The organism is Paenibacillus sp. JT22N15 (assembly GCF_059383755.1).
Genome location: NZ_JBXENV010000003.1, coordinates 57,672 through 115,342, shown reverse-complemented (window position 1 = coordinate 115,342; position 57,671 = coordinate 57,672). Strand labels below are relative to the sequence as shown.

The window sequence follows — 57,671 nt, the reverse complement described above, 5'->3', positions numbered from 1 at the left end:
CCCTTTGCAGCAGCCAATTCAGTGAAACTTGAGCAGGTGTTTTATCAAGTTCCTTGGCGGCTGCTAATACAGCATCCAAAACAGCAAAGTTTTGCTCATTTGCCCGGTTTGCCCAAGCACTTTCGCCTACTTTGCTTGTCAATCTGCCCTCTGTCGGCTCTGTGCGATCATACCTGCCGGTCAGAAAACCGCCACCAAGCGGAGCCCATGGAATAACGCCAACGTTTTCTTCTAGGCAAAGCGACATCATTTCGCGATCCATCTGGCGACTAACGAGGCTATATTGAGGCTGCAGCGAAACAAAGCGTACATACCTATTAGCATCGCTCCATGCCAAAGATTTCATAAGCTGCCATGCAAAAAAGTTAGAACAGCCGATGTAACGCACCTTGCCTGATGTGACAAGATCATCGAGCGTCCGCAGCGTCTCTTCAATCGGCGTAGCATGATCCCATACATGAACCTGATACAAGTCAATGTAATCGGTTTGCAGTCGCTTGAGGCTCGCTTCCACGCCGTCCATAATATGCTTGCGGGACAGCCCTACTCCATTAATATCAGGTGATGTTGTCATTCTAACCTTTGTAGCAACGACCATCTCAGAACGACGGCCTTTAATCGCTTTTCCGACGATCTCTTCAGAGCGTCCGCTTACATAAACGTTCGCCGTATCGAGAAAATTGCCGCCGCGCTCCACAAAACGATTGATCATCTCAAGCGAATCCTGCTCATTCGTTGTATTGCCAAATGTCATCGTTCCAAGACAAAGTTCAGAAACAGCTAGTCCACTACGTCCAAGCAGTTGGTATTTCATAAAATGATGACCGCCTCTCCCATTAAAATAATTAATGCTGTGGCTTCTCGTCTCCCGCTTCACTCTCTTCATCTTCTACGAATTTAATCGTATCAAGCTGTTGGCGAAAATTGCTTTTAAACTGCTCCATATATTTACTGCGCAGCTCAGCCCGTTCCGTCAGTTCCTCGGGCGTCAAACCGACTGTTTTATTTTTACGGGATAATTCATTAATTCTGGCAATAAGCTCTTCCATTGATTGCTCACCTCACTTGCTGTACTTTTCCCAAACTCTTTCTACTTTGACATTACCAATACGCAGTTGTCAAGGTGAAACGGCTGTCGCCGTCCTTTGGCGGCGCAGCGCGTTTCAGTCCGAGAAATATAGAGAATGGATGAGAAAATCATATCCTTTCCTATATTTCAAGAAAATGGGGCTATAATTAAATACAGAATAGATCGTACAACGATAATGCTATCATTGTTCCGATCTATTCTGTATTTAGGTCGAGTATTCACGCTTCAAAAGTTACGAAGAACAGCTACATGATTTCCGTCATGCAAACAGCTTGCGTATAGTATAGAGGCATGCTTCTTAATGAAGCTATGGAGAAGGAATGACCAGCTTCTGCCCAGGCCATATATCTGGCGACGACAGCTGGTTGCGTTCCCGTATTTGATAAACGGACCAGCGTATATCATCAGAACTGTCCGAGTATTTACGTGCAAGCTCCCATAATGTATCGCCTTGCGCAACCACTACCGTCTGCTCTCCAGCAGACGCTGGCGCAACATGATTCACTGAAGCTTCTGTGCGCACCAATAAAAAACCAGAAAACAATACGATAAACAGAGTCAGACACACCGCCAACTTCAAAGCATAGTTGCTAAATCCAGCCATGCTGATTTGCCATTTCATCTTTGCCGCCTTAACAGGCGCTTTCTCTGAGAATATAGATTGATAGGATTCTGGATAAATGATCATTGCCCTCACTCCCAAACGTTTGTTCTGTTTCGATATTAACACGAACATTTGTTTGTGGTCAACAGACAATGCGAACTTTTGTTTTTAGGAACTTATGTTTGTACGAACGGCGGTTCCATGTTATAATTTGAGAAATAAATACTCATATTGCACTTCGAATGAAGTGCATGGATCAAAGTTTCAATCAAAATTCATGTCGCACTCATCATGGAGTGCGTGAACTGGAGTGATCGTGTTGTCCAAAGCTTCCAATCGCCAGCAGTCGATTCTGGAATTTATAAAGAACGAAGTTCGCGAGAAGGGTTATCCGCCTTCCGTACGTGAAATTGGAGAAGCAGTTGGACTTGCTTCAAGCTCGACTGTACACGGTCATCTGGACCGTCTGGAGAAGAAAGGGCTTATCCGCCGCGATCCAACTAAACCTCGCGCTATCGAGATTTTGGATCAGGAAGATGTCGACGGGATTATCCGTCCTGCTGTTACCCATGTACCGATCGTCGGTAAAGTTACTGCCGGTGTGCCGATTACCGCTACTGAGAATATTGAAGAATATTTCCCCATCTCTTCCCATTACGTAGGAGATGATGATGTATTCATTCTTAATGTCATTGGCGAGAGCATGATTGAAGCCGGCATACATAACGGCGACTACGTTATTGTACGCCAGCAGCAGACCGCTACTAACGGTGATATTGTGGTCGCCATGACTGAGCACGATGAAGCAACAGTCAAAACCTTTTACCGCGAGAAGGATCATATCCGTCTCCAACCGGAAAATGTAACCATGGAACCTATCCGCCTGAAGAACGTTACGATTTTAGGCAAAGTCATCGGCTTGTTCCGTGATTTTCATTAATCGTAGAAATTTCATACCCTTCATACAAGAATAAAGCTGCATCCTTGCCCGCACTAGAAACGGGTTGGATGCAGCTTTTTAATTTAGTCAGAGGATTTTTTCCAGCTATCGGTCTTCCTCCTCAGACTGCCTCGGTATGACGACATTTGGGAAAGCTTGAACAACCCAAAAACTCCCCACGCGCACTTTTACGACGAACTAATGGCTGGCCACATTTTGCACATGCTACTTCTGTCCTTATTTGCTTCGTAATCATTTTCTCAGTATTGTTTTGTTCTGTGTCGGTATGTGGTGTTGGAATTGATCTATTGGCATTGATCTTCAAAATCATTTCAATGAGCTCTGCTCGATCAATAAGCCGAACTGTATTTGATTTTGCTAGGGTGATTGCAGCTTCTGTATATCCACTGTTGGAAATGACCCATGCCTCATTTGCCGAATAATGTGCGATAGAAGCCTGTGCTTCTTGAACAGCCTTAATCCCGACATTTTTACTATAACGTTTAGCTTGAACGACCACCCTTTGCGCGCCTTTTGCTATAACAAGATCTGCCCCGAAATCTCCTGCTGCCTGCGTCACCGTTACCTTATAGCCATGAGCCTCTAAAAGATGTCCAAGATACTTCTCGAACTGTCGGCCCTCCATCTTATCTATTTCTGCGATACCGGAACGCTTAAGGCGTTCATTACGTTTGCGAGCAATTGATATCGCTACAATTGCATACAACATCATAACCGCACCAAATGCAACACCCGCAAAAATAAAAGAATTTGTAAGCTTATAGGCACCAAAACCAGCACCCAGCATAAGTAGCAGCACAAATGCTTGTACCGGGTCCAATTCCTCTTTCTTCCTTCTACGTTTTGCCATATTTAGATCCCCTTTGTTCAACATAATATACCTTATATCGGCATATATAATAGGAATTTGTACCTAATAATGAAAAATACATAAAAGTTATCAGTCTACTCACTTCACTTAACTTTGTTTCCTCACGGTCAGTTGTGTCGATTTTCACAATAACTACCACCATATAAAAAGGCTGACACAAAGCACTACTGATATCTACATCAGTAATACTCGTGTCAGCCCTCTCCAAATTTACAATCGGTTACCGGTATGTATGCTATTGTTTCATCATTCATTTGATGTCATGGATCTGATCGAACCCAGCGAGGAAGAGCTCAACATCCCGTAATCAACAGTATGGCGCAGTGAAACTAGTTTCAATTCGCTGGACTGTGAGACGAAAATGAATGCGGCTTTATCTCCCCGCTGCCTGGAACTCGATCATTCCTGCTTTAATATCTTTCTGTCTCTATAATGATATTTGTTTCCCTCTGTTTTACATTTTTAATATAACACAGGATACTAATGCATTTTGTCGTTTTTTGTCGAAATATTTAATCGTTCGATACTAGTATCGATTTTTATTGACATAATAATGAAAATGTGTATTAAAAAAGAGCTAACCCATTTCTGGATTCAGCCCTTTTTTAGTAAGTGTTCCACTAAAGGTAGTTTTCCTTTAGCTACGTTTGCTGTATAACCGCCTTCGAAATGCGCAGTTATTGCGTAAAATGTTTTAGTAACCTCTCGAATATGCTCTACGTTCACTAGGTTGTTAACATCCAGCGCAACAAATCCCAATGGCAAAAATATTTGTTTGCATGCTTCAAGTGTCGTTATGAATGTAAAAAGGCCCTTAGTGGTATGGAATCTCGGAATGTGATAGTTTTTTTTTGGTTGGAATATATCTACAAAAAAAACTTCACCTAATTTGAATGTATCAAACTGATCTCCATCGATTTCCCCATCATAAATTCGTTGTCCTAGAATCTCAGTCGTTAGATCCATATGATATCCACTCTACTTACGAAGTTCTTTTGGGATAGGTTGAGCCCCAATGAACCCTTTTCGATTTCCACTTGCGACGGAACGCTCAGCGTCTTTTTGCAGTTTGTCTGCAATTTTACGCGCTAGTTTTTGCATCATATTCAGCACCTCCGTCCCTTTGATGAATGGATACCAATACCATCTGAGCGAAAAAAACTAAAGTAACTACATCTGATTGAAAAAATATATTTGACAAAATGAGCAACAAAGGTAAGTTCCTTTCACTGCCCCTACTCCAGCAAATCAATAACGTTAAACTCAACAATATCAATATTATCATGACTGTACCACTTAAGACAATATGTGGAATTATAGATAAAAGGCAAGTTGAGACAATCACACACGTTGTTAAGGACTTAAAATGAAAGCCTCCAGTAAACTTCCTCAGAGTCCAAAAAGCCACTAGACCAATTAAAGTCTGTATAAATGATTCAGTTGCAATCCCAATAATCAATGTAACAGCGATTATAGTTGCAGAACAAATCCGATTACCCAAAGAATAGGCCATCACTTCTACAGATACGCTGCCCTCAGGATCTAACCTTTTTATGAAAAGCGCCATTCTTTGTGATATAAACTCTATCATCCTCTGATTCTCTCCTTCTAGAGAGGAAATATAGGGTGCCAAGTATCAATAATACTAGGGGGTAAGCGTACAAGGCTGCGTCGTAATGAACGGTCAAAAATAAAGATGTCGTGATTATGGCTACAGCAGCTAATGTAGATATTGCAAGCATTCCGTTCGTTCCGGTAAATAGTTTTTCCTTGCGGCTTAGGTCATGCGGAGGAATGACGATAAAAGTAAATCCGTAATTAAATACTGTAATCAGCCATCCGACCGCCAACGAAGCAGCGTCTGTGAAAAATTGAATCGCAATAACCCCGTTCCCTCCTGTATTCTGAGCAACAACATCGCTAACACCTAACGCTGTCACGGCAAAATAGATCGGAAACTGAATACATACATAGGCGGCATAACCTACCGCTACCATCAAACCAGAATAAACAAGTCTAATTTTAAGTGAATACCGAAAAAACGCTGCGAAGATTAAAAATTGCCCAAATATATCTATGTATGGTGATAACCCAACCACAACCCGGACTGCATATGACCAACCGGCCACCCCAATGCAAATAAAAAGGACATTCCATTTATATGCTGCAAGTGGCTGCCTATACGATTTAATCATCAATACAACCATCGCAATTGCATCCAATATGCTAAAAAGCAAATAACTCGCTGTCTCCATTTATAGCGCCACCATCTTTTATTTTAAATTTTGGTTTTCAAATTTATTACTTTCATCATTGCATGATCGCAACTCTGTTGGCAAGACAGAATTTTAATACCTGACGGAAATACACGATCATAAAGAACCTCCACATAAAAAACAATCCATATTATGATTTTTATAACCAACTGATTGTTACGAATATCTTTCCAAAAACAGTGCAACCTTAAATAAAAAAGGGAGCGTGAAATTATTATGCATACCGTCTGGAAAGGCGCTATTAGTTTCGGGTTGGTGCACGTGCCGATCAAAATGCACTCTGCAACGGAAGACAAGGATATATCATTTCGCAGTCTCCATAAAGAGTGCGGCATGCCGATTAATTACGCTAAGACATGCCGTCATTGCAATAAGGAGATTAGTCCGGAAGAGATCGTTAAGGGGTTTGAGTATGAAAAAGGTAAGTATGTAATTGTCAAAGAAGAAGAGCTTGAAGCTATCAAGCCTGATTCCGCCAAAACTATTCAGATTCTTGATTTTGTAGACTTGGCCGAAATTGACCCGGTCTATTATCAAAAAGCCTATTACCTCTCCCCTGACATGGCAGGTGCTGGCGCATATAGCTTGTTGCTTGAAGCCATAAAACAAACTGGAAAAATCGGCATAGCCAAAATATCTATTCGCAGTAAAAGCAGCCTAGCAGCTGTCAGAGTAGTGGGAAATTGCCTATGTTTGGAAACGATGTTTTTTCCAGACGAGATTAGGGCCATATCCCAGGTTCCTAACATACCTGTGCAAACAACGATTAATGATAAAGAGCTCGATATGGCTAAGATGCTGGTAGAACAGCTCAGCGAACCGTTTGATCCTGCCAAATATACGGACGATTACCGTATCGCATTAACTGAATTGATTCAACAAAAAATAGCAGGACAGAGTGTTGATATTGTATCTGCACCAACAGCTGAAGGAAGGACCAATGTCATTGATCTTATGGCCGCGCTCCAAGCAAGCTTGGATGCTACAAAATCCGCCGCCATGCCTCCAAGTGCTCCCTCAACTAAGAAAAAGAGAACAGCCAAAGCAAAGGGTAACGTATCATGACCATGCAGCTCCCTTCTGTCCCTATGGCTCCAATAACCTCTTCCAATATTCCCCAAGGACCCGAATGGGGTTATCAAATTAAATGGGACGGCGTGCGCACTTTGGTCCGCTTAGATGGTTTAGGGAGGGTTGAACTATTCGGACGAAGGCTGGAGCCGCGTAATCATACTTTCCCGGAAATAGTGGCATTATTAGAGCCGATCCGCGTTGGCCCTTGTATCTTGGATGGAGAAATCGCCTATTTCGATGGAGTGCGTCCAAATTTTCAAAGGGCCAAGTTAGGGGTGCGAAAACGCACCCCCGATGATGGCCTTATATTTGTAATGTTTGATATGATCAATTCGAATGGCGAGGACATTCGCAAACTCCCTTATAAAGAACGTTTTGAGAAACTGAAAGCCTCATTTCCAGAGAAAACGCCTCGACTCTTTGTAACCGATTTGCATTCCGATGGACAAGCACTTTGGAATTGGCTCAATGAACGTGAATGGGAAGGAATTATCTCGAAAAGATTAGATAGCCCTTACATGGAGGGGAAAAAACATCAATATTGGTTTAAAAAACGCAAAGAAGTACGGATAGTCGCTGACGTCGTCGGCATAAAACTGCGGGATGGACTTGTTTCAAGCCTTGTCCTGCGATATGAAAATCGTTACATCGGGCACGTTTCGGGCTTGGATCAAGCATCCAAGCAAGTACTTCATCAGTTTATGGTAGATCATCCTGGTGAGTGCCCTTTTAAAGAGCTAACTCCTGGCATGGTAAAATCTGATGTTGTGTGGCTTTCAGTCCCCTTCCCAGCTCGTGTTACAGCTCTGGAATTTACTGATTCCGGACTACTTCGCCAGCCTAAACTACTCGGATTTGGGGACAAATAATAATCAAATATTAGAAGGGGACTTAAGCAAATAGCTCAAGTACCCTCTATTATGACTCATATTATTCACTCGACTCAATAATCCATTAATCTATAATTAGCTTAGATATTACATTTGGAGTTACCACATTCACCATTACAGGTGGCACGATCTTTTTTTAAATAAGGGATGCCCTTATCAATAATTCTAAATGTTCTTCATTTAAATTAAAGCTTATGCTCATTTCATATTCCTTCATTAATATTCTCTCCTGTGTGTAGTTTCATCAAGAATCTTCTATATAAAGTAACGACTAGTAGAATCTCCTTAAAACTATATTTATAATTTGATCCATAGGCAAACGAAAGGAGACGAATCCTGTGGCATCCCTTGAATTGGGGGATAGCCGGCTGCCCGAACACTTAAAGCGCATGAAGATGACACAAGCCGAATTTGCACGGGCACTGGAAGTGGATCGTCAGTTTATCCAACAGATACTCAAGAAAGAAAGACGATTCTCTTTTATCCATCCCCCCCTTTCGCTAACCCTCCATCTAGCAAGAAAGCCGACACAAAGTACGCTTCTTATCAGCGTCATTGTGTCGGCCCGGTCCGGCTTCTTACCATACAGTCACCAACTTTTTTATTTAGTGCTTTTTGAGATTTTACTCTTGTCTATATCATCAGACAGCACGAGTTGTCGCAAATTTTTATTAAACACCATTGTGGTGATCTGATACCTGAATGCCCATCCCTCTACAGTCGTCTTCATCGCCGTAATTTGCAGACCTTCATGTAACGTATTGAGAAAAGGATTAAAGTCCCCTGTCATTACATTCACAATCCTTTTTAAATATTTGTCCATTCGATTTTCAGACTTTGTAAAGTCTAATAAATCATATTCCAAATTCGTGAAATCCTGTTCAAAGACAAGGACTGCTGAATCTGTATCAAGCCGAAAAGTTGTTCGTATTGCTCCTCTACCAGACCATTTCTTTTTGAACTCAGCAAACTTTAATGCGGCGTTTTTTTCAAATTCTGCTATCTCCATGACCTGCATCCCCCTGATGTAATAGGCTTATACCTGTATTATCAGGGACTTACTGGAAGAAGTAAATATAAATTGGCGATCGTGAATTATGTCGCACTATGTCGAATGAGTCTTGACAAATTAAGAACGTTAATTTACCGCACAAAAATAGCCCTTTTCCTGTAGGAAGGGCTACATTAGTTGAATTTCCGGATTGTACTTCAGCATAAATTCGACAAAATCTTTGACTCTATGGTATGCTACGCCGCATTTTTTAGATTGTTTATTAACAATCCTTTCAAAGTAAGCATCTCCTGTTTTAGGATTCAGCAATATTACCTTATCTTGATTAATCATTTCTGAACGATCGAGCACAAGGAAATTGTACCCGCTGCTGTTAAGCGCCGTTTCCCAGTATACAAGAGTACCCATAGTATAGTAAACATCCGTCAGAGTGTGTATGATTATGCGCTTCTTTTCCGATAAGGATTTAATAATTATAATGTCCTGTACCTTAACAGAAACTAGACCTAATGTGCCTAACTCGTCCTTGGAGACGGTCAACGTATCGATCGTGTATAAGTGCATGGATGTTCACCACTATTTCAACAATTCTTCTGGGGTTTCTGGCTGATTGACATAGAGGAAGCTTGCTGTTCTTACTGAAAAAACAGCCGCGCCGTCCAATAATGAAGCCAATTTATATACTAGATTTTTTAGCATGGGTACTCACCACCTTTGCCAGAATTAAAGTCAAACACTGCACAAGCAGAGTTAATGCAATTATAGACGATTCTATCAATAGATTGCTACATACAATTAAGGCAGATAAAAGCTTAAGTAGTGGGTAATAACGCTTTGGAATACGAGACTGTTTTTCTATGTCTGTTGGTGAAAACATCAATACAATCAATAGATTTAAGAGATTGATTATCACCAACATTTTTCCCGGAAAGTTAGGCGTGAAAGACAATGCCGTCGCCACTCCTACGGATACTATGACACACATAGTGCCCGATTTTAGGTGTACGCCTCCGGATACCTGCCTAAGTATCGCAAATGATATCAACGCTGCTACAACGCCGCTTGTCCGCCCAGTGAAAAATGATATGAGCAGCGCACCTGTAATTATAAATAAAGCGTTTAAGATAAACGACAAAGCGTATTGCAAGCGAGCTTCCGATGCTGGATGCTCCGGAACGACTGATTTAATGCTTATTGCTAGTCTTCTCGAAATAGTTTCCACCATGGGGCTTAACCTCCTTGAGGTACGAATATACAAAGAAAAATAATGCTGCTAGGAAATAGTAAATAATATTTAACAACTCGCTCCGCTGGTGGAGTATAAAACCGAATCCGAGCAAGATCACAATGATAAAACCTCCGACCACTCTCTGTTCATGAGGAAAACGCATCTTTTCTGAGATGCTCTCCATAAAGCCAATTCGCATACGGTTTAGTCCCCAGGCAATAGAAAGGTTAACCCCGGCTGTGATGACCTGTAGCAAGTACCCTATATATGGATGCACTTTAATCTCTGCTAATGAGAAAAAAGGTATGGTATTAACAATAGCACCTTGGATAGAGGCGAAAATAAAATACCCCAAACCAGTAATAATTAATGCTGCAAAAAAAGGTATCTTGATAACGACCGATAGAAATATTACGAACACAAAAATATTGATAACTGGCACGATACTTTCGAGCGAAAGTTCCTCCCTCAAAAAAAAGCTTTGCAAACTCATTAACGTTACAACAAGTAGTGCTGGATAAAAGCTTGCTGCATCGTATCGGTATATCTTGAGCATTAAGTAAAGAATGCCGAAACCCTCAACAATGGAGAAAAGCATAAATAAAATGAATTCCAACAAATTTTATCGTCTCCCTTTACGGCCCTAGTATCTTCTATGGTGTGAGTGGCTTGGGTACGTCTACTACCGCTATATCTTTTAAACTCATCATTACATGGGGACATGCTGAATGCAATACGGATTTTCATGATAAATGAATTTCTTTCTAGTAAATGATATATCATTTCGCAGCTTACACAAGGATTGTGGTATGCCGATAAATTACGCAAAACATGCCGACATTGTAATAAAGAGATTGGCCCTAACGAAATCGTGAAGGGTTTTGAATACGAAGCTGGGAAATTTGTAATTGTCAAAGAGGAAGACTTGAAGCAATCAAGCCGGACTCTGCTAAGACGATTCAGATTTTGGAATGCGACAAAGCATTCTACGCCTCCTAAGTCGCCCGCAACAAAGAAAAAACGGGCAGCCAAGGCTAAAGGACTGCATCATGATGCAACTTCCCGACGTGACCATGGCCCCTATCACATCGCCTGACATCCCTACAGGACCGAAATGACCGCTTCCCAGAGATAGTTGATTTACTCAGGCCATTGCGAATTGGCGCTTGCGTGCTGGACGGTGAAATTATGTATTTTGACGGGACTCGCCCAAACTTTCAGCGCGTCTTAATTGGTGTAAATCGCAAGAAATTTGACGACTCCCTTATGTTCGTAATGTTCGACATGCTTTACGACAAAGGAGAGGATATCCGCTCCTTACCCTTTAAGGAGCGCTTTGCCCGACTTAAGGAAAAATTTCCTGAGCGAAATCCCCGTGTTTTTGTGACCGATCTGGTTTATGACGGTCCGGCACTTTGAGACTGGGTAAAGGAACGTGAATGGGAAGGAATAATTTCAAAGCGACTAGATAGTCCTTATGTTGAAGCAAAGCAGCATACACACTGGTATAAAAAACGCAAAGAGGTCCGTATTGTCGCGGACGTGGTAGGTATCAAGCTTAAGGTTGGTTACGTTTCCAGCTTGGTGCTGCGGTCAGGCTCTCCGTTTCTTCTTCAGCCCAGCGTTCAAAGCGTGCATGAGGTGGATTATCCTTAATCGCTTGAAAGCTATGTTTTGCTTTTCTTCAGCACTTCCCTGAGGCTGGGTACTGAAGGTATAAAAAAAAGACCCAAATGTGATTTGGGTTGACGAAGGAAGGTTGAGTTGTCTTAATATTAAATTATGTAATCATAAATGAAAGAGTGTTGGATTTTGTGGTATAAAACTACCCTACCATAAGCCTAAATTTAAGGAAATAGTTTCTAGTCTATCCAATTGAAGGTCATTAGTCCATACCTAAAAAAACGACTCACGTACACTGAACCATCTTTATATGGAGGTGTAGTTATTGAGTTGTCCTGATATAAAAAAACGGTGTAAAAAGAAAACCATAGTGGTGTGCCATCCAAAAGAGAAAAAAATGAAACGACGTCAGCGAGTAATTAAAAAGATTGTTTGTAAAAATTGTCCACCGCCTGAAGGACAGCAATTACTTCAAGGACTTGCGGCTGCAATTGCAGAAGTTGGGCCTCAAGGACTTGCAGGAGCACTCGGACCCCAAGGTTTAGCAGGGCTTGTAGGAGCAATTGGCGCACTTGGACCCGAAGGACTTGCAGGAGCACTTGGACCCCAAGGAGCAGCAGGGATTGTAGGAGCGATTGGCGCACTTGGACCTCAAGGACTTGCAGGAGCACTTGGAACCCAAGGAGCAGCAGGGATTGTAGGAGCGATTGGCGCACTTGGACCTCAAGGACTTGCAGGAGCACTTGGACCCCAAGGACTGGCAGGACTGGCAGGAGCGATTGGCGCAGCTGGACTGGCAGGACCAGCAGGTCCTGCAGGAGCAGTGGGTCCAGCAGGAGCAACGGGAGCAGTGGGTCCAGCAGGAGCAACGGGACCTTCTGGTGGCGTATTAGGCTTTGCAGATTTTTTTGCCTTGATGCCTCCTAATAATGCAGCAACTGTTGCTCCCAACACGGATGTAAGTTTTCCGCAAGATGGTCCAGTTAGTGGGACTGCAATTACCCGTATAAATGCGAGCTCATTTAACTTGTCTGCAATTGGCACATATCAGGTTTTGTTTCAGGTAAATGTAAACGAAGCGGGTCAACTGATTTTAACACTAAATGGCGCTGATCTGGCCTATACGGTGGTCGGGCGTGCAACAGGAACTTCTCAAATAGTAGGAATGGCACTTGTGCAAACAACGGTCATTAATTCAATACTCACAGTTCGAAATCCTGCTGGCAATTCCACGGCACTCACGATCACTCCATTAGCTGGAGGAACAAGGCCAGATTCCGCACACCTTGTTATTATGCAGATCGCATAGAGGGGGAAATACAATTTTTTTTCAATAAAATTCCAAATGTCAAATTGAGGCCGCCCTCAATACTTCTGCAGTACAATTATTGGTACGGGGACGTTGTGCTCCTAGCTATATAAAGGCAGTTGGAAAAGTTTAATGTGTAGATGATTATACTAATGGGCAGTAGAGATTGTGGTATAACACTACTCAACCATAAAGCCCAATATACTAAAAATAGTTTATAGTCTAGCCAATAGTCGGCTATTAGTCCCTGCCTGAAATAAACGACTCATATACACTTATTAGGGAGGTGCCGTTGTTGAGTTGTCCGGTTAGAAAAAAACGGTGTAAAAAGAAAACAGTAATTGTGTGCCATCCAAAAGAAAAAAAAAAGAAACGTCGTCTTCAAGTTATTAAAAAAAAAATTATAAAAAAAGCAGTACGGGTGTGTCCCCCGCTAGAAGGACAGCAATTACTTCAAGGACTGGCAGGAGCAATTGCAGAAGCCGGACCTGAAGGACTTGTAGGAGCACTTGGACCCCAAGGACTGGCAGGACTGGCAGGAGCAATTGGGGCAATTGGACCCCAAGGAGTAGCAGAATTACTTGTAGGTGCAATTGGCGCACTTGGACCTCAAGGACTGGCAGGAGCACTTGGACCTCAAGGACTGGCAGGACTTGCGGGAGTAATTGGCGCTGCTGGACTAGCAGGACCAAAGGGTGAAACGGGTCAAATAGGACCTACAGGACCTACAGGGCCTACAGGACCTACAGGACTTACAGGGCCTCAAGGAGAAGAAGGACCAGCAGGACCAGCAGGATCGCAATCAATCAATCGCATTTATGTAGCCAATTTCAACAGTAACGATGTCTCTGTGATTGATGGCGCAACCAATGCTGTGATCGCTACCATTCCAGTTGGGGTTAATCCAGCGGGAGTTGATGTCGATCGATTAACGGGACGTATTTATGTAGCAAACAGAGCCAGCGACAACGTATCCGTTATTGATGGAGAAAGTAACACTGTGATTGCTACTATACCAGCTGGGGATGAAGCAGGAGATGTAGGGGTCAATATAGCTACTAATGCTATTTATACGGCAAATTTTAATTCATTGGACTTAACTGAAGATGTTACGGTAATTAGCGGATTGACCAATACGGTTATAGATACCATTATTATTCCGGGTCTCAATTTATTAACGGGGATAGGTGCCAATCCATCAACTAATCTGATTTATGCAGCTAATTTTAATTCGGATACCGTTTCTGTAATTGATGGAGAAACCAATACTGTGATTACTACTATTCCAGTGCAAGTTAATCCATTCAGAATTGGGGTCAATCCAGATACTAACCGTATTTATGTTTCAAATTTCACCAGTAACACTGTCTCTGTAATTAATGGATTAACCAATACAGTGATTGCTACTGTTCCGGTTGGGACTACTCCAGCCGAAGTAGGCGTTAATACGTTTACGAATGCCATCTACGTAGCAAATCGAGATACTAATAATGTTTCTGTGATTGATGGACTAACCAATACAGTGATTGCTACCATTCCGGTCGGAACTAATCCAAATGGAGTAGGGGTCAATCCATTAACCAATCGTATTTATGTGTCAAATCAGGATGATAATACCGTTTCAGTGATTGATGGAGACACTAATACAGTGATTGCTACCGTTCCGGTTGGAGCTCGCCCATTCGCAATTGGGGTATATACGTAGAGCCCATTTGAGAACGGATAATGTAGGCATTCAAACTTGGTCATGATCTTACACGGAGAGGTGATTCATATGATAGAAGTTCAAAAGACAGAAGAGTTAATTGAACAGTTGTCAAACATGAACAAAGAGAATTCATTATGCCAAGTCTTACTTCCCGGTAAAGGGACATTCAAGATTGTACTGCAAGAGGAAGATGAACGTTCCTCCACTTCATCAGAAATTCAATCAATGACGAATGAAACGGAGAATAAAGGGCGAGTCATGTCGGTATCTGAATTAAGAAGGAATCCATTCCTCTAAGGAATCGAATTTTAATAACTGGAATTTATAAATTGCGGAACCCCATCACCGTGGACACGTGAGTTTTGCGAAGCTAACGGAGTCTTTAGTTTGTTGACAACAGCGGCAGGTTAAGACTTTACTTTTCAAGTCTTAGCCCGCTGTTTTTTTGATTTATGGTCAATGCTTTGGAATGCTTCTTCTAAAGAATACGAACAACGGCAGCACCTATTAAGATGACTAAACATACAGCAGTGTATCGTTTCCACGGGCGATTCGATCCATGTACAGAGTTCCCCACTCGAAAAATCCGATTTCATCTTCATCTGTTGAATTTAATCAGTTGTCGGAGCAAATTGTAATAGCCCACCATCGTCAAAGGCGATTACTATTTAGAGTTAAGTGTTATCTCATCTATTAATGAATCATGAACATTTCTGACATTTCCGACATGCCTGGAAACAGGGTATTTCATCATTAACTCAGCTGGATAAGGATTAAGGAAGCTTAAAACATCTTCAGTTGCTTCTATATCTTGATCGATCCAATTGTGAGCAGCAACGCTTCATATATTCATAATTCGTTTTCCCCACTAAAAAAAACTTCAACTACCTCTTCGATATTGGAAGTTATCGTATATCGTCCACACATCGTTCATCCCTACTCAATTCAGGATTTCCTTTCATGATGAACTTAATCATTTTATTTTTCAATAGGTATCACTTCAATTTGATCCGCAACGAATTCATTTTTGGCGCTGTCGAATTTATATGTAATATTGAAATCACACACATATGTGGTAGATATACCAACAGATCCCGAGAGGTTCAATTTTATTTTTTGATTCTCCAATGTATAAATAAATACACCGCCAAAAGCCAGATCCTCTTGCTTATAATCTGGTGCTGGATCAAAATCATAGTTGAATTTATATTCTTTCCCTTGTGTTTTAACTGTAATGCCTAATGTACCATCACCATTTTTTACAACATGCGAATCAATTTGGTCGGCGACAATGTCCTCATAATTCTGGACTTTAATTTCGGAGAAGTCCTCGGCATTAACTACATGAATATCATAGTTATTTAATCCTGTCCCTTTTCCAGTCTGAATAATAATTACGGCTTCTTCCTTCCCGTCACCCGTAAGATCCGTATAGGTTACCTGCGGGTTTGTTCCCGTATCACCGGGGAATTTCCAATCAAAGTCTTTTTCATTACCGTTAATATCTAGTTTTATCCCATCGGTCGTTGCATAAAGTTTTACTTTTTCATCAGTATTTTGTTCCGGCTGTGTGGTTACTTGTTTACTTGTAGACTCGCCCGTCTCCTGAGTAACCGTCGCAGACTCTGATCCACATCCTGTAAGCAAAACGGCACCCAATAACATCACTACACCTAGCTCTTTTTTCAATCCTACTCTCCCCTTTCAACTACCTATAAAAATTATATCTGAGCAAAAGAACGGATGAATGACAAAAAATTAACAAATTCAGTAAGTTTGAAGATATAGAACCCCTCCGGGCTCTTCCATTCCATACTTCCCTCCTATTCCACATATCGCCAAGATGCGAATTTTGCAGTAGAATGATGTCATATATTCCAAGGGGGAAAATGGATATGAGAGAGAAAAAGTCGATTCATAAGAAATGGTGGTTCTGGGCGATTGTCGTCATTATTGTAGCCGGTGCTGTTAATGGTGGTAGAGGAAATGAAGCTACGACCACGGAAGCTGCAGCAAGCGTTGAGCCTGCCCCAACAACTGCGCCAGAACCAACATATAAAGAAGCAAAGCTGCCTGAATTTAAAATTACTGAAGAGCGTTTGGATAAATCAGGCATATGGTACGTGACAATGAGTACGTCGAGCAAAGATGAACGAGAGTTACAAAAGCTTGTCCGAAACACCGCTATTCTTGCTGCTGCAAAGTCACAGGTTGTTGAATCTGTATTTGTATATGTGGATGCACCAGGTAGTGAACCAACCCGCATAGCTACTGGAAAGATGGCTTTTACCAGCAAAGGCGAAGTACAGATGGCTCTGAAAAAGGGTGAAGTTGAGTTTAAGTTGATCGAAACCGCTCCCAGCAAATCGGGTTCAAAAGAACCGACAGCGGAAAAATTGACAGGAGAAGACAAACAGAAATACGTGGAATTAGCGAAGCTTGTTGAGCAAGATAAACTGGATGATGTGAAGGCAGCGTATAAAGCGCTAGGAGGAGAATAACGAATGCGGTCTCTATAATAAGCCCACTTAAAAGGGATATGTCCGCGACGAGTGGCCTATGGCGATGTATCCTAACAAAACTCAAAAGCCCTGCCAGCCTAATGGCTGACAGGGCTTTTGTAAATACTATCCTTTTAATTTTAGAACAATGTCAAATATTGATCTCTTTCCCACTGATGGACTTGCGTTTTGTACATATCCCACTCAATTTCTTTCAGCTCATAGAAGTGAGCCAGAGCGTGCTCGCCGAGCGCGCTGCAGATGACATCGCTGCGGAGCAGCTCATCCAACGCTTCTTTAAGATCAACTGGCAAGCTAGGCACGCCGGATTCGATGCGCTCTTCTTCAGTCATAATGTAGATGTTGCGGTCTGTTGGAGCTGGAAGAGTCGTTTTGTTTTTGATTCCATCAAGGCCAGCTTTCAGCATAACAGCAAGTGCCAAATATGGATTAGCAGCAGGGTCTGGGTTACGCACTTCAACGCGCGTGCTCAGTCCTCTTGATGCTGGAATACGAATCATTGGCGAGCGGTTGCTTGCGGACCATGCCACATAGCAAGGCGCTTCATATCCTGGCACAAGACGCTTGTACGAGTTGATTGTTGGGTTCGTGATCGCAGCCATTGCGCGAGCATGCTCCAAAATACCTGCCATATAATAACGAGCGGTTGCGCTAAGGCCCAGCTTGTCGCTCTCGTCATAAAATACGTTAGTGCTGCCTTGGAACAACGATTGGTGGCAGTGCATACCCGATCCGTTAACGCCGAACAATGGCTTAGGCATAAATGTAGCATGCAGGCCATGCTCTCTCGCAATCGTTTTAACAACGAGCTTGAACGTTTGAATTTGGTCAGCCGCTTTAATCGCATCTGCGTATTTAAAGTCAATTTCATGCTGTCCTGGAGCAACCTCATGGTGAGATGCTTCGATTTCAAAACCCATTTCCTCCAGCGTCAACACGATTTCGCGACGACAGTTTTCGCCCAAGTCCATAGGTGCAAGGTCAAAGTAACCGCCTTGGTCATTCAGTTCCATTGTAGGCTCGCCACGCTCATCGGTTTTGAAAAGGAAAAATTCCGGTTCAGGACCGACGTTCATCGCCGTATAACCCATTTCTTCCGCTTCCTTCAGCGCACGTTTCAGAATACCGCGCGGGTCTCCTGCGAACGGTGTGCCGTCAGGCATATAAATATCACAGATGAGACGAGCTACACGATCTTGTGCAACCCATGGGAATACGACCCATGTATCTAAATCCGGGTAAAGGTACATGTCAGATTCTTCAATACGTACATAACCTTCGATGGAAGAACCGTCAAACATCATTTTATTATCAAGCGCTTTATCCAATTGGCTCATTGGAATCTCAACGTTTTTAATCGTTCCCAGCAAATCTGTAAATTGAAGGCGAATGAATCTTACGTTCTGTTCCTCGGCAATTCTCTTGATATCCTCTTTAGTATAGCTCACTAAAAGTCATCTCCCTTGTTTGCTTGATTATAATCGTACGATTGCACCCTAGCGCTTGTGCAAGAAACGCGACAGCTGACCCTGTATAAGCGAGGCCTGACCAGGCCGTTTCTCCAATAGCTGCTGCTTGAGCATGCGGTGAAGCTGGGCATCAGACAGTTCCTTGCGTGTAACCTCCGACTGCTCGCTAACGATAGTCGCATCATCGGATTCTTTGGAAACCGGATTCATAACCTGCTTAATTCCGGCAATATTGACACCCTTCTCAATCAACGATTTAATTTCCAACAACCGTTCCACATCATTAAAGGAAAAAAGCCGTTGGTTGCCAGCCGTTCTCGCCGGTACGATCAGCTCATGCTGCTCGTAATAGCGGATTTGGCGGGCGGTCAAATCAGTTAGCTTCATTACAATGCCTATTGGAAATAAGGCCATATTTCTACGTATCTCGTCAGCCATATCACATCAACCTTCCAGTCGCTCATTTACATCTATTTTAACGTCCTACCAAGGAAGTGTCAAGTTATGTGAGGTTTAATTACAATTAATCCATTTTCAACGAGACGCTTCAGTGCCGTCAAAATACCGAATTTCGCGTGGGCAAACGTAAGCCCACCCTGCATGTAAGCGATATAAGGCTCGCGAATAGGCGCATCTGCAGATAACTCGAGGCTGCCGCCTTGAATAAACGTTCCTGCCGCCATTATGACAGGATGTTCATAACCAGGCATGTCCCAAGGCTCTGGTGTAACATGGGAGTCAACTGCCGCTGCCTGCTGAATGCCCTGTACAAAAGCAATCAGATGCTCTGCGCTGCCAAATTTGACTGCTTGAATTAAATCTGTACGCGGCGTATCCCAGTGAGGCTGCGTATCAAATCCAAGCTGCGTGAATAATGCAGAAGCAAGCACGCTGCCTTTAACCGCTTGTCCCACTAAATGAGGGGCCAGAAACAGCCCTTGGTAAATCGAGCGCAGCGTCCCAAGCATAGCGCCTACCTCGCCACCAATTCCTGGAGCGGTCAAGCGATAAGCTGCCGCTTCAACCGCTGCCGCTGTTCCAGCAATATAGCCGCCGGTCGAGGCAAGGCCGCCGCCAGGATTTTTGATCAATGAACCTGCCATTATATCAACTCCAACCTGGGTCGGCTCCAAAAGCTCGGTAAATTCACCATAGCAATTGTCTACGAACACCAGCACATCAGGCTTGATCTGCTTGACACGGCTCGTTATTTCACCAATTTGCTGCACAGTAAAAGAAGCACGCCAGCTGTAGCCGCGAGAGCGCTGGATGCCAATTACTTTAGTTTGTGCTGTAATGGCTGCTTCAATTCCTGCCCAGTCAAGGCCGCCGTCATCCAGCAGCGCCACCTCATTGTATTGGATGCCAAAATCCTGCAAGGAGCCTTTTCCATCGCCCGGCTTGCCAATGACTTTATGCAGCGTATCATAAGGCTTGCCTGTAACGTATAAAAGCTCGTCTCCTGGTCTTAATACCCCGAATAAGGCACAGCTAATCGTATGTGTCCCAGATACAAAATGCGGGCGAACGAGCGCCGCCTCCGCACCGAAAATATCTGCATATACCAAATCAAGCACTTCACGCCCACGATCATTATAGCCATAGCCAGTGGAGCCGCTAAAATGATAGTCGCTGACCCGATGCTTCTGAAAAGCCTGAATGACCTTCCACTGATTGCGTTCCGCAATGCGGTCAACCGCCTTCATTCGATCGCCTGCAAGCTCCTCAACTTCCTCAGCAAGCTCCTCAAGCCGTTTCCATACCAAGTCTTCTTCCTTGCCGCTCCGTCCATTTTCAAATCCGCTATTTCCGTTCATTGCTGCTGTAGTCTCTCCCTTTTGTCGATCGGCTCCGAGGCATCCTTATACGATATAAGGATGCAGGCGGTGCCCATTCACTTCATAATCCTGTTTGCTTAGTTGTATCGTCAGACGGAGCAGTTCTCCCTCTTCGCCATCCACTTCTTGCTCAATTACTTCCCCTGTACGATAAGCAAGCGCGATTAAATCGCCTCTGGCGGCTGGCAGCGCAAAAACAATAGTATCTCCCATCAGCTTTTCCTGAATCGTATCGCAAAGCAGCTTCAAGTCGGCTTCCTTGTACGCATTAATGATTAGTGAATCTCCACCAGAACGAAGCGTGTAGGCTTCCTCAGGCGAACAAAGATCGATTTTATTATAAATCGTCAGCGTCGGTTTGCCCGCGGCCCCCAGATCGTTCAGAATGCGGTCTACAACGGCCATTTGCTCATCGCGCATCGGCGAACTGCTGTCTACAACATGCAGCACTAAATCCGCCTCATTCACTTCCTCAAGCGTTGCGCGGAAAGCGGCAACGAGATCATGGGGCAGATTTTGAATAAAGCCTACCGTATCGGTCAAAATCACTTCTCGGCCGTTAGGGAGCTCCAGCGTGCGCGAAGTTGGGTCTAGTGTAGCGAATAGCTGATTCTCCACATATACATCGGCATCCGTCAACTGACGCAGCAGCGTCGACTTGCCCGCATTCGTATAGCCGACTAGCGCCACTTGAATGATGCCGGATTTTTTTCTGCGCTCGCGGTATAAATGCCGATGGCGAACAACTTCATCCAACTGGGCTTTAAGTTCAGAGATACGCCCCCGAATATGGCGCCGATCTGTCTCCAGTTTGGACTCGCCGGGACCGCGCGTACCGATGCCGCCGCCAAGACGCGACAAGTTTTTGCCGTGTCCTGACAAGCGCGGCAGCAAATAACTGAGCTGTGCCAGCTCAACTTGTATATTCCCTTCGCGCGTTCCCGCACGCTGGGCAAAAATATCTAAAATAAGCTGCGTCCGGTCTACAATTTTCACATCCAGCATCTCTTCGAGATTGCGCACCTGCGCCCCGGAAAGCTCTTGATCGAAAATAGCAGTCGTCGCACCCATTTCATCGGCCACCAGACGAAGCTCCTCCGCCTTGCCTTTGCCGATAAACCATTTTGTATCAGGCTTTTCACGGTTTTGCGTTAATGTTGTAAGCACTTCAACGCCTGCTGTTTCAGCAAGCTTCACCAGTTCCTGAAGCGAATGCTCCGGGTCACTGGAACCGCGTTTAATTTGTTGTGTAACCAAAGTGACCAATATAGCCCGGTCCTGGATGTCAGTCTGTGTATCGTGCGTCTTTTCTCGCATATGTTTACCCTCTCAATCATTCATTGTGGCTCCATCAAGCTTTCGGCTCCCATTTGAAGTCCTCTGGCCTGATGGTCAATAGCTCTTGCTTTGGCGGTACACCGCTTGCATAATGATTCAGAAGCCGCACCGCCTGATGGCGAATCGCCTTTTCCAAAATATTTCTAACGTATCTTGCATTGCTGAAGGAAAAAATGTCATTTTGTTTCTCCGTCATTAAATGCTGCCTTAACTTAAATATGGACTGCTGCGCCAAATGATAATCACGATCCTTGGACATCAGCTCGGAAATTTGAATCAATTGGTCCACCGAATAGTCAGGAAAATCAATCTGAATCGGGAACCGCGAAGGCAAGCCGGGATTCGTCAGTAAAAAATGCTCGATCTCGGCCGGGTAGCCGGCAAGAATCAGTACAAAATCATTGCGCCGGTCTTCCATGCACTTCACAAGCGTATCAATCGCTTCTTTGCCAAAATCCTTTTCCCCGCCTCTGGCTAGACTGTAAGCCTCATCGACAAACAACACGCCGCCCATGGCCTTGCGTACCAAATCGCGCGTTTTCTGAGCCGTATGGCCAATGTATTCGCCTACAAGATCAGCACGCTCTACCTCAATCAGATGGCCTTTCGACAGCACGCCCATTTTTTGAAACAGCTTGGCGACGATGCGCGCAATCGTTGTTTTTCCGGTACCGGGATTGCCTTTGAAAATCATATGATACACATGCGAGCCGCCAAAAAGACCAGCTTCCGACCTCATGCGGCTTATATAGAGAAGGGCATAAATTTCATAAATCAGCGTTTTCACATTTTCCATCCCGACCATTGGCTCAAGCTCTTTCTGAATTTCAGCAAAATGGTCGCTCGCAGGCAAAGGCTTCACCGCTGACAAAGACTCGCTTTCAGTGAGGGGCGCAGAAGCTGCGACTGCATACGTCTCATGGCTTCTGAGAATAACGTTAATTTGCCTTGAAGGCCTGGGTCCGCTATTTGTGCCCGATTTGACATGTCCGCTCATCTGACGCATCACCTATCCTTCGCACTTGTCATTAGGAATGAGCGCATTTGCATAAGCGCCGCATTCAAGCAGGAACCGCTCCCATGCAGCAGTCTCGCTGCTTGGGCATTGTTCCGCTTTACAAGTGTATTCAGGCATAAACGGTCCTATTAACAGATTTTATAACTATACCTGTCATAGGATCAGCCCAGCCAGAGCATCAGGGCGTCAAGCTTCCATTTCGTATAGGCCAGAACCTCGCGCCCTTCAGCGTTCCACGGCTTCAATACCTGTGATGGTGTACCCTCAGCTTCAACTGACGCATAGTTCAAAAATTGCGCAATTTCCAGTGCCCTAGGCGCATGGAATTGATGGGTAATAATTAAAGCGCTCGCAAAACCTTCGCGCTCCATAATGGTTTTGCTGAACAGCAGATTTTCATACGTGCTCGTCGATTTGTCCTCCAGCAGCACCTTGTCCTCTGGAATGCCTTTATTGACCAGATACGTCTTCATTCCCGCCGCTTCTGTCACAACTGCGCCCCCTGCATCAAGACCACCGCTCATAATGAGCTTGTCCACCTTGCCTTGCTCATACAGCTTATAGGCCAAGTTCAGACGCTCTTTAAGCGCCGGACTTGGCACATTGTCCCAAAGCGCGGCGCCGAGCACGATACCGACATCCGCTTTCTCGCGCTCTTTAGGAGCATTATAACTGTTAATAACCCATAACACATAACCACACCAGAACACCCCTGCAACGATGCACCAGGCCAACATACGAAACAGGAGCAGCCCCGGACGCTTATTCGTCCGCCGCTTGCGCCGGCTGCTCCTTGTCCTTAGCATTTGCTTCATGACTCGCTTAACTCTCCTGTCTTCTCCGCCAAACTTTTGCGATGCTTCAAGCTAAGCGTAAAATAACGGAAACGCCCATTGCGAATATTGGACAGCAGCCTGCCGGCTGTCTTGCGTGCCATAGCAGCCTCCTTGCCTGTTACATCGCCTTGACGCAGCGCATCCTCAAGCTCATCCTCATCGAGCAGAAACACTTCACCGCTTGGCAGCACGACCACATCAAGAAACAGATCGTCAAACCAGGGAACCTGTTGATCCGTCAGTCCCTGTGTCTTGCAAATGTCAATGTACCACTGCACAACACGGCCCTTGTCATCAAACATCGTCGTCACGACAAAATGCTCGCCACGAGGAAAATGCTGCATCCACAAATAACCTCGATCGGCCAGACAAAGCCGGCGTCCGTTGTACTCTTTCCAAAGCGGCTCACGCAATTCGTGAATGCGGTAAAAGGTTACCAAGCCTCGGAACTCATCATTGTCCAGCGTGATGCAAGAGTAGCTCTTGCGCAAAATGCGACGCCAGTTCGCACGGTCAGAAAATTTTCGTTTCATACGGAACGTACCTTTCCGTTGAGATAAGCCCTAAAGTAACGGCTTTCGATGGTAAAGGATAGCTTTGTAAAAAGCTTACCATAACCAGCCGCTCATCTCCACCCGACTTGAAAAATAAACCAAGCTTAGCCTTCTTACACTGCAAAATCGCCGCCCCAGTAACGGGACGGCGATGGCAAAGCTATTTTTCCTGGATGACTACATTTTGAATAATGATTTCTTCAAGCGGCTCATTATTGTCAACTGGCGTCTTCGCAATTTCAAGCACCGTGTCCATACCGCTTACAACTTTGCCGAAAATGGAATAGTTCGGGTTCTGATTCAAATTCTCGGAGCCAGAGCCTGTGCAAATGAAAAATTGGCTGCCCCCGGTATTCGGCTTTCCAGCATTCGCCATTGCAACGATACCAGACTCATACTTAATTTCCGTATCCAGCTCGTCGGGAATCGAATAACCAGGTGTCCCAACGCCATTGCCTTGCGGATCGCCACCCTGAATCATAAACGACTCAATAATGCGATGAAACGTCAAACCGTCATAAAAGCCATGGCGAGCCAGAAATACAAAGTTATTTACCGTAATAGGCGCTTCGTTCGCATACAGCTTCACAGTAAAGTTCCCTTTATTCGTTGTAAAAACGGCGGAATACGATTTATTGAGATCCAGTTCCATCTCCGGCATGCGCTCCCAGCGCATTACCTTCTCGGCATTGCCGGATTCCGCCGCCGTTCCTGTACCGGTCAAGCTTCCTTTCGCTCCACAGCCGGCAAGCAATGTCATTATGAGAAGTGCCATTACAAAAGCACTGCATACCGACCACTGTTTCCTGCTCATTCCTGTAACCAGCTCCTTACGTAATGCCGCTTGCTACCCGGCTTCGTTAGTCGTTCCATCCCCTTGGGCGGGGTCCGGCGTCGCGTTCCCCGGATTATCCCCTCCATCTACATTGCCGCCATTTTGCCCACCCTCCTCAACTGGAGGGCTAGCCATGTTATCCGTAGGCTCGGGACTAACTGTCCCTGGGTCGACGGTTTCAATTGGAGGTGTCTCCATGCTAGGCGTAGGGGTTGGCGTCATACCGCTGTCAGGACTAAAGGATGGCAGTTCAATCCCCCCTTCATCAGGATCAAGGGAATCCATCGGAACGTCTGGAACATCAATGACCGTCTCGGGAATTTGTACGGTTATCGTCTCAGACTGCTTGCTTGTCAGATTGTTTTCCGCATCGATTGCTATGACATAATAGTCGTACGTCATGCCTGGTGCAACGGACATATCATCAACGGTTGTTCCAGCAGCATCAACAAACAAGCTGAAATCCGCTTGATCCATCGCTTTGCGATAAACCTTATACGAAATGTTGCTGCTTGCTGCCCCTTGCCATGACAAAGCAACTTTCATTTGCTCGGGAATAAACACAGCATTAAAATTCGTTACTGCACCGACATCTTTAATCGGCTCTTTCACGCCCTGCGGCTTCTTAAAGCTGGACTTCGGCATGTCTGCCATCGCCTGCTTCATAACCTTGGAGAACATCGCAGCCGACTGGGCACTGCTCTTCTTGAGCACATGCTGCTCATCTGTTCGATCGTAACCCATCCATACAGCGGCTGTCCACTCCGGTGTATAGCCTACAAACCAAGCGTCACGGTTAGCGCTGGAGTTAAAGCCAGAAATACCGTGCTGGGTCGTGCCCGTCTTGCCGGCAACCGGGCGGTCTATTGCCGCGCCTGTTCCCGTACCTCCGGATTGGACAACGGTCTGCAGCATTTCGGTCATATACCATGCGGTATCCACATTCATAACCTGCTCAGTTGACGGAGCGTTGTACGTATAGACAGCCGTATTGCTGCTCGTCGTAATTTCTCTAATGGTATGGGAATCAACGGTTTGTCCACTATTGGCAAAAGTACTGTAAGCTGTTGCCATCTGCAGCGGTGTAACACCTTCCGTCAATCCGCCAAGCGCAATCGCAAGATTGCGATCCTGGTCGCTCAGTTCAAAACCGAGCTTGGTCGCAAATTTCACGCCGTTGCTAACGCCAATTTCATTCAGCGTCCATACGGCAGGCAAGTTGCGGGAATGCTTAACCGCTTCCTGCATCGTAATCGGCGTTGCGCCTCTTGAATCTTTAGGACAATAGTTGCCGAAGCACGTTTTATCATTTTTCAAAACCGTCCACGGGAAATATTGACCGGTTTCCAGCGCCGGGCCGTAAGAAGTAATCGGCTTGAACGCCGATCCCGGCTGACGCGGCAATTCGACGCGGTTCAAGCCTTTGCGTTCATAATCGCGGCCGCCTGCGATGGCTTGGATAGCCCCGTCCCGATGGTCGATAATGACCATTGCGCCTTGAACCTTCTTATCGTCGACGCTTTCCTCGAAGTTGGAGTCGTCGGCAAATTCTTTCTCAACGACGCTTTGCGCTGTTGGGTTGAGCGTCGTATAGATCCGGTAACCGCCAATACGCAGATCCGTTTCGGTCATATCCGGCATAACTCTCAATGCTTCTTCTACTGCGTAGTCAACGAACGCTTTATAAGGCTCGTCCTTGCTTTGCTCTACGGTAGGCGGAGTCACATAATCAACGGCCTTCGCCTCATCCATTTCGTCCTTCGTAATGTAGCCCTGATCGTACATCAGCTGAAGCACAACTCCACGGCGCACCTTGGAGCCTTCCGCATCATTAACCGGGTTGTAGCGGCTTGGCGCTTTCGGCATGCCGGCGAGCGTCGCCATTTGCCACAGCTTCAAGTCTTTCAGCTCGGTGTTGAAATAATATTTTGCAGCTCCCTTGACGCCGTAAATGCCTTTGCCGAAGTAAATCCGGTTTAAATAAAGCGTCAATATTTCTTCCTTCGTATTGTTGTTTTCCAATGCGACAGCAATCGAAGCTTCCGTCGCTTTCCGGAACAACGTTTTATCCGAGGATAAAAACATATTTTTAGCTAGCTGCTGGGTAATCGTACTTCCGCCCTCGACCGCGCTGCGAGCGATAACGTCCTTGACGAGTGCCCGGCCAATTGCAAAAAAGTCGATGCCGGCATGCTCGTAAAAACGCTGATCCTCCGTCGCCACTACGGCGTTCATCATTTCTTTCGGAATTTCATCATATTCGGCAATTTCACGATTTTCTTCCGGTGTGGACAATCGAGAAATTTCATCTCCATTCGCATCATAAACAATAGATGCTTCGCCCATAACCATCATATCGGCTCTTTCCTTCAGCAGCCGCTCACCATTCAAAATAATAAGCGAATACCCGATGATCCCGCACACGATAGCTATAACTACAGTGAAAAATAACAGGAAAAACCAGGTTTTCCCCGACATTCTTCTTTTCTTCTTAGGACCCGTTTTCTTCTCAGGTTGTGTTCTTTGCCTGCGATCAGCCATTGTGACTCCCCTCCTGCGCTTCTTCTTAGAAGCTGTCTGTCTTCTTATTTATACCCCTGGAATGAAAAGGACAACCCCTGTTAAAGCGGGCTGCCCTTTCCTTCCGCTATCTAGTTAAACGCAGATCGCTATTAGAAAGTTTCACTAATAACGTGCGCCTTACGAGTCAGAGCTGCTGTTGTCCTGCATGAGAGATACATTTCGCTGCGGAGTAAACGTCGAAATGGCATGCTTGTACACCATTTGTTGACGGCCTTCGCTGTCAATAATAATGGTGAAGTTGTCAAACGCTTTAATAACGCCCCGGATTTGGAACCCGTTCATCAGGAAGACTGTAACGGGAATGTTATCTTTACGCAATTGGTTCAAGAACGTATCTTGAATGTTGATGGATTTGTTCATTGGACGTTACCTCCGTCTACAAAAGATTGATTAGAAGTATATTCAAGATGGACTTGAAACTTTCCTGCTATTATACCATGAATCCGATGCAAATTGTTGTGAAAATTTTCCCCCATATCGATCCATTCGATATCTTTCATGTGACGAAACCATGACAATTGGCGCTTGGCAAAGCGTCTCGTGTCCCGTTTCAGCAAAGTTACCGCAGCCTCAAGCGTACATTCTCCCCGTAAAAATGACGCTATTTCCTTATAGCCGAGTCCTTGCATAGCTACAGCATGAGGAGGAACGCCACGCGACAGCAGCGCCTTCACTTCCTCGACCAGTCCCTGTTCCAGCATCTGGTCAATTCTCAGTTCAATCCGGCGGTACAGCTCCGCCCGATCCATCGTCAGCCCGATGATACACAATTCGTAGGGGGATTCTTTTTTCTGACCCTCGAGCTGCTCTGATTGCTTGATTCCTGTTAAATGAAATACTTCAAGCGCGCGGATGACGCGCCTTTGGTCATTCGGATGCAGGCGTTCCGCGGACTTCGGGTCAATAAGCGCAAGCTTCGCATGCAGCGCCTCAGCACCGTGCGCAAGAGCGAACTGCTCCTGCTCCTGGCGAAAGGCCTCATCTGAGCCGCTCTCTGAAAATTCAAAGCCGTAGCAAACGGCTTCCACATATAGTCCCGTGCCGCCAACGATGAAGGGCAGCTTTCCCCTAGCAGCTATCTCTTCAATGCTGCTTCCGCAGCCTGCTTGAAAGTCTGCCACCGAATAGGGGTCATCCGGATCGCGAATATCAATTAAATGATGCGGGATACCCTCTCGCTCTTCCAGTGGAAGTTTCGCTGTTCCAATGTCCATGCCGCGATATACCTGCATCGAATCGCCCGAAATGATTTCCGCCTGCCAAGCTTTGGCCAGCTCCAGGCTTAAATTGGTTTTGCCAACTGCCGTAGGGCCAATTAATACGAGCAAAGGCTGCTTTTTGCCCAGCGCGGTTACCCGCTTATTCTCTTGTTCTGGCAACCTCTATCACTCCATAAGCAATTTTTGAAGAATGTAAATGCCGCCGCTCAAAGCCGAGTCTTGCAAACTCCTCGCTATGGCGGTGCTCCTTAAGCACGACGGTTTTGCGCGCCACTCGCAGTGCTTCGGTCACTGCCTCGATAGACAAGGCGTTGTCATTGACCAATTGGCGCAGCGGCTGAATCGAGCTCGACTCATGAATCGGCTGCCGGAACATCGGGTCAAAATACACGACGTCGACGCTTCGATCCGGCAGTTGCCGCAAGTAGTCCAGATGGTTCATGCTGATCATTCGGATTCTGCGCATCGCCGCATCCACATCAGCAAGCCCCGATTCGTAGACGGCAAGCCCTTCGCGCACCAAGGCGCATAGTACCCGCTCGCTTTCGATGGCAGTTACTTGTCCGGACGTACCGGCCGCATAAGCGAATACGAGCGAATCTGAGGCGAGTCCAGCTGTACAATCTACTATCGTATCGCCTTCCTCGCAGCCGGAGAGCGTAATGAGCGGATCTGTTTCTCCCCTTCGAAGCCGCTTAACTCTTACAAAAGCCATACTGGGGTGAAAAAATAACGGCGTATCCGTCTGTCTTTCATAATACCTGACTTCGCGATCCGTCACAACAAACAGGCGAATCTCGGCCATTTCGGCGCCGATTTGCCGCAGCGTCATTCGGCCCCTCGCCCGATAAGGGACGGACAGCTCGCCTGCAATTCTTCTCGCCTTGGCGACCGTCGCCTCAGATGGACGATCGGCGGTCGTCACGATCATGACATCACCCGCTTAAACATTTTTTCGAGCTGATAGGTGGACATATGCACGACTATCGGGCGTCCATGCGGGCAAGTATACGGTTGATGGCATGCACCAAGCCGGGAAAGCAGCGCTTCTCCCTCTTCCCTTGTCAGCCTGTCATTCGCTTTAATAGATGCCTTGCAAGAGCACATAATGGCCGCCTTCTCGCGCAGCTTGGCAATATTGATCGATTTGCGCTCGGCCAGCAGCAAATCGGCCATTTCTTCAATAATATCCTTCTCCTCGCCATCCGGCAGCCACTGCGGATAAGCACGAACAAGAAACGTTTGGGAGCCAAATGGCTCAAGCTCGACGCCCGCTTCGTTAAATAGGGGCAGCAAGCCGCGCAGTTGCTCGGCCTCTCCCGGCGTAAACTCCAGCGTAAGCGGCACTAGCAGCTGCTGGCTAGCAGCCTCGGGCATGCCAAACTTGGCGTAATAATATTCATAATTGATCCGTTCATGCGCCGCATGCTGGTCAATTAAATACAGTCCTTCCTCGGATTGCGCCACAATATATGTGCCATGCAGCTGGCCAATCCAATGCAGCTCGGGAAAACCCGCTTCATTGGCTGCTGAAGGCTGCTCCGGAGCGGCTGGCACTTGGCCTCCTTGTCCGAAATGAATGTCGGGCAAGGCTGCCGTATGAACAGTAGCAGCAACTCCACTGCTTAAATCAGCAGTTGCAGCCCCTGAGCTTTCCAATCCGTTGCCGGGCTCGCTTCCGTTAGCCACAGTCTGCGAGCTAGCCGTGCTAGCTGCGTCTTGGCGTATCCATGAAGGCTCGGATGGAAGCGGAGCGTCTTCGCTTTGCGAAGGAGAACTATTCGCCGCTGCACGTGCAAGGGGCTGCACAGCCTCAGAGGCAAGGTTCCCCCATGCTGTGCTTGCTTCACGCGCCAAGCTATATCCAGTTTGGGCAGGCTTGTACAAACGTTCAGCCGCATCCTTCGGCACAAATTCTCTGGAAGCACCTTGGCCAAATGGGGAATAAGGCGCTTGTGCTATCGACCGCTCCCCTTTGTTTTCCTTCTCTGGTACAGGCGGTGTTTTGGGCTCCGGACGATGAAAGGACATGGCGCCCTGAACGAATACAGGACCTGACCTTTTCTGATTATGTATAGAATCCGGACCAGGAATGTGACGTTCTTTGCCAAGTGCAGCCTGAATAGCCGACTCAACGAGCGTCCGCAGCTCTGCCTCCTTGCTGAAGCGAACCTCCATTTTGGAAGGGTGTACGTTTACATCAAGCAAGCTCGGATGCATGCCAATTTCAATAATCGCAAGTGGAAAACGATTGATAGGCAGCAGCGTATGGTAAGCCTGAAGCATCGCCTGATTAACGGCATGGCTGCGAATATACCGCCCATTTACAATGACGGTTATGCCATTGCGATTCGAACGTGTCAGCTCAGGCTTGGAAATATAGCCTAACAGCTCATAATCCGGGCTTTCGCCTTGTACCGCCATCATTGCTTTGGCCGTATTCGAGCCGTAAATAGCAGCAATAACCTGCAGACGGTCGCCTGTACCGAGCGTTCGCAGCAGCGTATTGCCATTGTGCTTTAGTGTAAAAGCAATACCGGGATGCGCAAGCGCAATGCGGTAAATATAATCTGAAATATGTCCAAGCTCGGTTTGCACCGCCTTCATATATTTCAACCGGGCTGGCGTATTGTAAAACAAGTCGCGCACCGTCATATCCGTACCTTGCGGCGTAGCAGCCGGAATACTGGCCGTAATCGTCCCGCCTTCAATGCTCAGCTTATGCCCTAAGCCAGTCTGTCCGGTAGAGGACAAGCATTCCAGCCGTGATACGGCCGCGATACTTGGCAGCGCCTCGCCGCGGAAGCCTAGGCTTGCGATGCGGAACAAGTCGCTGCTCGTTGCAATTTTGCTCGTAGCGTGGCGCTGGAATGCCGTTTCGATTTCTTCAGCGGGAATGCCCGAGCCATTGTCTGTCACACGGATAAGGTTCAAGCCACCCTCTTCCACTGTGATGTCGATTGTGGAGCTGCCGGCATCGACAGCATTTTCGACTAGCTCCTTAATGACAGAAGCAGGTCTTTCTACCACTTCGCCTGCGGCAATCTGGTTCGCGAGCTGCTCGTCCAGTACGAGAATTTTACCCATATCTGTTTTCCTCCTTCCCACACGGACACGCCGCTTCTAGTCGTTCATTTTGCGTTTCATGTCATTTAGCCACTGCATCGCCTGCATTGGCGTCATATTGAACAGGTCGAGCTTGCGCAGCTGATCAGCAAGCTGCTCGGATTTGGGGCTGCCTTTACGGCGGCCCGAATCAGCCTGCGCGGCAGCTGGCTCATCCCAAATGGACAGCTGAATGGCCGCCGCAGTTTCGCGAACACCAGCATTCGATGCTTGGCTGGCCGAAGGATCGAATGCAGATGGAATGCTGCTATTTTCATGGTCGGGAGCATTTGACAAAGTATCACCAGACTGCAAGGCTGCATACGAATACTCTGGTTTATTTTTATTAGAAGCGGATTTCTCCTCAGCAGTGCGACTATCTGTTTCAACAACAGCAGCTGTGCTCATCTTGATACTCGCATTTTTTTCAACCAATGCATCCGAAACTTCCAATAGCTCATAGGATCGGGAAATAATGGACTCCGGCAAGCCAGCAAGCTTTGCGCAATAAATGCCGTAGCTCGTCCCTGCTGCGCCAGGTATCATCTTGCGCAAAAAGGTAACATGATCGCCGCTTTCCTGTACCGCCATACATGCATTGGACAGTTGAGGCAAGGAATCCTCCAAATGCGACAGCTCGTGAAAATGGGTCGATACGAGCGCTTTGCAGCGAATCTGATGATGCACATATTCAATAACCGCTTGGGCAATGGCCATGCCTTCGCCCGTAGAAGTACCGCGCCCAAGCTCGTCAATAATGACAAGGCTGTTCTCCGTCGCCTTCTCGGTCATAATTTGAATATCCTTCATCTCCACCATGAACGTACTTTGTCCGCCAATCAGATCATCCGCCGCGCCAATCCGCGTGAAAATCCGGTCGGTCAGTGGAATTTGAGCCGATTTTGCCGGAACAAAGCAGCCGATTTGCGCCATAATGCCAATCAAGGCCACTTGGCGCATGTAGGTGCTTTTGCCCGCCATATTCGGTCCGGTAATGAGCAGCATCGAGTTATGCTCTTTATGTAGCTGCGTCGCATTTGCAATGAACGCTGCTCCATTTTCCATAACGGCCTCCACAACGGGATGCCTGCCTTCTTCGATAACCATATCGAACGAATCGGTAATCGAAGGACGGGTAAATCTGCGCTCTGCGCTGACCGTCGCAAATGCCTGATACACATCAAGCTCTGCTATGGCTTCAGCAAGCCGCTGCAGACGGTGAAGCTGCCCTGCTAAATGCTCGCGAAGCTCCAGAAAACGTTCATATTCGATATCGACCATCTTTTCCTCGGCCTCAAGAATTAGGCGTTCCTTTTCCTTCAGCTCCGGCGTTACGAACCGCTCGGCATTGGAAAGCGTCTGTTTTCTTTCGTAGCGGCCCTCCGGCAGCATCGCGAGATTGGCTTTGGAAACTTCGAGATAATAACCGAATATTTTATTGTAGCCGATTTTGAGCGAGCGGATGCCAGTTGCTTCGCGCTCTGCGCGCTCCAGCTCAGCGAGCCATTTTTTTCCATTGGTACTGGCTTCTTTAAGCTGGTCCAAATAATCATCGTAGCCTGCACGAATAATTCCGCCTTCGCGAATCGAGACTGGCGGCTCGTCTACGACTACTGTCGCAATCATATCTGCCAAATCGGCGCAATCGTCCAATCCGTCTACCAACTGCTCTAGCCGCTGCGATCCCGAGGCTTTGCATAGCTGTACTAGTTGAGGAACGCGCTGAATCGACGTTTTGAGGGCATTCATATCGCGACCGTTGGCACTGCCAAACGCCACTCTTCCGACCAGACGCTCCAAATCATAAATATCATTCAGCTCAGAGCGAATATCATCGCGCAAAATCAAGTTGCGGTACAACGTATCCACCGCATCCAGCCTTGCTTCAATCGCGTTGCGCGACAGCAACGGCTTGTCGATCCAGCGGCGCATCAGCCTTGCACCCATTGAGGTTTGACTGCGGTCCAGCAGCCAAAGCAGCGAGCCCTTCTTCGAGCGGTCGCGCACAGTTTCAGTCAGCTCCAGGTTTCGGCGGGTATAATGATCAAGGATCATATATTGACCCGGCTCATAGCTGCGAATTGCGCGAACATGACCGAGGGAGCGCTTTTGCGTATCATCCAAATAGCCAATTAGCAGGCTCACTGCGCGCATGCATGCTTCATTCAGCTGTACAAGCTCCTGCTTTCCGAACTGGTCGAGCAGCTTTTGCTCCGGCACAGGCTCGCGCTTTGTCAGCAATATCGGGCGATTCCAAGCGTCTGATGCTTGCAGCTTGTCCAGCAATTCCTCGTCGCCAACAATTTCCGCAGGCTGATAAACGTTAATTTCATCGATCAGCGCTTCCATCTGAAGCGGGAACGAAGTGACGTACAGCTCGCCTGTAGACAAATCGCATGAGGAAATCGATACTTTCCCGTTTAAAAGAGCAATCGCTGAAATAAAGTTATTCGTTTTATCCGCGAGCGCTTTCGACTCCATGACCGTTCCCGGGGTAATGACCTGAACAATTTCACGTCGTACGACGCCTTTGGCAGCCGCTGGGTCCTCGACCTGCTCGCAAATGGCAACCTTGAAGCCTTTTTCAACGAGTCTTGCGATATAGTTTTGCGCAGAATGATAGGGTACGCCGCACATTGGAATTTTTTCCGTGCCGCCTCCTTCTCTTCCGGTTAGTGTAATTTCAAGCTCTCGCGAGGCCGCAATCGCATCTTCAAAAAACATTTCATAGAAATCGCCCAGACGAAAAAAAAGAAACGCATCCTTCGCTTCTTCTTTAATCGCAAGGTATTGCATAATCATCGGGGTATAGCTTGCCACTGTTGCCCCTCCTTTATTGTGGTAAGCGAACGCGGGCGTTCGCAATCTATGTTTATCGTATCATCAGAGCCGCAAATTTCGCCAAATCTCCGAAATTCTTCCGAAATTCTAATGAAGCAACTTTCTACTATTATATCAAGCGTTGGCTTTCCGCGCCAACTTGTCTATTTTTCCTGATGTTCATATAGGGAGATAAACCGGGGAAATTAGCAAAAAAAGAGTGAAATGAAGCGAGAAATAAGAAGAGAAATAAACAGTGAGGCAAGGGGGAAAGGGCCTGTTTGCTTGGGAAACAAGCCGGGGTGAAAGTGCAGGATAGCTCTTTTGTCGGATAAGCTTGGGAAATAGAAGGCAATTTGAAAATAGTGAATTCGCTTCGTTGGTTTGGGGAAATTTTGTGGAGCTAATAAGCTGGCAGCGCTTTGTCGCTACGTTATGTGGGCACCGTACAGGCTGGATTTCATGTCAGCTTCGTTTGCTTCCATTATAGAGCTGAGGTGAAGCATGTAATGAACATTAAAGATTAAATAATAAAAATTATGTCGTCTATTTGTTTCGCGGCTTGTTAGAAGCTGGAGCTGGCATAGGGATGCGCCATTTGTGGCGGATGTCAGCCCGCTCATCCCAGGTTATGCCGCGCCGCGCTGCATCGAGCAAAGGCTCGATATCGGCCGCAAGGGCCGCATAGCTTGGCGTCGCCGCCAGCGCTGAGGCAAGCGGGTCCAGACACCCGGCCAGCTCTGCTCGGTCGCCGGAGTAGAAGGCTTCGACATACCGCTCGTCAAGAGCCGGTATGTCGGTGAGGACTCTAGTCTCGCGCGCGCATAGCAGCGCGAGCGCGAGCGCGGCTTTTGCCGCTGCTGGCGAGATGAGCCAGCTCGGCAGCGTGCGGTATTCGAAGCCGCCATGCGGCTGCTGGCGGTATTCGCCAAGGGCGCCGTAACGGGGGCGTCTGCCCCGGCCGGCCGGGTCTTCGACGAGAGCGAGCGGAAACGCCGCGTAGCTGTCGAGCAGCCGCAGCAGTCGGCTGGATAGCGGCGTGCCGCTGAGATGGATGTGCCCGCCGAGCGGCAGCCCCGGCACGGGCATTGCTCCAGCGACCCAGCAGAGGCTGGGGTCGCTTATGCGTTCGGCGGCGCGCAGCAGCAGCCGACGGAGATGCGCGGCCAGCGCGGCCGGGCTTTCAGCCGGCTCGGGCCGCAGCTCGGCGACGGGATAGACGATCCGTCGCCCAATGAGCATGGCGTCGCTGCCCGCGGCCCCTTGGGCGCCATCGCCAAAAAAGCGCGAAGCCGGCACGATCCGCCCATCCGGCCGCACCAGCGCAAACTCCGGGTCGGCGCCCAGCATCAGCTTGGGCGCCGTTCCCGGCATAGGCGCTGCTGCCGCCTCATACCAGGCGGCCATCCGCGCCAAGCCCACTGCGCGCAGCTTCGCATCGCGCACAGCCCCCGCTGCGCGGACGGCGGCACGCCCGCCTTCGCCCAGCACAACCTCGGCCTCGCCCATATCGAGGCCGAGTGCATACAAAGCGGCGACTGCGGCGCGGATGACCCGCCGCAGAGCCGCATCCCGCGGCCATGGCACTGCCGCATGGCCGCCTGGCTCCGCCCGCAGCAGCGGCTGCCCCGCTGCGGGCCTGCCCCACCGATCGAGGCGCTGCAGCTCGATCGGCTCTAAATGCGCAATAGCGACCTTATACAATCGGTCGCTATCTCCCAGCTCCTGCCGCCGGAGCAAGCCTGCCCGGCGCAGCCTTTGCTGCTGCTCGGCGGCAGACATCGCCGCAAAGCCGATCTCCCCCTCATTCAACAGCCAGATGCCGCTTGGCAAAGCAGGCAGCACCTGCTTTTCATAGCCTTCACGTTTTTCACTCATATGCTGTTTTTCCGTAATTCCCTTCTGTTCCCTCAAGCCCCGCTTTTCTTTAACGCCCTGCTGTTCCCACCTACTCTGCCCTTGCCCGCTCTCGCCTTGCTGACCTGTCTCTCCCTGCCTAGATTCACTACCCTTCTTTTTCTCAGCAACACAGCCGCTCACGATAACCGCGTCCCCAGCCTTGACCTCTGCAAGCAGGCTTGCAGTTGGAGCTGATTCAGCGGCAGCGGCATTCTCTTTGCCCGCCAATTCCAATCGCCCGGTACTGCTGTTCCACAGCCATACTGCCGCCATCTCATTGCTCCTTTCTGCTAAAACCCACTCACCCTACTCAAACCCGGCTTATAGGGCATACGCCCGATTATGTTTAATTCCAACAAAAAGAGGGCTTTCGCCCTCAAGTTTGCGGACATCGCCGCATATTATACCGTACAGAAGCCGAGGCACAATGGAGTTAAGCTAACGTGGAGAAGATTTAAGCTTCCGTGCCGGGAAGTTTCAATCCACATAAGCCACATGGCCGTCAGGCTGCCAGATTAAAGCTCGTCGTCGAGCAAATCCGGATCAAGATCTTCGTAGTCGTCATCGCCGAGACCGAACTCGTATTCCTTGGCATCAAGGCCGTCCAAACCTCCAGGGATACAAGCAACCGTCACTTTTGTCTCGGCAACCAGCTCTACCGAAAATTCGCGTTCAACCCGGATGACAACGCCGGAGCCGCTCGATGAAACATTCGCTTCGATACAATTCGGCTCCTGAAGCGCATCTGCTGAAACTTCCACGGTTGTGGCCCGATGCTTCGGATCGACAAACGAAAGCGGAACATTTTCTACATAATGAACGGATTCCTTCGCAACCTCGGTTTGCGAGTTTTTGCTGTACGAGTACCAGATGTTAATGTCGTAAGTACCGATGACCTCAATCCCATCGCCCGAACGAACCGCTTCATATTGATGGTTGATAATCCATGCGCCCAAAATACTGGTCGGATGTTGAGGCGGCGTAACGGTATGGGTTACAGTGGAAAACTTACGACCTTTGCCGCAGACAGCTTTGGTGATAATTTCTCTGTACTGAAGCTGTTTATCTGCATTAGCCATTGATTTAACCTCCTCCATGCAATCATTCACTTAAAGTGTATGCAGGACGTGGGCGAATGTTGATAAAACGAATGCAGACAAAGAGAGATTGTTTTAAAAAACACCCACAAAACCCGCTGCAAAACGTAAATCCACGTTTCCCCAAGACCTTCGCTCCCCATTTCCCCGCCTTTAGTTGGCCGCTATATACGAGCAGCTTGCGGGAGGCTCGCCGCAAAATCTTTTTTCACCCTTGCAGCTCCCGCTCCTGTTACGAAAGCGCCAGCTAAAATCGAACTATACTCATAGTTATGAAGGTGCCCTAGCCATTATGCCAAAGCCTGTATTTGTACCTATTGTTAACTACGAACTAGCTCAAAAAATCACATAAAAAACGCTATGCCATCTGCCCTACTGCTCACGCCATCCCGCCATCATCCTGCGCTCCAGCGCCGAAACAGCTTTGTACATAACCGTCGCAACCGCAGCAATTACAAGGAGGCTGGAGAGAACGAGCGTAAAGTTGAACACTTGGAAGCCATAAATAATAAGGTAGCCCAGCCCAAGCTTCGCCACGAGAAACTCGCCCACAATAACGCCGATCCATGCCAAGCCCACATTCACTTTCAGCGTCGAAATAATAACCGGGAACGAAGCTGGCAAAATCACGCTGTGAAAAAGCTGTGACCGCCCCGCTCCGAACAGCCGGACGACTTTAATATAGCCTGCATCCACCTCACGAAACTGGTTATAGATGTTCAAGGTTGTAATAATAACCGTTACCGACAAGGTGACCGCTACAATGGAGAGAAAGCCAGGGCCAAGACAAACGATAAAGATTGGCCCTAGCGCTACCTTCGGCATGCTGTTCAGCACGACCAAATAAGGGTCCGCAACCCGCGATACAAAAGGGAACCACCAAAGCAGCGCCGCAAGGAGCGTGCCCAACAGTGTGCCTAGTGCAAATCCGACAATCGTTTCCGATACGGTCACCCCGATATGCGGCCAGATTGAGCCGTCTGACATCGTCCCCCACAATTGATGGAACATCTTCGTTGGATAGCTGAACAGCAGCGGATCAACCCACCGATTTCGTCCCGCGGCCTCCCATAGTCCAATAAAGAGTACTAAAATAATGAACTGTGTCACGCCAACTAACGCCGTCGTCCTTTTTGCCCGCCGCATATAAGCCCGGTGCAGCCAGTCTAGCCATACTGCTCTGCCCTCTTTCACATCAATAGGCGATTGATTCTGTTCCTGCCCTACTCGCTCTGGCTCTCTATCTGTGTGTTGCTCCCTTTGCTGATTTGAACCCCCGTCATCCTTCATTGCTCTCGCTCCCTTCCCAGAGGGTCTTCTCGGCAGCGTCCAGCTCTGCCCATAATTGATCGAACAGCGGCTGAAATTCCGGCAGCTGTCGAGCTTTCATCGGCGATGCCTGCCGGATTGAATCGGGTATCGTCAGCTCGTAGCGAATTCGCCCTGGATTTGCTGCCAGTACTATGACGCGATCACTCATCGCCACCGCTTCAGATAGATCATGCGTGACGAGCAGCGCCGTTTTCCCAAGCTTTCGCAGCGTTACCTGCACCAAATCCTCCAATTGAAGCTTAATGTGCAAATCCAGCGCAGAAAAAGGCTCATCCAGCAGCAATACTTCCGGCTCAGTTGCCAGCGTCCGCGCCAAGGCGACCCGCTGCCTCATACCGCCCGACAGCTCATGCGGATAACGGGCTCCCGCTCCGGGCAGACCAAGCTCCGCCAGCAATTCAGCTACGGTTTCAAGCGCAGCCTGCGTCTTATTTCCCGTCAATTCCAGCCCCAGCGCCGCATTATCCAAAATCGTCCGCCATGGAAACAAATAATCCTGCTGGAGCATATAACCGACAAGGGTTGACGGTTGTTTAACCAGTCGATTGTTCAGGAGCACTTCACCGCGTGTCGGTAAAAACAAGCCCGCCAGCATGCTGAGCACCGTCGTTTTTCCGCATCCGCTTGGGCCAACCAGACTGACGAACTCGCCGCGCTGAACGGTCAAGTTCATATCCTCCACAGCAAGCGAGGCGCCCTTGTCATTCACATATACATGAGTCACTTGCCGCAGCGTAAGCGCGGGGTCACTATTCGCCATCTTATTTCCTCCTCGCAGCCATCGCTACTTCACGGCTTCAATCGCTGCTTCCGCAAAGGCCGTGTTTACGATGGCATCATGCTCGGTTCGCGCCTTCAGTTCGCCGGCCGAGGTCATGACATCCAGCAAATTGTTCCATTCCTCCTGATCAATAATCGGGTCAGTTGCAAAAGAGCCTTGCTGCTTATAACGATCAATCGAGCTAATCAAAATGCCGCGATCTACATTTTCAAAATAAGGCAGGACTACGTCCGCAATGGTTTCGGCACTATTTTCAGCCACCCATAATTGTGCCCGATGAATCGCATTGGTGAAAGATTGCAGCACCAACTTGTTTTTGTTTGTAAAGCTTTGCTTCGCCATATAAACGGTGTACGGCAAATGCCCGCTCTCCGCACCAAAGGAAGCCACAACCTTGCCACGGCCCTCTTTCTCAAAAATAGAAGCCGTCGGCTCAAAAAGCTGCACAAAATCGCCTGTCCCTGAAGCATAAGCTGCCGAAATGTTGGCAAAATCGACATTTTGGATCAGCTCCAAATCCTTTTGCGGGTCAATTCCGAATTTTTTCAGCGTAAATTCTCCAGCCATCTGCGGCATGCCGCCCTTCCGCTGTCCAAGGAAAGTTTTTCCTTTCAATGACTGCCAATCAAAGGTGGGCTCCGGCTCGCGAGCAACTAGAAACGTCCCATCGGTCTGCGTCAATTGGGCAAAATTGATGACCGGGTCCTCCGCTCCCTGCTGGTACACATAAATCGAAGTTTCCGAGCCGACAAGCGCCACATCGATTACGCCCGACAGAAGGGCCGTCATCGTCTTGTCACCGCCAGCCGTTGTTGTCAGTTCAATGTTCAGCCCTTCCTCTTCAAAAAAGCCCTTCTCCAGTGCTACATATTGTGGCGCATAAAAGAGAGAGCGCGTGACCTCGCCGACTTTCAGCGTTGTTTTCTCGCTTTTGCCGCCGCAGCCTGCCAGCGCAGCGGTTGCAGCCAGCGTGACAACTAGCAGCAACGTTGTCCATCTTCTCCTCATCTTTCTTTCTCCTCCCGCTATTTACAGCTTGCGTGTTGTACTCCAGCCTATGCGTGCATATCGTCGGCGGTGATTGCCGCTAACGGCTTTTTGGGCATGAAAAAGCCGTTATTCCACCTGCTCCGGAATAACGGCTCTACTAGGGCATGTATGTGAACGCAAGCGAGCTATATCTCGAAAGAAGCCAGCGTTCAAACGTCTTCCCTCTACTACCGAGAATGGCACAACTCATAAATGTGAACCTACTTACCAAAAGGCAGCTTCATGCTGCTCTTTTTGGAGCTTTGCTCCCTGCACAAACAGACAAAAATAGACTTGGAGGACGCAGCAGCCGCTATTTGTACCGAATCACTGGTTTTGGCACAGGCTGCGGACTCAGGAGCCGCTAATGCGCTGCCCATCGTCATTTTGAGAGGATTATGAAGGTAATAGCGGCTCTCCTGTCCGCTTAAGGCCCAAAATGGGAGTGAAATCCAGAATAACGGAAACTCAGTCCTTCAAAAAAGGAATAAGTTTCCAAATATATATATCCTAAGCCACAGTGGTCTCTGTGACTGTACTCTAAGTAACAATCGCATGCTGTGCTTCCTTAAGCCTTGAACAGTCAGAGGAGATTGGTCTCGAATACGTACTTAGCAAGGTGCAGCAGGAAGAGCTTCCGTTTGCATACACATCATCGGAAGCAATAAAATAAATTTGCATTTTATATAAATTAATAAACATTTCAATCCACGCTCCCGCACGGGGAGCGACTCTCTATCGATCCTGATGGCGACAATCAATATCTGGTTTCAATCCACGCTCCCGCACGGGGAGCGACGTGCAGTAGTTCATCGAAGATCGCTTCCAAGACCTGTTTCAATCCACGCTCCCGCACGGGGAGCGACCAGGCGAAAGTAGCACGCGGCGGCGTCATCGGGTTGTTTCAATCCACGCTCCCGCACGGGGAGCGACCATGACGGCGACCTGCTGTTGATTCGTAAACAAGTTTCAATCCACGCTCCCGCACGGGGAGCGACGTTTCAAGCCGAGGCAAAGCGATTGTTGCCAGCAGTTTCAATCCACGCTCCCGCACGGGGAGCGACGCCGACAGCTGGCAGTTGCTCATTACGATCTTCAGGTTTCAATCCACGCTCCCGCACGGGGAGCGACTTACGTCTTTAGTCCTGATGATACTGATATACGTGTTTCAATCCACGCTCCCGCACGGGGAGCGACAGCACCCTCAAAAACTCCTTACCTAGCAAGGAAAAAAAGGCCCATTTTCGCGAACCTCATTTTCCTCTCCCTTATCCACCCGTTTATCTAATCCAAAATCCGCATTTCCCCTTACGGGGAGCGGAGTGCGAACGTGCCGGGGTTTTCATGGGAGCTTCCGGTTCGCGTGGAGGTAAGTCGCTTCCTAACAATAGCGCAGCTACCTTCCCCCACTAACCAAACCTTCCTTACCAGCTACAACTATTCCCTTACTAAAGCTTATAAATCTCGCTATACTTCTTCTCCAAATATTTCACCAAATATTGCGGGTCCAGCGGCTTGCCGGTTACATTTTGGATCAACTCGGAAGGTGTTCTGAGCTTGCCGTATTTGTAAATGCGTTCGCTGAGCCATTCTTTGATCGGCAGCAGATTCCCTGTGCTTACAAGCTCCCAGAAGTTCGGCAGCTCGCGCTCCAGTGTATCGGCGAATTGCGCTGCATACATGTTGCCCAGAGAATAGGACGGGAAGTAGCCGAATGCGCCGCCGGACCAGTGTACATCCTGCAGGACGCCTTCTGCATTCGTCGGTGGTTCAATACCCAGATATTCCTTATATTTATCATTCCAAATAGCGGGAAGATCCGCGGCCTTCGCGCCTTCGTTAAATATCATTTTCTCAATTTCATAGCGGATAATAATATGAAGATTGTACGTCAGCTCATCGGCTTCAATGCGAATGAGTGACGGCTGAACGACGTTATTTCCCCGATAAAACTGATCCAGCGTCACATCAAGCTGACCCGGGAACTGCTGCTGCAAAGCGGCAAAATTATGCTGCCAGAACGGCTTGCTGCGGCCAATGACATTTTCCCAGAAACGTGATTGCGACTCATGGATGCCCATCGATGTGCCTGTGCTTAGCGTCGTTCCATCCAGCTCAGCCATAATATTTTGCTCATACAGCGCATGGCCACCCTCGTGAATGGTGCCGAACAAGGCGCTCGTCACATCATCTTCCAAATAACGTGTCGTAATTCGCACGTCGCCTGTGTTGAGTCCTGTTGCGAATGGATGCGTGCTTTCATCAAGTCTGCCCGCTTCAAAATCGTAGCCCATCTGCTTCAAAATCCGCAGGCTGAACGCTTTTTGAGCTTGCTTATCATAGTTTTGACGCAGGAAGGACGTATCCGGTTGATGCTTGGAAGCCGCAATTGCTGCTGCTAGTGGAACCAGCTGCTCGCGGAGGCCGCCGAACACTTTGTCCAGCTCCTTCACGGTCATGCCCGGCTCATATTGGTCAAGCAGCGTGTCATAGCGGGTTTCTTTCGGCCCCCATAAGTCGATAAACTGCTGCGTATAATCGATGACTTTTTCCAAATAAGGCTGGAAGCCCTCATAATCGTTAGCTGCCTTCGCTTCTTCCCATTTGGATTCTGCCTGGGAGCAAATAACGACATGCTCCTCATAAAGCTTCGGCGGAATTTTGACGCTGCGGTCGTATTCTTCCCTCGTATCGGTTACAAGCTTGCGCTCTATTTCGCTTAGTTTGCCAAACGTTTCCGGCTGTTCCAGCTCACTCAGCCATTCACCTAATTCAGGCGATGTGGAAAGCTTGAACATGTCGCCGGACAAAGATCCGATGACCTCCGAACGCATATCCATGCCTTTGCGCGGAGCGCCGGTGCGCAGGTCCCAATACAGCACGCCTAGCGCCTCACCGTAAGCTTTCAATTTTTTCACCGTTTCCAGAAACGGAGCAAGTGCCTTCGAATTATGTACGGTCATTTCTCATCACCCTTTCCAAATAAATAAAAGATCAGCCTGTTTCACCATAAAATGAGCGATTTCAGCAAAAGAATAACGTCATTCCTTCATCTTTCATCTGATCTTAACTTGATCTTAACGATTACTGTACGTATAATCAACTTTAATCTAAACATCATTAAAGTGCGATTTGAAATGGAAGAGAGGCATCACCTATGTTTATAACTTTTTCGCCATCAGCAGTTGAGCAGCTTTCTCCTTATTTAGAGGACGGCGTTCATCAGCTTAAGCTGCTGCATGATACAGAAGGCTGCGGCTGCGTTGTCAGCGGCGTCCCTGCCCTCCAGCTTGTAAAGGAACCTAGTTCAGACGACCGATTAACACAAGGTCAGCCCTTCTCCTTTTTGTATGAGCCCCGCCATGAAGTTTTTTTTGAGCCTCAACTGCGTATCGGTTACGATACAGATCGTGGAACATTCAGTTTGAAAAGCGACGGACAAATCTATTCCCTTAATTTGCGATTTCTGACGGCCTGACGGCTCCAGCCTATGCACACTGTGTTTTATGAGGATTCAACTAAGATTAATCTGCAACACCAGATATAGGAGGAGCCTATGAACAACGTTGATCAAATCATGAACGATAATACAGCTTTTGTTGAGCGCAAAGATTATGAGCAATACATAACGAGCCGTTTTCCCGATCGAAAAATGGTTATCGTCACCTGCATGGATACGCGACTCACCGAAATGCTGCCTAAAGCGATGAACCTGCGCAACGGAGACGCCAAAATTATTAAAAACGCTGGCGGCATCGTCACCCAACCGTTCGGCAATATTATGAGGAGCGTCTTAATCGCCATCTACGAGTTGCAAGCCGATGAAGTGTTTGTTATCGGGCATCATGGCTGCGGCATGACCGGGCTTAATCCCGAGGTCATCGTCCAGCATATGACGGATCGCGGCGTACCTGAGCAGACGGTTGAAACGCTGAGGCATTCCGGGCTCAATTTTATGCGCTGGCTGACTGGATTCGACAATGTGAAAGAAAGCGTGGAGAAAAGCGTAGGCATTATCCGCAACCACCCTCTGCTTCCGCCAAACGTTCCCGTTCATGGCATGACGATAGAGCCGGAAACAGGCCAACTTGATCTCATTGTCAACGGCTATGACAAGCTGAAGCAGCCATAAACGCAAGCCTTTCCTAAATAAACCTATTGATTTGAAAAAGTAGCCGTTCCCGCACAAAAGGGAAGTTGAACCGATAGCTGCCTGCGCACAATCATTCAACGATTGTGCGTGGACGGCTTCTTTGTTCTCGCGGCAATCGCTTCTGCTCTTGCGGCAATGACATCGCTGCGATCCCGCAACGTATGACGATGGATAAGCGCTTCGTCTGTCATATCGCTTGGCAACCCCCACTGCTTCTGGGTTATTCCTCTTTCCGTGCATTCCTGCTCACATAACACTTGCAGTTCAGCATCGACAATCTCGAGAGTCATATCTTGATAGACAGGCGAAATGACATCTTCCTGAGGCTTGGCCCTCGCGAGCACAGCTTCCAGTTCCACAACTGCCTTAGCGCCATTTAGTCCGAGACTGTCCAGAGCTACGGCGGTCAGCTTGCCGAGCGCTTGCTCGTACATTTTTGCTGCGCCTGCGAGATTGCCCCGCCGCTCATGATATTGGCCAACAGCCAGTTGGATCAGCCCTACCCAGATTAACGCCCGCTCATCTTCTGGATGTTCCTTCCAATACTCCTCCAACAGCTCATGGCATTCGAAAAAATCTCGCGTTGCATGAAACTCAACTAAATACGATACGTAATGTCCTGGATATTTCATACCAATCTTTCCCTTCTGCCTTTCTCCTCATTGTAGCGTTTTGTGTTGAGGATGTGCAACTGACTAATCAGGCCACAGCGAATGCCATTCAAACGATAATTTCTCTGGCGATCATGCAACAATATTCGCCCAAGCTCAGTCTAAATAAAATACGGCTACCAATACTTTACAATGGAATGAATTAGATTTATTTTTTAAAAAAAAGCAAGTGGATAACTTTAACAGATTTTTTATAAACCATAGATTCAGGTGATACAGGCACGATGATCGGAGCTACTGCTTCAAGTAATTCTAAATAAAACTTTATTATACGATGACAATATGAAGAATAAGGCCAAGATAACCAGCTGGTTTCGATGCATTAATGGAAACAGCTGGTTTATTTTTTAGACTCATTGACTGTTTTAGTAGCTATCGATCATTTTATGACGTGCCCTAATTTCCGTAGACGGTTGAACTTATAAAAATATAGCTAACGATAAAATAGAAAGCTACATATTCTCGTCATGCTACCTACTAACGAAAGCTATATAAAGTAATCATTCTGCCAATGTGCCAATGTGCTAACATGCTTTATTTTTTAATCCCTCGAAATTGCTCCTCTGATGCTAGTTAATGGATTTTTCAATCATACGGTTTGTACTTATGCCTTTTCTTTAAAAGAATAGTGTAAAGCACAAAGAAACCGACTCCCTCAAGAGCAGGTCTCTTTGGCTTAGCCATCTTTCAATATAAAAAGCCTCTAGACTTACTGTTCCTATAAAAAAAAGACGCTCCCAGCAGCTTAAGCCGCAGGAGCCTCTGTAAAAGCACACCTAATCTATTCGTTATCAGCTAAGTATTTGCTCCATCCTTCAATAGATCGAGCCTCTCCTCAGCGCTGATCTTTGGGCAAGTACTGCAATACCCATGCACCTGCTGTCCCTCCCGCCGCAGCCGGTAAGCTAAGCAGCAATATCGCCGTAAAAGAACCGAAGCCCCTCCATATTGGCGATGCTGAAATTCTTTAAATGAAACATCCAGCGGATTACCATGCCTTTTTTGGAACAAAACATGCCGGTCAGCCTTTATAAGCTGCAATCGCTGTTCCGTTTGCCAAATACTCGTATTGTGCTCGAGTTGGGCATAACATTTTTGAACATAATGCGAAATCAGCGACCACATGACGCTAACCTTTGCTCCAGTATGCGAGGATACCGCCGTCAAAATCTTTTCCGTATGCTGAAGCAAACGATCTGTCCAATTTTCAACCTCTACTTTGCGTTGTTCCAGCTCAAAAACGGGCGGCCATGGACGCACGGCCAACGTTGCCTGATACTCCATCGCTGCTAGATTCATTATTCGAAATCGCACATTTGCAGCCGATGTTTCCAGTAGACAGTCAAATAAACTAACAGCAGACAGCAGGCCCATAAAAAATACAGCGTAACGTTTGGCAAACAAGGTTCCTACTACAATACCACCCGGATCTCCCAATTGTCTGGACTGGAGCTTCATAATGTGAGAGCATTTAGCAGGATCTAGAAGCTCTGCAGCAGAGAATGGATAAGCTTCTTCCGCCAATTCCCCTATGGATATCCGAAAATGGTCTTGTAAAAAGTTAGCCGCCTGTTCCCGCTGAGAACAATCCTCCATCTTCTTACTCAATCATCTTCAATACTTCATCTATGATTTGTCCGCGTCCAATGACGCCCCAGCCTTTAAAGAGCCAAAACGAGTCTGTTTCATACACCTTATTGTTTTGCACCGCAGAAACCTTATTCCAAAAAGAGCTATCGTTGATGCTCTTGAGATTATCCTGTCCATTAGGATCAACCTCAAGCACGATATAATCGGCGTCTAAGCCCGAAATCACTTCTAAAGACAGCTCGCCGCGCTGCTCCTCAGGCGTCAATGACGTTTTCGTAAAGCCGAGATCGTGGTACAACAACGTATTTGTTGGATGGCCTTTTTCCGCATAAATTTGCAGGTTTTTCTCTCTGACTCTTAAATAAGCAAGGTTATGGTTGTCGATAGCCTTAATTTTCTCACTGGCTTGTTTAGTCTTTGCATCAAGCTCGGCAATTTTCACTTTAGCCAAATCCACTTTGTCGTACAATTCGGCCACCTTCAATAAATCCGCAGTCCAGTAGGTCGTATCATCGCCATACTCCAGCCACTCCGTACCAAGCACAAGCGTTGGCGCGATCTTTGCCAGCTGATCATACGTATTTTCCGCGGTCCGGCTCTCTATGAGAATGACATCCGGCTCCAGTTGAACAATTGCTTCCAAATTGGGACTATCCGCAGAGCCTACTAATTGTACACCTTCCAGCTCGCTTGCCAAATAAGGCAGGTAATCTCCACCATAACGGGTCTCTACATTTACGCCAACTGGTTTTTCGCCGATAGTCAGCAGATGATCGATATAAGCAGCGGAAAGCACGACTATTTTGTCGATCTTAGCTGGAACGATGGCCTCCCCTTTTAGGTGGGTAACGGTTCGAGTCGCTTTTTCCACAGGTTGATTTGCAGATTGATTCGTTTGTTCAGACTCGCTCGCTTGACCTTCTGCTTTACCGCAAGCCGTCACTGCAAGCAGCAGCATAGCCCATAATACGAGGTACATCATTCGGTGCTTATTCATTTGTTGTTAACCCTCTCTTTATAGTAATAATAATCATTATCACCAATCATAAAGAAAGGCCCTTCCAATAACCATGGATTATTCCATGCGATTAGGTTGGATCATTTCATTCTATTATTCCCAGCTTTAATGCTGCATAGTTCATCGCCCACATTCTCCCGGAAGGGCCCAGCGCTTTAAAAAATAAATCACTAGCATCATATACATGATGGCGACGTACCGCATCAAGGGATTGCCACTCTTCCGATTGAAGCAACTGCTGCAAGCGCTTCTTCGAGCCTTTAGTTGGATCAGCCATCAGAAAAATATGCTGTGAATTAAATAATGGCAGTTCATTCAGCTGGATATCGAGTGCCCATTCGTGAGCAGGGAACCGATCCGGAAGCGTTAAACCCAGATCATCATAAAAAAGGCTGCCCGTTTGATTTTTTCGCCCATATACCCGATAAAAGTTCTGGCTCACCCTTATAAAATAAACGCTCTGTTCTCCCAAGCAGGCCTTCATTCGTTCCTTCAGCTTTTCCGTTCTCTCGCCATAGCTGCTTATCCATGCTGCGGCCTGCTGCTCTCTGCCTAATAGGCCAGCAAGCTGCTCCAGCGTCTGTCCATACTTGTTCGAATGCTTTAGTACGGCAGTTGGCGCAATCTGATTCAGCAGCTCATCTCGCTCCAGACGATCACTTGTCAGCATCAGATCCGGCTTTGTTCGGAGCAGCTTATCGTAATTCGTGTGACCGCCTTGGAGCATAGAGCTTTGCTGGCTGTACGCATTCAGCCTCGGAATGGTGTAGGTGGAGGAAACCCGGTCCGTATAGGACAGCGCAGCAACTGGCTTATAGCCAAGCGTGATTAGATGGTCATCCAGTCCATAATATAAAGCCGCAATGCGATGGCATTTATTTTTAATATATAAGGTAGGAGCAACGCCTTCGGCTTTTTTGAAAACTCTGCTGAAATAATGCTCATCCTTGTAACCGACCTGCTCAGCTACACGCTTAGCTTTCATTGAGGAAACTAATAATTGCTTTGCTTTAGTAATCCGTTGCTTCATAAGATATTCGGTAGGTGTGGTGCCCATTTGGTGTTTAAAAATTTTCGTAAAATGATTCGGACTGAAGCCTGCCATTTCCGCCAATTGGCTGACCTGCAAATCCTTCGTGTAATTTTCATTCATATAGGCCAGCACCTGCTCCATGCCTACAGTCTGCTGCTCCGCTGGTTTGCTTGTGCCCATCATCAGCAACAGCAGCTTAGAAAGATTGTAGTGGATCGTATGACTCTCTTGTACTCTGGCTTGCCGATTTAATTCAAACAATTGCTGAATTAGCCCTTCAACCGCAGCAAGATCGTCAACTCCCTCCATCTTCCCCTTCAATGGAAATATAGGCCGCTTCACTGACCAGCCTTCTCGCTGCCTGCTCAACTGCATACAGGAGAACACGATCAATGAATACTGAATCGGATCGGTGGAGTCCGAATATCCTTCGACCATCATTTCAGGCTGTAGAAAAAATAAATCGCCTGGCTTGACTTGAGCAGCATAACCGTTCATTTTCATTAAGCCCTTGCCAGCAGTTACATAGACTATGGCATAGGTATGGATAATTTTGGGGGTTAATGGATCGTCCGCTTGACCCCGAAAAGAATAGCAGTGAACCGAAGTAAAAATCAGTCTCTTTAACAAATTTGCTAGATCATTCATGAGCCGCGACGCCGCCAGCCAAAAACGCGTACATGCACAATGCCCTTCGTCACCCAATGGGCTAAAATATACAGCACAATAAATAGAATTAGGAGCGGTTTAAAAAAGAACACCGCCACTAGCCAGCTGACGAGAATCTGCCAGCGTTTCATGCGCCGGATAACCTTCATTGGTGCTAAAAAAATACGGTACAGCTTATGGCTGTTTTGCAAAGCATTTAAATATTCATCCTGATATTGCTTATCCTCTGGATTGAGCCTGACGGCACTTTGCATATACTTTTCCTGCAGCGTATAATCGCCGCGGTGGCCTGCCGCCCAAGCGAGATGCAGCAGCACACCTGGATCTTCCGCCTCGATCTGAATAGCCTGCTTGTCCAACTGCTCCGATTCCTCAAAATGACCCAGCAGCGCTTCCGTATAGCTCAGCACAGCCAAATAAAGCGGCGAATCCGCATTCAGCTGGAGCGCTTGCAGCAGATACTCCTTCGCTTGCTTTAATTTTCCCATTTTGTTCATTTGACTAGCAAGCAAATAGTAGTAATGGGCTCTGTATGGTTCAATTCGCAAAGCTTCATAAGCAGCCTCAAGAAAGGCATTCACATCATCCATATCGTAATAGGTGACAACCCGCACATACCAAGCATCCGTATGGTCCGGATCTCGCTTCAACACTTCACCGGACCAATACAAGCTTTTCTCGTAATCTTCCATTAATAAATAAATCTGTGCTATAAGGGCTAATGCATCTGTATCTTCCGGGTTATGGCGCAAAAGCTGCTCCGTTTGCTCCAGAGCTTCCTTATACCGTTTCCACTCGATCAGCTGATATACAGCAGCATAAGTATTTTGCTCAAAATCTCTGTCTTCCGCCAAAGCTTTTCCTTGCTCCTTCCTGCTATTTAATGCCGTGCTTCTTCATATAATCTAGCACAACCTGGTAATCACGGTTTACATCACTGAAGGTCGCATAGTTTTTCGCGGTGGAGAACCATTCCAGTGTTGTCGCTTTGCGGGATTTTACTGCAGCTTTCACATCATTTTGAGAAATAGGCTGCACTTCACCCGTCTCCAGCATGCGCTCCATCGCCGATTCCACCGCATCGCTAACGACCTGCTCCAAATCAGCTCCGGAAAAATATTTCGTCTCGGCAGCAATCCGCTCCAAATTCAGCGAATCCATCGGCTTGCCTTTCAGCTTCAGCCCCAAAATCGTTTGGCGCTCCGCTTCCTCTGGCGGCGGTACAAAGACAAGGTGATTAAAGCGTCCGGGACGTCTGAGAGCGGAATCCAAATACCATGGCGTATTGGTTGCGCCAATTACAAATACGTTTTCGTTCTCCGCTTGTAGACCGTCCAGCTCTAGCAGCAGTTGGTTGACCAGCATGCGGTCGTGATGCTGGCGCATTTGGTTCCGGCTGCCGCCCATTGCATCAAGCTCATCTATGAAAATGACACAAGGCCTGCACTGGCGCGCTTTTTCAAAAAAGTCATGCAAATTATGCTCGCTCTGGCCTGTGTACATTGAAAGAATCGCCTGCAGCTCAATATGGATAAAATTTGCTTCAATTTCGCCCGCCACTGCTCGTGCCAGAAACGTTTTGCCACAGCCTGGAGGTCCAAACAGCAGCAAGCTTCCTCCAGCTGATTTGCCATAGGCGGCAAACAATTCCGGCTGCTTTAGCGGCAAAATGAAGTTCATGCGAATTTTCTTCTTAACATCCTCTAGTCCGCCTACATCATCGAACGTTTCCGCTGGCTTATCCGACTCGACAAGCGATTGATCCTCTTGATTGAATTGAATAAGCTTTAGATTTTTGCGCCTTTGCGCTGCGAGATCATCAAAATCAGACATTAGGCTCTCTCCTCTACTAATCTAGCATGCTGAATTTACGCTATTTATCCAGAATAATGAAATATATTGTCGTTTGCAAGGGAAGTGGGCCATTCTACTCTTCCTCCACTACCTCTTCCCATGCAGCATCCTGCCCCTGCCTTTCAAACGCCGAGCCAAGCTCCCCCTTAAAAGGCACTAATAAACTAGCATCCCGGTCTACCATTTCATAAACCTGCACCCTGAAAATATTATCGGCGTTAATATAGCTGTCTTCCTCATCGCCTGCGAACAAACGCCAGCCGCTGTCCTGCTCATTGTCGCCAGCTTCACGGTACATCCAGCACACGGCATCGCCCTGCTCCAAGCATCTCCTAGAAACGAGCGCCATTTTTTCGCCATCCGCAAGCCATCTTTCATCGCCTTCCCGCAGGATCGTTCTGGCAATATGCTGCGGCTCGAACATTAGGCTGTCTCCTAGCTTCAAGGTTTTCAAATAGACTGGCTGGTTCGTCAGCACCCCGGTGTATTGCTCAGTCGCTTGGTTAAAGCCTGTAACCTCCACCCACATCCGTTCGGCTCTCGGCTCATTTTCACCCGGGTTTGCCAGTGTAAAATGCAATCGGACCCGCCTACCTACTTCTTGCGACCGTCGCTCCTTCGCAGGCGGGATAAAGAAGCTGTCTGGATACAGCTTGCTTGTCTGCTCTACATCTTCAAGCGTCCATTCCATCATTCATTCCCCTTTCTCTCTTATATTCTTCATATCCCCAAAAGGCTTCCTCTGTTCCGCCGTCCTCCAGCAGGATCATTACCGCATAAGAGATGATGCTCAGCCATTCCTCCATCTCCTTCGTTTGCTCTGCCGTAATGATGCCGTTACTCCGCAGCATGCCATCCGGCTCTACCGCCCAGGCTCTGCCCAAATGGCAAATGCTCCATAAACAGGCCATGATTTCACTGCTGACCGATTTACTCGCTAATTCGGGCGACAGCACATCAAGGATTGTCATTACCTCATGAAAATTATCCTCTACGAGCTGACCGCTAAAGGGGCGGAGCATGCCGAGAAACCCTTTCGTCATTTTCTCCTGCTCGATATCGTCAAACGCAAAGGCATGGCATTTTAATAAGAGTAAAGCGTCTTCCCTATTCATCGACCTCTCCTTTACTCTCAAGCTTCGCGCTGAAATAGAATTGTTTTTATAAAAAAAGCTGTCCCCGCACCAATCAGAAAGTTGTGCTGTGAGCTGCAATAGCCCCTCAGTTCCATTCTTGTGCTTGGACAGCTTTATAGGTTTCGGGCAAAAGGAAGAGGCTTAAAGCTCTTTCGACGCCTGCTCCAAATATTTCGTTAATTGCGAATAATCAGGGGTATCCTTTTCCTGAATTTTTATCGTTTTTCGTTCCTCAGGCCCTTCAAACAGCTCCGCTGGCAAATCCAGACTCGCCGTGTTGAAAATCGTGAAGGAAACCGCTTTTTTGGAAGGCGAAATGACCGCCGCATACTTGCCATTTTTCAAAAAGTGAGGTTTCTTATATTGCAGCCGCTCCTGAACGTCAGGAATGACCCCGTGTACGAGGCTGCGCAGCTGATTGGATATTTCCACCTGCCAAGGCACATCCAGCGCTTCTATAAAAGCAGTAATTTCTTCTGTTTTCGACAAAACGTTTCCACCTCTCGCCTATCAGATGAATTTCGACAATGATTCACAAGCTTGTTTTTTCCTGCTGTCGTTCCCTGAGTGTATTATGCAGGATTATGGAAGCGATGTCCATATTCGTGTATTTACGTTCCGCAATAAGTGCGGTAAGCACGGCCTGAAGGCTCAGGCAATGTCGCATATTCAGCCTGCTTTGGAGAATGTGCATACGGATCAGCTAGCACCTCAAGCAGCCGCTCCATTACACTGTAATCGCCTTTTACCGCTGCTTCCAGCGCCTCTTCTACCCGATGATTGCGGGGAATTACGGCAGGATTGCTGCTGCGCATGAGCTGATCCGCTTCCTCTACGGACTGCTCCTGCCTGCCCAGCCTATTCTGCCAGCGCTCATGCCACTCTGTATATTCGGGGCTGCTAAACAGAGCCGAGTCATCCGGCTTGTTAAACGTTAACGCCACAAATGTATTCGTATAATCCGCGCCATGCTTCTCCATCAAAGTGAGCAGGTCTTTCATCAGCTCGTCGTCCTGCTCCTCCTCATTGAAAATACCCAGCTTTCCACGCATGCCTGCAAGCCAATGACGATGGTATTGGTCTGTAAAATCAGCTAAAGCTTGCTCGGCAAGCTTTAGCGCCTGCTCCTCATCATCATGCAGCAGCGACAATAGCGATTCAGCTAATCTTGCCAAATTCCAGACCGCGATGTAAGGCTGATTTCCATAGGCATAACGCCCCTGACTATCGATGGAGCTGAACACTGTCGCCAGATTAAAAGCATCCATAAAAGCACATGGGCCATAATCAATCGTTTCGCCACTAAGCGCCATGTTGTCCGTATTCATGACGCCATGAATAAAACCGACGAGCTGCCATTTGGCAATCAGCGATGCCTGACGCTTAATTACTTCCTGCAGCAAGGAGAGATAGCAATTGTCATCCCCAGCAATATGCGGAAAATGTCTTTGCACGGTGTAATCCGCCAGTGCTCGCAGCTCCTCTGCTGTTCCCCATTGCGCAGCAAATTGAAACGTTCCGACACGGATATGGCTCGCCGCTACGCGGGTTAAAATAGCACCCTGCTGCGTATCCTCTCGGTAAACAGGCTCGCCCGTTTTCACGACCGCCAAGCTGCGGGTAGTGGGAATACCTAGCCCATGCATGGCTTCGCTAATGATGTATTCACGCAGCATCGGCCCAACCCCCGCACGGCCATCTCCACCGCGAGAATAGGGCGTGCGGCCTGCGCCTTTTAACTGAATGTCGACTCGCTCGCCTGAGGGTGATATTTGTTCGCCCAGCAGCAAAGCCCGTCCGTCACCCAAGCGGTTAAAATGTCCAAATTGATGCCCTGCATAAGCCTCAGCAAGCGGCAAAGCACCTTCGGGAATTTGGTTGCCTGCAAGCATGGCGACACCTTCATCATTTTGCAGCCCCTCAGCATTTAACCCTAGTGATGCAGCTAACGCTTCATTGCATACAATCAGCTCCGGTGAGCGCACTGGGGTTGGGTTTGTTGCTGTAAACAATCCGTCTGGCAACCTTGCATAGCTGTTGTCAAAGTTCCATCCGATATATATATTGGCTTGCTTCTCGCTCATATTCGATCGCCTACTTTTTCATCAATTTGCATGCTTCTTCATTATACTACATCTTGAAACTACATCCTGCATTCCCGCTTAGCCGCTTATGAATTAGCCAGCCGCCTTCGTCTCAGGATATAATTAACAATATATCATAAAAGATATGAGCATTTCATAATGAGGAGTGAAGCATACTTATGGACCAGCAGCTTCTGGCACAAATCAACCTTTGGCATGACGAAGAAGCATTCGAGAGCATCGTTGATCGATTGCAGCAAATCCCTGAAACCGACAGAGATTATGAGGTCATCATCCAGCTTGCCCGCGCCCTTAACAATACAGATCGTTACCGTGAGGCACTACAGCAGCTTTCCTTAATCGCCGAGCCAGGCAAAAACGACCCTTTATGGCATTTTCGCCAAGGCTATGCTTATTATTTTCTAGCGCGTTATGTGGATGCCTTACAAGCTTTTGACCTGTCCAGCCGCTTGGACCCCCAATCGGAACCAACCTTGGAGTTTTTGGAGTGGACCAAGCCGCTCGCCGAAAAAATGGTGCTCCAGCATAAGCGCTATGTAGAGGAAAGCGCAGCGGTCGGGCAAAATCGCGGCACCGGGAATGACGCGCCCTTCGCTTCGTTCGATTTACAAAGCTTTTGGGAGGACAGCGATTACGCCCGCAAGTCTTATGTGCTGCCCCCTCCAACCACTGAGCTGATCTCATCCATTGAGCAGGAGCTTGGCTACAAACTGCCAGCCTCCTACATTGCTCTCATGAACAGCCAAAACGGCGGGATTCCCGTCAATTGCCGTTTCCGATCGGAGGAGCCGACCTCCTGGTCAGAGGATCATGTCGCGATTACGGGCATTATGGGCATTGGACGCAATAAATCCTACACGCTTGGCGGAGATTTAGGGAGCCGGTTCATGATCGAAGAATGGGGCTATCCAGACCTTGGGATCGTCATTTGCGACTGTCCATCCGCAGGCCATGACGTCATTATGCTGGATTACCGCTTCTGCGGGCCAGAAGGCGAACCTGCCGTCGTTCACGTTGATCAAGAGGACGAATTTAACATTACTTATTTGGCATGCAGCTTTGAACAATTTATTATAGGGCTCGTTCACGATGACGTGTTCGATAGATCTGCTGAGGAGAAGGAAGCGGATCTGAAGAAGGTGGCTGAAGGCGCATTTTCCCCTTTATTGACTGAGCTTTGTGCTGCTGTGACGGAAACGGATAATCTGGAAGGAAAAATCCGGTCGATTTGCACCCAGATTACCGAGGAGAAAGGGTATTTCGTCTTTCAGGCTGACGAGCTGTCTACCTTGATGTATGATTTGCAATTTTGGCTCTATACGAAAACTTATCCGAATCCTGCACGAAAAAAATATATTGACGACTATGATAAGTTGATCGCATTCGGCGAAGGCGAGTTTAGCACAGGCGGCTATGCGCCAGCCTTTATTACGGACTGGCTCGAAGATCGCATCAAGCTGGGAAAAATCATCGTAATGGATCGTACACTCGCCATGACGGATGAAGCTATCGAGCAGGTGCTTGAGCAGTTAAACAACTATGCAGTTCCTAACAATAAAGCAGTGCTTCATACAGAGTCTGACGGGATTACAGCACAATTGCAGCCTTTTATCTTTATTGACCACGATAATAAATCATGGTCTGTTATTCTAAATGCCGGTACCTACAAACAGGAACTGTTTGATACGAGGGCGGATGAAGGTTTTGAAGGCAGCGGCTATGACTGGAGCTCGCTCGCCGCTGTATTTTTGGAGGAAAAAATGCCTGAGCTTGCCGAGCATATCCACTTCGACTCAGAGGCAGATATGTTCTGCGTGTACGCCAGCAATCGGGAAGCCATGGTGAGTTTTGCATTGGCCTTCAAAGCAGCTTGCGAGGATCATGATTTAATCAGCGATCTATTTACTCGCGCCGAGCTGGATTAATTTTATGTAACGACTTGCCTTTATTATTAAGCGTTGCTAACTCCCTTTTGTTTCATAATCGGTAATCCAAAAATGCCCGATGCGCTCCTATAAAGAAGCCTTCGGGCATTTTTCCTAGCTTGTTAAGTTTATTTAGCTCGTTTTGCGAGAATTATAATATAGCTCCGCTCACCAAATTTCCTTTATACCACACGGCCTGCCGCTGCGCTTTTCGGGCAATAGCCTCCGCCGAGCAGCTTGCGTGAAGCAATACAAAACTGGCGGCATCGCCAACCTTAGGCCAAACCTGCTCGCCTTGAGCATTGAGCGGTGTAATTCCGCCTGTAATTAAGGCAAGAGTCTGGGACAAGGAGGCTTCCTCTTGGCAACCATACAATTCTGCGAATCGTCCTGCCTTATCCAGCAAATCCCCGCTCCCAAATGGAGACCAGTGATCCGTGAGACTATCGGTTACCAGCTTCACCTTTACGCCTTGACGGCTCAGCATCGGCAGCGGCATATTCATTTTCCCAATCGGTACCGTGGAAGCGATGGACATGCCAAGCTGAGCCATTCGCCCAGCCATTTCTTTTGCCTCCTGCGGCTTTGCGCCTGA

The 57,671-nt window shown here is 47.5% G+C and carries 57 protein-coding genes and 1 CRISPR repeat array (1 of these 58 only partly in view); of the genes, 12 read left to right on the top strand and 45 right to left on the bottom strand.

Translation table 11 applies throughout. From position 1 onward, the window contains the following. From AC50X8_RS06670 to AC50X8_RS06660, 3 genes are all read right to left on the bottom strand, one after another. Positions 1-814 carry the 5' portion of an aldo/keto reductase gene (locus AC50X8_RS06670; RefSeq protein WP_494860077.1) on the bottom strand. Its footprint begins 173 nt before the window's first position, so the window shows 814 of its 987 coding nt (coding positions 1-814); it begins with the start codon at positions 812-814; the stop codon falls past the left edge of the window. 31 nt (positions 815-845) lie between these two features. Continuing rightward, the gene (locus tag AC50X8_RS06665; RefSeq protein ID WP_056040774.1) at positions 846-1,049 is read right to left on the bottom strand and encodes a DUF896 domain-containing protein; all 204 of its coding nucleotides are present in this window, start codon (positions 1,047-1,049) and stop codon (positions 846-848) included. A 348-nt stretch (positions 1,050-1,397) separates the two neighbouring features. Next, positions 1,398-1,778 carry a LysM peptidoglycan-binding domain-containing protein gene (locus AC50X8_RS06660; protein ID WP_056040776.1) on the bottom strand — a complete coding sequence of 127 codons (381 nt, stop codon included), beginning with the start codon at positions 1,776-1,778 and terminating at the stop codon, positions 1,398-1,400. 235 nt (positions 1,779-2,013) lie between these two features. On the opposite strand from AC50X8_RS06660, the gene lexA reads away from it, so the two are divergent. After that, a complete protein-coding gene (lexA, locus tag AC50X8_RS06655) occupies positions 2,014-2,634 on the top strand; it encodes a transcriptional repressor LexA (protein ID WP_046232543.1) in 621 nt (206 codons plus the stop codon). 121 nt (positions 2,635-2,755) lie between these two features. Here lexA and AC50X8_RS06650 read toward each other — a convergent pair whose 3' ends face one another. From AC50X8_RS06650 to AC50X8_RS06630, 5 genes are all read right to left on the bottom strand, one after another. Then, positions 2,756-3,505, bottom strand: coding sequence for a restriction endonuclease (locus tag AC50X8_RS06650; RefSeq protein WP_056040778.1), 750 nt, complete (start codon positions 3,503-3,505; stop codon positions 2,756-2,758). 615 nt (positions 3,506-4,120) lie between these two features. Next, a complete protein-coding gene (locus tag AC50X8_RS06645) occupies positions 4,121-4,492 on the bottom strand; it encodes a LytTR family transcriptional regulator DNA-binding domain-containing protein (protein ID WP_494879116.1) in 372 nt (123 codons plus the stop codon). A 12-nt stretch (positions 4,493-4,504) separates the two neighbouring features. Further along, positions 4,505-4,630 carry a hypothetical protein gene (locus AC50X8_RS06640; protein WP_494879332.1) on the bottom strand — a complete coding sequence of 42 codons (126 nt, stop codon included), beginning with the start codon at positions 4,628-4,630 and terminating at the stop codon, positions 4,505-4,507. Further along, positions 4,608-5,093, bottom strand: coding sequence for an accessory gene regulator B family protein (locus AC50X8_RS06635; RefSeq protein ID WP_494879315.1), 486 nt, complete (start codon positions 5,091-5,093; stop codon positions 4,608-4,610). Before AC50X8_RS06635 ends, AC50X8_RS06640 begins: the two co-directional genes overlap by 23 nt. Beyond that, positions 5,062-5,781: a hypothetical protein gene (locus AC50X8_RS06630; protein ID WP_056040782.1), complete on the bottom strand. Its 720-nt coding sequence runs from the start codon at positions 5,779-5,781 to the stop codon at positions 5,062-5,064. Before AC50X8_RS06630 ends, AC50X8_RS06635 begins: the two co-directional genes overlap by 32 nt. Before the next feature lie 237 nt (positions 5,782-6,018). Between AC50X8_RS06630 and ku the strand changes: the two genes are divergently transcribed. Then, complete coding sequence (ku, locus tag AC50X8_RS06625) at positions 6,019-6,867, top strand: non-homologous end joining protein Ku (RefSeq protein WP_494860062.1); 849 nt, start codon at positions 6,019-6,021, stop codon at positions 6,865-6,867. Next, positions 6,864-7,745 (top strand): ATP-dependent DNA ligase, encoded by an 882-nt coding sequence (locus tag AC50X8_RS06620; protein ID WP_494879115.1) that lies wholly within the window; start codon positions 6,864-6,866, stop codon positions 7,743-7,745. Before ku ends, AC50X8_RS06620 begins: the two co-directional genes overlap by 4 nt. Positions 7,746-8,367: 622 nt before the next feature. Here the strand turns inward: AC50X8_RS06620 and AC50X8_RS06615 are convergent. The 5 genes from AC50X8_RS06615 to AC50X8_RS06595 all read right to left on the bottom strand — a co-directional run bounded on the left by AC50X8_RS06615 (position 8,368) and on the right by AC50X8_RS06595 (position 10,625). Next, positions 8,368-8,775, bottom strand: coding sequence for a hypothetical protein (locus AC50X8_RS06615; RefSeq protein ID WP_056040790.1), 408 nt, complete (start codon positions 8,773-8,775; stop codon positions 8,368-8,370). Between the two features lie 171 nt (positions 8,776-8,946). Then, on the bottom strand, positions 8,947-9,342 hold the full coding sequence (locus AC50X8_RS06610; protein ID WP_056040792.1) for a LytTR family transcriptional regulator DNA-binding domain-containing protein: 396 nt from the start codon (positions 9,340-9,342) through the stop codon (positions 8,947-8,949). Positions 9,343-9,354: 12 nt separating this feature from the next. Next, positions 9,355-9,477, bottom strand: coding sequence for a cyclic lactone autoinducer peptide (locus AC50X8_RS06605; protein WP_081419031.1), 123 nt, complete (start codon positions 9,475-9,477; stop codon positions 9,355-9,357). Further along, positions 9,455-10,003, bottom strand: coding sequence for an accessory gene regulator ArgB-like protein (locus tag AC50X8_RS06600; protein WP_056040794.1), 549 nt, complete (start codon positions 10,001-10,003; stop codon positions 9,455-9,457). The genes AC50X8_RS06605 and AC50X8_RS06600 overlap by 23 nt, the downstream gene beginning before the upstream one ends. Next, on the bottom strand, positions 9,963-10,625 hold the full coding sequence (locus tag AC50X8_RS06595; RefSeq protein ID WP_056040796.1) for a hypothetical protein: 663 nt from the start codon (positions 10,623-10,625) through the stop codon (positions 9,963-9,965). Before AC50X8_RS06595 ends, AC50X8_RS06600 begins: the two co-directional genes overlap by 41 nt. 183 nt (positions 10,626-10,808) lie before the next feature. Here AC50X8_RS06595 and AC50X8_RS06590 point away from each other — a divergent pair, with 183 nt between their 5' ends. From AC50X8_RS06590 to AC50X8_RS06570, 5 genes are all read left to right on the top strand, one after another. Beyond that, positions 10,809-11,102: a Ku protein gene (locus tag AC50X8_RS06590; RefSeq protein ID WP_494860055.1), complete on the top strand. Its 294-nt coding sequence runs from the start codon at positions 10,809-10,811 to the stop codon at positions 11,100-11,102. Then, complete coding sequence (locus tag AC50X8_RS06585; protein ID WP_081419032.1) at positions 11,099-11,425, top strand: ATP-dependent DNA ligase; 327 nt, start codon at positions 11,099-11,101, stop codon at positions 11,423-11,425. Before AC50X8_RS06590 ends, AC50X8_RS06585 begins: the two co-directional genes overlap by 4 nt. A 601-nt stretch (positions 11,426-12,026) precedes the next feature. After that, entirely contained in the window at positions 12,027-12,938 is a 912-nt protein-coding gene (locus AC50X8_RS06580) for a collagen-like protein (protein ID WP_494879114.1), read from the top strand. Positions 12,939-13,233: 295 nt separating this feature from the next. Beyond that, on the top strand, positions 13,234-14,643 hold the full coding sequence (locus tag AC50X8_RS06575; protein WP_494860051.1) for a YVTN family beta-propeller repeat-containing protein: 1,410 nt from the start codon (positions 13,234-13,236) through the stop codon (positions 14,641-14,643). A 69-nt stretch (positions 14,644-14,712) separates the two neighbouring features. Beyond that, the gene (locus tag AC50X8_RS06570; protein WP_056040802.1) at positions 14,713-14,943 is read left to right on the top strand and encodes a hypothetical protein; all 231 of its coding nucleotides are present in this window, start codon (positions 14,713-14,715) and stop codon (positions 14,941-14,943) included. A gap of 681 nt (positions 14,944-15,624) precedes the next feature. Here AC50X8_RS06570 and AC50X8_RS06565 read toward each other — a convergent pair. Next, the gene (locus tag AC50X8_RS06565; RefSeq protein WP_056040806.1) at positions 15,625-16,335 is read right to left on the bottom strand and encodes a hypothetical protein; all 711 of its coding nucleotides are present in this window, start codon (positions 16,333-16,335) and stop codon (positions 15,625-15,627) included. 206 nt (positions 16,336-16,541) lie between these two features. Here AC50X8_RS06565 and AC50X8_RS06560 point away from each other — a divergent pair, with 206 nt between their 5' ends. Further along, the gene (locus AC50X8_RS06560) at positions 16,542-17,147 is read left to right on the top strand and encodes a hypothetical protein (RefSeq protein WP_494860048.1); all 606 of its coding nucleotides are present in this window, start codon (positions 16,542-16,544) and stop codon (positions 17,145-17,147) included. Between the two features lie 140 nt (positions 17,148-17,287). Here AC50X8_RS06560 and glnA read toward each other — a convergent pair whose 3' ends face one another. The 20 genes from glnA to AC50X8_RS06460 all read right to left on the bottom strand — a co-directional run bounded on the left by glnA (position 17,288) and on the right by AC50X8_RS06460 (position 43,885). Further along, positions 17,288-18,616 carry a type I glutamate--ammonia ligase gene (gene glnA, locus AC50X8_RS06555; RefSeq protein WP_494824548.1) on the bottom strand — a complete coding sequence of 443 codons (1,329 nt, stop codon included), beginning with the start codon at positions 18,614-18,616 and terminating at the stop codon, positions 17,288-17,290. A 48-nt stretch (positions 18,617-18,664) separates the two neighbouring features. Next, on the bottom strand, positions 18,665-19,075 hold the full coding sequence (locus AC50X8_RS06550; RefSeq protein WP_046232536.1) for a MerR family transcriptional regulator: 411 nt from the start codon (positions 19,073-19,075) through the stop codon (positions 18,665-18,667). Positions 19,076-19,134: 59 nt separating this feature from the next. Then, entirely contained in the window at positions 19,135-20,454 is a 1,320-nt protein-coding gene (locus tag AC50X8_RS06545) for a methionine gamma-lyase family protein (protein ID WP_494879113.1), read from the bottom strand. A 45-nt stretch (positions 20,455-20,499) separates the two neighbouring features. Further along, complete coding sequence (hflX, locus tag AC50X8_RS06540; protein WP_494879112.1) at positions 20,500-21,792, bottom strand: GTPase HflX; 1,293 nt, start codon at positions 21,790-21,792, stop codon at positions 20,500-20,502. Positions 21,793-21,826: 34 nt separating this feature from the next. Then, positions 21,827-22,810, bottom strand: a complete 984-nt coding sequence (locus tag AC50X8_RS06535; protein WP_099520164.1) for an AAA family ATPase — start codon at positions 22,808-22,810, stop codon at positions 21,827-21,829. Between the two features lie 182 nt (positions 22,811-22,992). After that, the gene (locus AC50X8_RS06530) at positions 22,993-23,646 is read right to left on the bottom strand and encodes a YdcF family protein (RefSeq protein ID WP_063892452.1); all 654 of its coding nucleotides are present in this window, start codon (positions 23,644-23,646) and stop codon (positions 22,993-22,995) included. After that, positions 23,643-24,200: a ribonuclease FAU-1 family protein gene (locus AC50X8_RS06525; protein WP_056028063.1), complete on the bottom strand. Its 558-nt coding sequence runs from the start codon at positions 24,198-24,200 to the stop codon at positions 23,643-23,645. The genes AC50X8_RS06530 and AC50X8_RS06525 overlap by 4 nt, the downstream gene beginning before the upstream one ends. Positions 24,201-24,381: 181 nt before the next feature. After that, on the bottom strand, positions 24,382-25,035 hold the full coding sequence (locus tag AC50X8_RS06520; RefSeq protein ID WP_494879111.1) for a peptidylprolyl isomerase: 654 nt from the start codon (positions 25,033-25,035) through the stop codon (positions 24,382-24,384). Positions 25,036-25,068: 33 nt separating this feature from the next. Beyond that, positions 25,069-27,597, bottom strand: a complete 2,529-nt coding sequence (locus AC50X8_RS06515; protein WP_494879110.1) for a transglycosylase domain-containing protein — start codon at positions 27,595-27,597, stop codon at positions 25,069-25,071. A 159-nt stretch (positions 27,598-27,756) separates the two neighbouring features. Then, on the bottom strand, positions 27,757-27,999 hold the full coding sequence (gene hfq / locus AC50X8_RS06510) for an RNA chaperone Hfq (protein ID WP_056028072.1): 243 nt from the start codon (positions 27,997-27,999) through the stop codon (positions 27,757-27,759). Next, positions 27,996-29,018: a tRNA (adenosine(37)-N6)-dimethylallyltransferase MiaA gene (miaA, locus tag AC50X8_RS06505; RefSeq protein ID WP_430161165.1), complete on the bottom strand. Its 1,023-nt coding sequence runs from the start codon at positions 29,016-29,018 to the stop codon at positions 27,996-27,998. The genes hfq and miaA overlap by 4 nt, the downstream gene beginning before the upstream one ends. Further along, entirely contained in the window at positions 28,999-29,790 is a 792-nt protein-coding gene (locus tag AC50X8_RS06500; protein ID WP_494859855.1) for a class I SAM-dependent methyltransferase, read from the bottom strand. The genes miaA and AC50X8_RS06500 overlap by 20 nt, the downstream gene beginning before the upstream one ends. After that, a complete protein-coding gene (gene mutL, locus AC50X8_RS06495) occupies positions 29,787-31,946 on the bottom strand; it encodes a DNA mismatch repair endonuclease MutL (RefSeq protein WP_494859854.1) in 2,160 nt (719 codons plus the stop codon). Before mutL ends, AC50X8_RS06500 begins: the two co-directional genes overlap by 4 nt. Positions 31,947-31,982: 36 nt before the next feature. After that, positions 31,983-34,784, bottom strand: coding sequence for a DNA mismatch repair protein MutS (gene mutS / locus AC50X8_RS06490; protein ID WP_494879109.1), 2,802 nt, complete (start codon positions 34,782-34,784; stop codon positions 31,983-31,985). Between the two features lie 546 nt (positions 34,785-35,330). Next, entirely contained in the window at positions 35,331-36,956 is a 1,626-nt protein-coding gene (locus tag AC50X8_RS06485; RefSeq protein ID WP_494879108.1) for a putative amidoligase domain-containing protein, read from the bottom strand. Between the two features lie 242 nt (positions 36,957-37,198). Further along, positions 37,199-37,762: an outer spore coat protein CotE gene (locus AC50X8_RS06480; protein ID WP_056028083.1), complete on the bottom strand. Its 564-nt coding sequence runs from the start codon at positions 37,760-37,762 to the stop codon at positions 37,199-37,201. A 390-nt stretch (positions 37,763-38,152) separates the two neighbouring features. Further along, a complete protein-coding gene (locus AC50X8_RS06475; RefSeq protein ID WP_494879314.1) occupies positions 38,153-38,926 on the bottom strand; it encodes an ABC transporter permease in 774 nt (257 codons plus the stop codon). A 133-nt stretch (positions 38,927-39,059) separates the two neighbouring features. Continuing rightward, on the bottom strand, positions 39,060-39,872 hold the full coding sequence (locus tag AC50X8_RS06470) for an ABC transporter ATP-binding protein (protein WP_494879107.1): 813 nt from the start codon (positions 39,870-39,872) through the stop codon (positions 39,060-39,062). A gap of 24 nt (positions 39,873-39,896) precedes the next feature. Then, positions 39,897-40,901, bottom strand: coding sequence for an ABC transporter substrate-binding protein (locus AC50X8_RS06465; RefSeq protein ID WP_494879106.1), 1,005 nt, complete (start codon positions 40,899-40,901; stop codon positions 39,897-39,899). 721 nt (positions 40,902-41,622) lie between these two features. Beyond that, positions 41,623-42,119: direct repeats of the CRISPR family, unit length 32 nt; unit sequence GTTTCAATCCACGCTCCCGCACGGGGAGCGAC. Positions 42,120-42,370: 251 nt separating this feature from the next. Continuing rightward, positions 42,371-43,885 carry a carboxypeptidase M32 gene (locus tag AC50X8_RS06460; RefSeq protein ID WP_056028092.1) on the bottom strand — a complete coding sequence of 505 codons (1,515 nt, stop codon included), beginning with the start codon at positions 43,883-43,885 and terminating at the stop codon, positions 42,371-42,373. A 194-nt stretch (positions 43,886-44,079) separates the two neighbouring features. Here AC50X8_RS06460 and AC50X8_RS06455 point away from each other — a divergent pair, with 194 nt between their 5' ends. Together AC50X8_RS06455 and AC50X8_RS06450 are read left to right on the top strand one after the other, a co-directional pair. Continuing rightward, the gene (locus AC50X8_RS06455) at positions 44,080-44,400 is read left to right on the top strand and encodes an iron-sulfur cluster biosynthesis family protein (RefSeq protein WP_056028095.1); all 321 of its coding nucleotides are present in this window, start codon (positions 44,080-44,082) and stop codon (positions 44,398-44,400) included. Between the two features lie 78 nt (positions 44,401-44,478). Further along, a complete protein-coding gene (locus AC50X8_RS06450) occupies positions 44,479-45,054 on the top strand; it encodes a beta-class carbonic anhydrase (RefSeq protein ID WP_056028098.1) in 576 nt (191 codons plus the stop codon). Positions 45,055-45,149: 95 nt separating this feature from the next. Here AC50X8_RS06450 and AC50X8_RS06445 read toward each other — a convergent pair whose 3' ends face one another. The 10 genes from AC50X8_RS06445 to AC50X8_RS06400 form a co-directional block, all read right to left on the bottom strand. After that, positions 45,150-45,707, bottom strand: coding sequence for a DUF309 domain-containing protein (locus AC50X8_RS06445; protein WP_056028101.1), 558 nt, complete (start codon positions 45,705-45,707; stop codon positions 45,150-45,152). An 834-nt stretch (positions 45,708-46,541) separates the two neighbouring features. Next, positions 46,542-47,342 carry a hypothetical protein gene (locus AC50X8_RS06440; protein WP_494879105.1) on the bottom strand — a complete coding sequence of 267 codons (801 nt, stop codon included), beginning with the start codon at positions 47,340-47,342 and terminating at the stop codon, positions 46,542-46,544. A gap of 4 nt (positions 47,343-47,346) precedes the next feature. Then, positions 47,347-48,333 (bottom strand): ABC transporter substrate-binding protein, encoded by a 987-nt coding sequence (locus tag AC50X8_RS06435; protein ID WP_056028110.1) that lies wholly within the window; start codon positions 48,331-48,333, stop codon positions 47,347-47,349. A gap of 106 nt (positions 48,334-48,439) precedes the next feature. Further along, positions 48,440-50,017: an AraC family transcriptional regulator gene (locus AC50X8_RS06430; RefSeq protein WP_494879104.1), complete on the bottom strand. Its 1,578-nt coding sequence runs from the start codon at positions 50,015-50,017 to the stop codon at positions 48,440-48,442. A 14-nt stretch (positions 50,018-50,031) separates the two neighbouring features. Further along, on the bottom strand, positions 50,032-50,910 hold the full coding sequence (locus AC50X8_RS06425; RefSeq protein WP_056028115.1) for a tetratricopeptide repeat protein: 879 nt from the start codon (positions 50,908-50,910) through the stop codon (positions 50,032-50,034). A gap of 22 nt (positions 50,911-50,932) precedes the next feature. After that, the gene (locus tag AC50X8_RS06420; RefSeq protein ID WP_056028118.1) at positions 50,933-51,889 is read right to left on the bottom strand and encodes an ATP-binding protein; all 957 of its coding nucleotides are present in this window, start codon (positions 51,887-51,889) and stop codon (positions 50,933-50,935) included. Positions 51,890-51,983: 94 nt separating this feature from the next. Beyond that, positions 51,984-52,601 (bottom strand): immunity protein Imm33 domain-containing protein, encoded by a 618-nt coding sequence (locus AC50X8_RS06415; RefSeq protein WP_081418540.1) that lies wholly within the window; start codon positions 52,599-52,601, stop codon positions 51,984-51,986. Beyond that, a complete protein-coding gene (locus AC50X8_RS06410; RefSeq protein ID WP_056028126.1) occupies positions 52,585-53,025 on the bottom strand; it encodes a hypothetical protein in 441 nt (146 codons plus the stop codon). Before AC50X8_RS06410 ends, AC50X8_RS06415 begins: the two co-directional genes overlap by 17 nt. 162 nt (positions 53,026-53,187) lie before the next feature. Then, positions 53,188-53,535 (bottom strand): DUF1801 domain-containing protein, encoded by a 348-nt coding sequence (locus tag AC50X8_RS06405; protein ID WP_056028129.1) that lies wholly within the window; start codon positions 53,533-53,535, stop codon positions 53,188-53,190. Positions 53,536-53,657: 122 nt separating this feature from the next. Beyond that, positions 53,658-55,130 (bottom strand): protein adenylyltransferase SelO, encoded by a 1,473-nt coding sequence (locus AC50X8_RS06400; RefSeq protein ID WP_494879103.1) that lies wholly within the window; start codon positions 55,128-55,130, stop codon positions 53,658-53,660. Positions 55,131-55,309: 179 nt separating this feature from the next. Between AC50X8_RS06400 and AC50X8_RS06395 the strand changes: the two genes are divergently transcribed. Next, positions 55,310-57,076, top strand: coding sequence for an Imm51 family immunity protein (locus tag AC50X8_RS06395; protein WP_494879102.1), 1,767 nt, complete (start codon positions 55,310-55,312; stop codon positions 57,074-57,076). A gap of 151 nt (positions 57,077-57,227) precedes the next feature. Here the strand turns inward: AC50X8_RS06395 and AC50X8_RS06390 are convergent, their stop codons facing one another. After that, a complete protein-coding gene (locus AC50X8_RS06390) occupies positions 57,228-57,641 on the bottom strand; it encodes a hypothetical protein (protein WP_494879101.1) in 414 nt (137 codons plus the stop codon). Between the last annotated feature and the right edge of the window lie 30 nt (positions 57,642-57,671).

Bases quoted from the DNA above. Each gene is read 5' to 3' on its own strand.
- AC50X8_RS06665 (WP_056040774.1), bottom strand. From the start codon at position 1,049: ATGGAAGAGCTTATTGCCAGAATTAATGAATTATCCCGTAAAAATAAA.
- AC50X8_RS06660 (WP_056040776.1), bottom strand. From the start codon at position 1,778: ATGATCATTTATCCAGAATCCTATCAATCTATATTCTCAGAGAAAGCG.
- AC50X8_RS06650 (WP_056040778.1), bottom strand. From the start codon at position 3,505: ATGGCAAAACGTAGAAGGAAGAAAGAGGAATTGGACCCGGTACAAGCA.
- AC50X8_RS06645 (WP_494879116.1), bottom strand. From the start codon at position 4,492: ATGGATCTAACGACTGAGATTCTAGGACAACGAATTTATGATGGGGAA.
- AC50X8_RS06640 (WP_494879332.1), bottom strand. From the start codon at position 4,630: ATGATGCAAAAACTAGCGCGTAAAATTGCAGACAAACTGCAAAAAGAC.
- AC50X8_RS06635 (WP_494879315.1), bottom strand. From the start codon at position 5,093: ATGGCGCTTTTCATAAAAAGGTTAGATCCTGAGGGCAGCGTATCTGTA.
- AC50X8_RS06630 (WP_056040782.1), bottom strand. From the start codon at position 5,781: ATGGAGACAGCGAGTTATTTGCTTTTTAGCATATTGGATGCAATTGCG.
- ku (WP_494860062.1), top strand. From the start codon at position 6,019: ATGCATACCGTCTGGAAAGGCGCTATTAGTTTCGGGTTGGTGCACGTG.
- AC50X8_RS06620 (WP_494879115.1), top strand. From the start codon at position 6,864: ATGACCATGCAGCTCCCTTCTGTCCCTATGGCTCCAATAACCTCTTCC.
- AC50X8_RS06615 (WP_056040790.1), bottom strand. From the start codon at position 8,775: ATGGAGATAGCAGAATTTGAAAAAAACGCCGCATTAAAGTTTGCTGAG.
- AC50X8_RS06610 (WP_056040792.1), bottom strand. From the start codon at position 9,342: ATGCACTTATACACGATCGATACGTTGACCGTCTCCAAGGACGAGTTA.
- AC50X8_RS06605 (WP_081419031.1), bottom strand. From the start codon at position 9,477: ATGCTAAAAAATCTAGTATATAAATTGGCTTCATTATTGGACGGCGCG.
- AC50X8_RS06600 (WP_056040794.1), bottom strand. From the start codon at position 10,003: ATGGTGGAAACTATTTCGAGAAGACTAGCAATAAGCATTAAATCAGTC.
- AC50X8_RS06580 (WP_494879114.1), top strand. From the start codon at position 12,027: ATGAAACGACGTCAGCGAGTAATTAAAAAGATTGTTTGTAAAAATTGT.
- AC50X8_RS06570 (WP_056040802.1), top strand. From the start codon at position 14,713: ATGATAGAAGTTCAAAAGACAGAAGAGTTAATTGAACAGTTGTCAAAC.
- AC50X8_RS06560 (WP_494860048.1), top strand. From the start codon at position 16,542: ATGAGAGAGAAAAAGTCGATTCATAAGAAATGGTGGTTCTGGGCGATT.
- AC50X8_RS06550 (WP_046232536.1), bottom strand. From the start codon at position 19,075: ATGGCTGACGAGATACGTAGAAATATGGCCTTATTTCCAATAGGCATT.
- AC50X8_RS06545 (WP_494879113.1), bottom strand. From the start codon at position 20,454: ATGAACGGAAATAGCGGATTTGAAAATGGACGGAGCGGCAAGGAAGAA.
- hflX (WP_494879112.1), bottom strand. From the start codon at position 21,792: ATGCGAGAAAAGACGCACGATACACAGACTGACATCCAGGACCGGGCT.
- AC50X8_RS06535 (WP_099520164.1), bottom strand. From the start codon at position 22,810: ATGAGCGGACATGTCAAATCGGGCACAAATAGCGGACCCAGGCCTTCA.
- AC50X8_RS06530 (WP_063892452.1), bottom strand. From the start codon at position 23,646: ATGAAGCAAATGCTAAGGACAAGGAGCAGCCGGCGCAAGCGGCGGACG.
- AC50X8_RS06525 (WP_056028063.1), bottom strand. From the start codon at position 24,200: ATGAAACGAAAATTTTCTGACCGTGCGAACTGGCGTCGCATTTTGCGC.
- AC50X8_RS06520 (WP_494879111.1), bottom strand. From the start codon at position 25,035: ATGAGCAGGAAACAGTGGTCGGTATGCAGTGCTTTTGTAATGGCACTT.
- AC50X8_RS06515 (WP_494879110.1), bottom strand. From the start codon at position 27,597: ATGGCTGATCGCAGGCAAAGAACACAACCTGAGAAGAAAACGGGTCCT.
- hfq (WP_056028072.1), bottom strand. From the start codon at position 27,999: ATGAACAAATCCATCAACATTCAAGATACGTTCTTGAACCAATTGCGT.
- AC50X8_RS06500 (WP_494859855.1), bottom strand. From the start codon at position 29,790: ATGATCGTGACGACCGCCGATCGTCCATCTGAGGCGACGGTCGCCAAG.
- mutL (WP_494859854.1), bottom strand. From the start codon at position 31,946: ATGGGTAAAATTCTCGTACTGGACGAGCAGCTCGCGAACCAGATTGCC.
- AC50X8_RS06485 (WP_494879108.1), bottom strand. From the start codon at position 36,956: ATGGCGGCAGTATGGCTGTGGAACAGCAGTACCGGGCGATTGGAATTG.
- AC50X8_RS06480 (WP_056028083.1), bottom strand. From the start codon at position 37,762: ATGGCTAATGCAGATAAACAGCTTCAGTACAGAGAAATTATCACCAAA.
- AC50X8_RS06475 (WP_494879314.1), bottom strand. From the start codon at position 38,926: ATGCGGCGGGCAAAAAGGACGACGGCGTTAGTTGGCGTGACACAGTTC.
- AC50X8_RS06470 (WP_494879107.1), bottom strand. From the start codon at position 39,872: ATGGCGAATAGTGACCCCGCGCTTACGCTGCGGCAAGTGACTCATGTA.
- AC50X8_RS06465 (WP_494879106.1), bottom strand. From the start codon at position 40,901: ATGAGGAGAAGATGGACAACGTTGCTGCTAGTTGTCACGCTGGCTGCA.
- AC50X8_RS06460 (WP_056028092.1), bottom strand. From the start codon at position 43,885: ATGACCGTACATAATTCGAAGGCACTTGCTCCGTTTCTGGAAACGGTG.
- AC50X8_RS06455 (WP_056028095.1), top strand. From the start codon at position 44,080: ATGTTTATAACTTTTTCGCCATCAGCAGTTGAGCAGCTTTCTCCTTAT.
- AC50X8_RS06450 (WP_056028098.1), top strand. From the start codon at position 44,479: ATGAACAACGTTGATCAAATCATGAACGATAATACAGCTTTTGTTGAG.
- AC50X8_RS06445 (WP_056028101.1), bottom strand. From the start codon at position 45,707: ATGAAATATCCAGGACATTACGTATCGTATTTAGTTGAGTTTCATGCA.
- AC50X8_RS06440 (WP_494879105.1), bottom strand. From the start codon at position 47,342: ATGGAGGATTGTTCTCAGCGGGAACAGGCGGCTAACTTTTTACAAGAC.
- AC50X8_RS06435 (WP_056028110.1), bottom strand. From the start codon at position 48,333: ATGAATAAGCACCGAATGATGTACCTCGTATTATGGGCTATGCTGCTG.
- AC50X8_RS06420 (WP_056028118.1), bottom strand. From the start codon at position 51,889: ATGTCTGATTTTGATGATCTCGCAGCGCAAAGGCGCAAAAATCTAAAG.
- AC50X8_RS06415 (WP_081418540.1), bottom strand. From the start codon at position 52,601: ATGGAATGGACGCTTGAAGATGTAGAGCAGACAAGCAAGCTGTATCCA.
- AC50X8_RS06410 (WP_056028126.1), bottom strand. From the start codon at position 53,025: ATGAATAGGGAAGACGCTTTACTCTTATTAAAATGCCATGCCTTTGCG.
- AC50X8_RS06400 (WP_494879103.1), bottom strand. From the start codon at position 55,130: ATGAGCGAGAAGCAAGCCAATATATATATCGGATGGAACTTTGACAAC.
- AC50X8_RS06395 (WP_494879102.1), top strand. From the start codon at position 55,310: ATGGACCAGCAGCTTCTGGCACAAATCAACCTTTGGCATGACGAAGAA.
- AC50X8_RS06390 (WP_494879101.1), bottom strand. From the start codon at position 57,641: ATGGCTGGGCGAATGGCTCAGCTTGGCATGTCCATCGCTTCCACGGTA.